Source organism: Staphylococcus sp. HMSC061G12 (assembly GCF_001838465.1).
In the GTDB taxonomy this organism is placed as follows: domain Bacteria; phylum Bacillota; class Bacilli; order Staphylococcales; family Staphylococcaceae; genus Staphylococcus; species Staphylococcus simulans.
In genome coordinates, this window is the sequence record NZ_KV836998.1 from 1 (window position 1) to 57,671 (window position 57,671).

47 protein-coding genes and 2 riboswitches (1 of these 49 running past the window's edge) are annotated in these 57,671 nt (G+C 35.7%); of the genes, 16 read left to right on the forward strand and 31 right to left on the reverse strand.

Going from position 1 to position 57,671, the window contains the following annotated elements; all coding sequences use genetic code 11:
* Positions 1-209: 209 nt before the first annotated feature.
* From lysA to HMPREF2937_RS00050, 9 genes are all read right to left on the reverse strand, one after another.
* Complete coding sequence (lysA, locus tag HMPREF2937_RS00010; RefSeq protein ID WP_002480913.1) at positions 210-1,478, reverse strand: diaminopimelate decarboxylase; 1,269 nt, start codon at positions 1,476-1,478, stop codon at positions 210-212.
* Between the two features lies 1 nt (position 1,479).
* Positions 1,480-2,556: an alanine racemase gene (locus HMPREF2937_RS00015; RefSeq protein ID WP_070863768.1), complete on the reverse strand. Its 1,077-nt coding sequence runs from the start codon at positions 2,554-2,556 to the stop codon at positions 1,480-1,482.
* A complete protein-coding gene (locus HMPREF2937_RS00020; RefSeq protein WP_060804279.1) occupies positions 2,553-3,716 on the reverse strand; it encodes a M20 metallopeptidase family protein in 1,164 nt (387 codons plus the stop codon). Before HMPREF2937_RS00020 ends, HMPREF2937_RS00015 begins: the two co-directional genes overlap by 4 nt.
* 119 nt (positions 3,717-3,835) lie before the next feature.
* On the reverse strand, positions 3,836-4,555 hold the full coding sequence (gene dapD, locus HMPREF2937_RS00025; RefSeq protein WP_002480910.1) for a 2,3,4,5-tetrahydropyridine-2,6-dicarboxylate N-acetyltransferase: 720 nt from the start codon (positions 4,553-4,555) through the stop codon (positions 3,836-3,838).
* A gap of 24 nt (positions 4,556-4,579) precedes the next feature.
* The gene (gene dapB, locus HMPREF2937_RS00030) at positions 4,580-5,305 is read right to left on the reverse strand and encodes a 4-hydroxy-tetrahydrodipicolinate reductase (RefSeq protein ID WP_002480909.1); all 726 of its coding nucleotides are present in this window, start codon (positions 5,303-5,305) and stop codon (positions 4,580-4,582) included.
* Complete coding sequence (gene dapA / locus HMPREF2937_RS00035) at positions 5,305-6,189, reverse strand: 4-hydroxy-tetrahydrodipicolinate synthase (protein ID WP_023015222.1); 885 nt, start codon at positions 6,187-6,189, stop codon at positions 5,305-5,307. The genes dapB and dapA overlap by 1 nt, the downstream gene beginning before the upstream one ends.
* A 1-nt stretch (position 6,190) precedes the next feature.
* Complete coding sequence (locus HMPREF2937_RS00040) at positions 6,191-7,180, reverse strand: aspartate-semialdehyde dehydrogenase (protein WP_023015223.1); 990 nt, start codon at positions 7,178-7,180, stop codon at positions 6,191-6,193.
* 79 nt (positions 7,181-7,259) lie between these two features.
* Positions 7,260-8,462 carry an aspartate kinase gene (locus HMPREF2937_RS00045; RefSeq protein WP_002480906.1) on the reverse strand — a complete coding sequence of 401 codons (1,203 nt, stop codon included), beginning with the start codon at positions 8,460-8,462 and terminating at the stop codon, positions 7,260-7,262.
* Between the two features lie 87 nt (positions 8,463-8,549).
* Positions 8,550-8,726: riboswitch (Lysine riboswitch) on the reverse strand.
* Between the two features lie 252 nt (positions 8,727-8,978).
* Positions 8,979-10,580, reverse strand: a complete 1,602-nt coding sequence (locus HMPREF2937_RS00050) for an ABC-F family ATP-binding cassette domain-containing protein (RefSeq protein WP_070863769.1) — start codon at positions 10,578-10,580, stop codon at positions 8,979-8,981.
* A 185-nt stretch (positions 10,581-10,765) separates the two neighbouring features.
* Here HMPREF2937_RS00050 and cvfB point away from each other — a divergent pair, with 185 nt between their 5' ends.
* The 6 genes from cvfB (at position 10,766) to phoU (ending at position 16,672) form a co-directional block, all read left to right on the forward strand.
* Positions 10,766-11,677 (forward strand): RNA-binding virulence regulatory protein CvfB, encoded by a 912-nt coding sequence (gene cvfB / locus HMPREF2937_RS00055; RefSeq protein ID WP_023015224.1) that lies wholly within the window; start codon positions 10,766-10,768, stop codon positions 11,675-11,677.
* 421 nt (positions 11,678-12,098) lie between these two features.
* Entirely contained in the window at positions 12,099-13,043 is a 945-nt protein-coding gene (locus HMPREF2937_RS00060; protein WP_002480903.1) for a phosphate ABC transporter substrate-binding protein PstS family protein, read from the forward strand.
* Between the two features lie 176 nt (positions 13,044-13,219).
* Positions 13,220-14,146 carry a phosphate ABC transporter permease subunit PstC gene (gene pstC, locus HMPREF2937_RS00065; RefSeq protein WP_002480902.1) on the forward strand — a complete coding sequence of 309 codons (927 nt, stop codon included), beginning with the start codon at positions 13,220-13,222 and terminating at the stop codon, positions 14,144-14,146.
* Between the two features lies 1 nt (position 14,147).
* Entirely contained in the window at positions 14,148-15,080 is a 933-nt protein-coding gene (gene pstA, locus HMPREF2937_RS00070; protein ID WP_002480901.1) for a phosphate ABC transporter permease PstA, read from the forward strand.
* A 51-nt stretch (positions 15,081-15,131) separates the two neighbouring features.
* Entirely contained in the window at positions 15,132-16,025 is an 894-nt protein-coding gene (gene pstB / locus HMPREF2937_RS00075; protein ID WP_002480900.1) for a phosphate ABC transporter ATP-binding protein PstB, read from the forward strand.
* Complete coding sequence (phoU, locus tag HMPREF2937_RS00080; protein ID WP_002480899.1) at positions 16,025-16,672, forward strand: phosphate signaling complex protein PhoU; 648 nt, start codon at positions 16,025-16,027, stop codon at positions 16,670-16,672. Before pstB ends, phoU begins: the two co-directional genes overlap by 1 nt.
* A gap of 92 nt (positions 16,673-16,764) precedes the next feature.
* Here phoU and pepF read toward each other — a convergent pair whose 3' ends face one another.
* The gene (pepF, locus tag HMPREF2937_RS00085; RefSeq protein ID WP_070863770.1) at positions 16,765-18,576 is read right to left on the reverse strand and encodes an oligoendopeptidase F; all 1,812 of its coding nucleotides are present in this window, start codon (positions 18,574-18,576) and stop codon (positions 16,765-16,767) included.
* 169 nt (positions 18,577-18,745) lie between these two features.
* Between pepF and HMPREF2937_RS00090 the strand changes: the two genes are divergently transcribed.
* From HMPREF2937_RS00090 to HMPREF2937_RS00120, 7 genes are all read left to right on the forward strand, one after another.
* Positions 18,746-19,093, forward strand: coding sequence for a hypothetical protein (locus tag HMPREF2937_RS00090; protein ID WP_002480897.1), 348 nt, complete (start codon positions 18,746-18,748; stop codon positions 19,091-19,093).
* Between the two features lie 203 nt (positions 19,094-19,296).
* A complete protein-coding gene (gene nikA, locus HMPREF2937_RS00095; RefSeq protein ID WP_070863771.1) occupies positions 19,297-20,778 on the forward strand; it encodes a nickel ABC transporter substrate-binding protein in 1,482 nt (493 codons plus the stop codon).
* On the forward strand, positions 20,778-21,761 hold the full coding sequence (gene nikB, locus HMPREF2937_RS00100) for a nickel ABC transporter permease (RefSeq protein WP_373879067.1): 984 nt from the start codon (positions 20,778-20,780) through the stop codon (positions 21,759-21,761). The genes nikA and nikB overlap by 1 nt, the downstream gene beginning before the upstream one ends.
* On the forward strand, positions 21,758-22,576 hold the full coding sequence (gene nikC, locus HMPREF2937_RS00105) for a nickel transporter permease (RefSeq protein ID WP_070863773.1): 819 nt from the start codon (positions 21,758-21,760) through the stop codon (positions 22,574-22,576). The genes nikB and nikC overlap by 4 nt, the downstream gene beginning before the upstream one ends.
* The gene (locus HMPREF2937_RS00110) at positions 22,569-23,354 is read left to right on the forward strand and encodes an ATP-binding cassette domain-containing protein (RefSeq protein ID WP_070863774.1); all 786 of its coding nucleotides are present in this window, start codon (positions 22,569-22,571) and stop codon (positions 23,352-23,354) included. Before nikC ends, HMPREF2937_RS00110 begins: the two co-directional genes overlap by 8 nt.
* Positions 23,347-24,042 (forward strand): ABC transporter ATP-binding protein, encoded by a 696-nt coding sequence (locus HMPREF2937_RS00115; protein WP_070863775.1) that lies wholly within the window; start codon positions 23,347-23,349, stop codon positions 24,040-24,042. Before HMPREF2937_RS00110 ends, HMPREF2937_RS00115 begins: the two co-directional genes overlap by 8 nt.
* Before the next feature lie 1,552 nt (positions 24,043-25,594).
* A complete protein-coding gene (locus HMPREF2937_RS00120; protein ID WP_257245290.1) occupies positions 25,595-26,125 on the forward strand; it encodes an HdeD family acid-resistance protein in 531 nt (176 codons plus the stop codon).
* Positions 26,126-26,207: 82 nt separating this feature from the next.
* On the opposite strand, the gene HMPREF2937_RS00125 is transcribed toward HMPREF2937_RS00120, so the two are convergent.
* From HMPREF2937_RS00125 to HMPREF2937_RS00170, 10 genes are all read right to left on the reverse strand, one after another.
* Positions 26,208-27,467 (reverse strand): aminoacyltransferase, encoded by a 1,260-nt coding sequence (locus tag HMPREF2937_RS00125; protein ID WP_002480890.1) that lies wholly within the window; start codon positions 27,465-27,467, stop codon positions 26,208-26,210.
* Positions 27,468-27,493: 26 nt separating this feature from the next.
* Positions 27,494-28,750, reverse strand: a complete 1,257-nt coding sequence (locus tag HMPREF2937_RS00130; protein ID WP_070863777.1) for an aminoacyltransferase — start codon at positions 28,748-28,750, stop codon at positions 27,494-27,496.
* 309 nt (positions 28,751-29,059) lie between these two features.
* Positions 29,060-29,812 (reverse strand): tryptophan synthase subunit alpha, encoded by a 753-nt coding sequence (gene trpA / locus HMPREF2937_RS00135; protein WP_023015234.1) that lies wholly within the window; start codon positions 29,810-29,812, stop codon positions 29,060-29,062.
* Positions 29,805-31,034 carry a tryptophan synthase subunit beta gene (gene trpB / locus HMPREF2937_RS00140; RefSeq protein WP_070863778.1) on the reverse strand — a complete coding sequence of 410 codons (1,230 nt, stop codon included), beginning with the start codon at positions 31,032-31,034 and terminating at the stop codon, positions 29,805-29,807. Before trpB ends, trpA begins: the two co-directional genes overlap by 8 nt.
* Entirely contained in the window at positions 31,000-31,659 is a 660-nt protein-coding gene (locus HMPREF2937_RS00145) for a phosphoribosylanthranilate isomerase (RefSeq protein WP_070863779.1), read from the reverse strand. The genes trpB and HMPREF2937_RS00145 overlap by 35 nt, the downstream gene beginning before the upstream one ends.
* 1 nt (position 31,660) lies before the next feature.
* Positions 31,661-32,440, reverse strand: coding sequence for an indole-3-glycerol phosphate synthase TrpC (gene trpC / locus HMPREF2937_RS00150; RefSeq protein ID WP_002480885.1), 780 nt, complete (start codon positions 32,438-32,440; stop codon positions 31,661-31,663).
* Complete coding sequence (gene trpD, locus HMPREF2937_RS00155) at positions 32,424-33,440, reverse strand: anthranilate phosphoribosyltransferase (protein ID WP_070863780.1); 1,017 nt, start codon at positions 33,438-33,440, stop codon at positions 32,424-32,426. Before trpD ends, trpC begins: the two co-directional genes overlap by 17 nt.
* Positions 33,385-34,008: an anthranilate synthase component II gene (locus HMPREF2937_RS00160; RefSeq protein WP_070863781.1), complete on the reverse strand. Its 624-nt coding sequence runs from the start codon at positions 34,006-34,008 to the stop codon at positions 33,385-33,387. Before HMPREF2937_RS00160 ends, trpD begins: the two co-directional genes overlap by 56 nt.
* Positions 34,005-35,414 carry an anthranilate synthase component I gene (locus tag HMPREF2937_RS00165; protein ID WP_070863782.1) on the reverse strand — a complete coding sequence of 470 codons (1,410 nt, stop codon included), beginning with the start codon at positions 35,412-35,414 and terminating at the stop codon, positions 34,005-34,007. The genes HMPREF2937_RS00160 and HMPREF2937_RS00165 overlap by 4 nt, the downstream gene beginning before the upstream one ends.
* Before the next feature lie 543 nt (positions 35,415-35,957).
* Positions 35,958-36,998: a M42 family metallopeptidase gene (locus HMPREF2937_RS00170; protein ID WP_070863783.1), complete on the reverse strand. Its 1,041-nt coding sequence runs from the start codon at positions 36,996-36,998 to the stop codon at positions 35,958-35,960.
* 138 nt (positions 36,999-37,136) lie between these two features.
* Between HMPREF2937_RS00170 and HMPREF2937_RS00175 the strand changes: the two genes are divergently transcribed.
* On the forward strand, positions 37,137-38,231 hold the full coding sequence (locus HMPREF2937_RS00175; RefSeq protein ID WP_002480879.1) for a prephenate dehydrogenase: 1,095 nt from the start codon (positions 37,137-37,139) through the stop codon (positions 38,229-38,231).
* Positions 38,232-38,283: 52 nt separating this feature from the next.
* Here HMPREF2937_RS00175 and HMPREF2937_RS00180 read toward each other — a convergent pair whose 3' ends face one another.
* On the reverse strand, positions 38,284-39,546 hold the full coding sequence (locus tag HMPREF2937_RS00180) for a Y-family DNA polymerase (protein ID WP_002480878.1): 1,263 nt from the start codon (positions 39,544-39,546) through the stop codon (positions 38,284-38,286).
* A 159-nt stretch (positions 39,547-39,705) separates the two neighbouring features.
* On the opposite strand from HMPREF2937_RS00180, the gene HMPREF2937_RS00185 reads away from it, so the two are divergent.
* Complete coding sequence (locus HMPREF2937_RS00185) at positions 39,706-39,891, forward strand: 2-hydroxymuconate tautomerase (RefSeq protein ID WP_002480877.1); 186 nt, start codon at positions 39,706-39,708, stop codon at positions 39,889-39,891.
* 285 nt (positions 39,892-40,176) lie between these two features.
* On the opposite strand, the gene HMPREF2937_RS00190 is transcribed toward HMPREF2937_RS00185, so the two are convergent.
* The gene (locus tag HMPREF2937_RS00190; RefSeq protein WP_070863784.1) at positions 40,177-41,193 is read right to left on the reverse strand and encodes an LCP family protein; all 1,017 of its coding nucleotides are present in this window, start codon (positions 41,191-41,193) and stop codon (positions 40,177-40,179) included.
* Between the two features lie 140 nt (positions 41,194-41,333).
* Here HMPREF2937_RS00190 and msrA point away from each other — a divergent pair, with 140 nt between their 5' ends.
* On the forward strand, positions 41,334-41,852 hold the full coding sequence (gene msrA / locus HMPREF2937_RS00195) for a peptide-methionine (S)-S-oxide reductase MsrA (RefSeq protein WP_002480875.1): 519 nt from the start codon (positions 41,334-41,336) through the stop codon (positions 41,850-41,852).
* 65 nt (positions 41,853-41,917) lie between these two features.
* On the opposite strand, the gene HMPREF2937_RS00200 is transcribed toward msrA, so the two are convergent.
* The 9 genes from HMPREF2937_RS00200 to parC form a co-directional block, all read right to left on the reverse strand.
* Complete coding sequence (locus tag HMPREF2937_RS00200; RefSeq protein ID WP_070626727.1) at positions 41,918-42,832, reverse strand: homoserine O-acetyltransferase/O-succinyltransferase family protein; 915 nt, start codon at positions 42,830-42,832, stop codon at positions 41,918-41,920.
* Position 42,833: 1 nt separating this feature from the next.
* On the reverse strand, positions 42,834-44,114 hold the full coding sequence (locus tag HMPREF2937_RS00205; protein ID WP_070863785.1) for an O-acetylhomoserine aminocarboxypropyltransferase/cysteine synthase family protein: 1,281 nt from the start codon (positions 44,112-44,114) through the stop codon (positions 42,834-42,836).
* A gap of 59 nt (positions 44,115-44,173) precedes the next feature.
* Positions 44,174-44,271: riboswitch (SAM riboswitch) on the reverse strand.
* Positions 44,272-44,468: 197 nt separating this feature from the next.
* Positions 44,469-46,994 (reverse strand): bifunctional lysylphosphatidylglycerol flippase/synthetase MprF, encoded by a 2,526-nt coding sequence (gene mprF, locus HMPREF2937_RS00210; protein ID WP_070863786.1) that lies wholly within the window; start codon positions 46,992-46,994, stop codon positions 44,469-44,471.
* A gap of 144 nt (positions 46,995-47,138) precedes the next feature.
* On the reverse strand, positions 47,139-48,365 hold the full coding sequence (locus HMPREF2937_RS00215; protein WP_031262556.1) for an AI-2E family transporter: 1,227 nt from the start codon (positions 48,363-48,365) through the stop codon (positions 47,139-47,141).
* Positions 48,366-48,528: 163 nt separating this feature from the next.
* Complete coding sequence (ptsG, locus tag HMPREF2937_RS00220; RefSeq protein WP_057510540.1) at positions 48,529-50,607, reverse strand: glucose-specific PTS transporter subunit IIBC; 2,079 nt, start codon at positions 50,605-50,607, stop codon at positions 48,529-48,531.
* 121 nt (positions 50,608-50,728) lie between these two features.
* Complete coding sequence (ptsG, locus tag HMPREF2937_RS00225) at positions 50,729-52,753, reverse strand: glucose-specific PTS transporter subunit IIBC (RefSeq protein ID WP_070863787.1); 2,025 nt, start codon at positions 52,751-52,753, stop codon at positions 50,729-50,731.
* A gap of 128 nt (positions 52,754-52,881) precedes the next feature.
* On the reverse strand, positions 52,882-53,742 hold the full coding sequence (gene glcT, locus HMPREF2937_RS00230) for a glucose PTS transporter transcription antiterminator GlcT (protein ID WP_037556387.1): 861 nt from the start codon (positions 53,740-53,742) through the stop codon (positions 52,882-52,884).
* 264 nt (positions 53,743-54,006) lie between these two features.
* Positions 54,007-55,470 (reverse strand): glutamine transporter AlsT, encoded by a 1,464-nt coding sequence (locus tag HMPREF2937_RS00235; RefSeq protein ID WP_002480867.1) that lies wholly within the window; start codon positions 55,468-55,470, stop codon positions 54,007-54,009.
* Between the two features lie 286 nt (positions 55,471-55,756).
* On the reverse strand, positions 55,757-57,671 hold the 3' portion of the coding sequence (gene parC / locus HMPREF2937_RS00240; RefSeq protein WP_023015249.1) for a DNA topoisomerase IV subunit A. It continues 509 nt past the right edge of the window; only the last 1,915 of its 2,424 coding nucleotides appear in the window; the start codon falls outside the window, past its right edge; the stop codon is at positions 55,757-55,759.

Here is a 57,671-nt window from a genome sequence, read left to right on the forward strand (position 1 = left end):
AGAAGTCAGAACATTTATGTCCCGACCCCTTTTCTTTGTCTTTTTCCTTTTTTGGCTTTATCCCCAATATAAAACGGAAGGGAAAATTAAGATAATGATACATTGTTGTTTCTTGGAAAAGAGTGATTTTTCTTCTGTTAATTTAGTAAATCTCGTATAATACAAAAAACGAACTGATCTCATCTCAGTTCGTTTTTTACATTTATGATTTATTTTACTTTTGTATCATTAATAATTAATTGACGTAGTGATTGACGTTTGATAACTTCTCTTGCTTTACCATCTTTCACAAATAACACTGCAGGTTTCTGCATTTGGTTATAGTTAGATGACATAGAATAGTGATATGCACCTGTTGATAATATCGCAAGGTAATCGCCACGATGAACAGATGAAGGTAATTTCACATCTCGCGCAATAATATCGCCAGACTCACATAATTTACCAGAGATAGTGACTGTATCGTCCGCTTCTTCATCACGATTAACTAATAAGGCATCATACTTCGCACCATATAATGCTGTACGGATGTGATCACTCATACCACCGTCAATAGATACATATTTGTTAATACCAGGAATTTCTTTAATTGTACCGACTTCATAAAGCGTTACACCAGCTTCTCCCACAATAGAACGTCCTGGTTCAATACCAATTGTTGGTAGTGGATAATCTGCTTCTTTCGCAATATCTTTTAAAGCATCTGTAATTTCTTTGATACCTGACTCGATAGGGAAGCTGACATCACCTTCAACATAACGGATACCGAAGCCGCCACCAATATTTAGTAAATCCACTTCTAAATTCAAATCTTTTAACCATTTAATCACAATTTTAGCTGTTTCAATCATTGCTTCTGTGCCTTCAATTTGAGAACCAATATGGAAATGGATACCTTTTAAGTTTAATTTATCGCTATTTTGAATTTTTTCAATCGCTTGATCTGCTAAACCATAGCGAATAGATAAACCAAATTTACTATCTTCTTGGCCCGTTTGAATAAATTCATGGGTATGTGCTTCTACACCAGGATTTACACGTAGTACAACATCAGCTGTTTCTGATGCATATCTGTTAATTAATTCGATTTCATCTAAAGAATCAATCACGAAATAACCGATTTTACTTTCTAATGCATAACGAATTTCGTGTTTTGTTTTGTTATTACCATGGAAGTGGATGTTTGCTGGGTCGTAACCGGCTTCTAAAGCAGTATAAAGTTCACCTTCAGATACAACATCTAAGCTTAATCCTTCTTCTTGTACAAGCTTAACCATTTGTAGGCAAGTAAATGCTTTTGATGCATATGAAATATTATAATCAAGGCCGCTAGCTTCAAATGCTTCTTTATATCTGCGCATTTGATTACGGATTTGGTCCTCATCATAAACAATCAGTGGGGTACCGAAGCTTTGAGCAATCATTTCTAAACTTGTGCCACCCATTGTTAATTTACCATTTTTATATTCTACAACCATTTTATCGAATCTCCTTTATCAAAGAATCATGGTTTAGCGCACTTAATTGTTCAGAGTTCGCGCCGACACCTTTAAACGTATATTCATCAATACGCATATCTTCATTATATAGTATCACTTCATCTTGTGCAGTAACGGTTTCATCAACCGCAACGAACATATGACTCATCATCAAAGCTTTGATAGGGTAACGTTTACCATTAATAATGGCTTCGTGTTTAGCTCTGGTTCTTAAAATACCGTCACCGTAACCCATATCAACAACCGCAAGTTTTGTATGATCTTGTTCGACTTCATACGCAAAGCTATAGCCGCAATAGTCACCTTTATTTACATCTCTGACTTGAATCACATTACCTTTAACAGTAAGTGATTGACTGATAACGTCTTCTGATAAGCTGCTGTAAGGTCTTGAGCCATATAAAGCAATACCGACACGTGCATGCGTGTGATGCGGTAAAAGTTGTTGTTCTTCTCGATAAAATGAAGCACTGTTTTGTGCATGAATTAAATCAAAATGATATCCCTCAGAAAGTAATGCATCGACAACGTCAAACCACGCTTGTTTTTCAATACCATATTCAGGAACATCAAATTCATCTGCGTAACCAAAATGTGTCCATAAACCACTGATAATCATCTGATCTTCATTTTGGTTATTCGCATGATCTTCAAGTACTTCTTTAATTTCTTGTATGGTTTTAAGCCCAGAACGATGAAGTAAGTTCTCAAATTCTAAGTGAACATGGATACCTTGTAACTCTTCTTTATATTGATAGTAATAAGTTAAAGAGGGCAGGGTCATGTGAATATGATTATCTCTTACCGCATCAAAATCATAAACAGCGTTCATTAAAAAAATCGTCGCATTTGGTGCAATTTTTCTGACACGAATAGCTTCAGCAAGTGAAGTTGTGCTGAATGTATCAATGCCAGCTTCTAAAAAGGCTTCTACAGAAAATTCTAACCCATAGTTATAAGCATTGTTCTTCACAACGGCCATTAAATTTTGGTTATGACGTACTTTTTTCGCATTATCTATAAATTGTTGACGGTTTACCGACCAAATCGCTGTCATGAAGAAACCTCCTTGCCATATTGGAATAATAGATTTTCATAATAATCCGCAATACGGATTAATTGTGCTTCGTCGAAGTTAAGTTTCGGTGTATGCAAACCATGTACCCAGTCATTTGCTTCATTACGAATACCGACAAAAGCAAAGTAACTTGGCGCAATTTGGCTATAGAAACTGAAATCTTCACCGAATAAATAAGGTTTTTCTAATTCTACTACATTAAAGTCCGCATCTTTTAAAGCTTTAACGACACCATCATGTAAAGTAGGGTCATTATAAGTAGGTGGGTAACCTTCTTCAAACTTCACTTCGCAATTAACACCAAATAATAACTGTACACTTTGCGCAATTTTAGACATTTGGTCTTTTACTGCTTGTAGATCGTTTGTGTCATACGTACGAATTGTACCTTCTAAGTAACCTTGACTAGGGACTGTGTTAATCGCTTCACCAGCATTAAAACGACCAATATGAACTATATTTCTTTGTAAACCATTCAAATGATATTGTTGAATTTGACTCACTTGGTTTAATACATGGATTAAACCTTCACCACATGAGCGTCCTTGTTCTTTATTCGCAACGTGGCTAGATTGTCCTTTTAAGAAGAATCGATATTCTGTAGCGCTCGCAGTAATTTCTTCATTCATAATTGTTACAGTGCCTTCATCATTAAACGGCATAACATGGATACCAAAAACCGCTTCGATTGGATGATGATCAAATGCACCAGCTTTGATCAAACGGTTAGCACCTGCGCCTGTTTCTTCAGCAGGTTGGAAAATAAACACTACATTTTGCGGTAATTCGCCTTTGTCAAATAAAGCTTTGCATCGTCTGACAAATAAGAGTAGGGCAGTTGTATGACCATCATGTCCACACGCATGCATCACATTTGCTTTTGAACTTTTAAAGTCGATGTCATTTTCTTCATCAATCGGTAAAGCATCAATATCAGCTCTAAACGCAATTGTATGATTACCGTTACCTTTTAAGTGTGCAACGACACCTGTTTCTAAAGGACGTTCATAAGGTACGCCGATAGATTCTAAAAAAGCAATGATATGATTCGTTGTTTCGTATTCTTCCAAACTTAGTTCTGGGTTTTGATGTAAATGGCGACGATGTTGTGTTACAAATTCTAATTCAGTTTGTGTCATAATATCCTTCCTTTTGTCTTACTTAATAATATGTATAAAAGGCGTATGTGAGGCTCTGCAAAACGCACACGATACGCCTTTTTTGATTTATTTAATAGTTGTTAACGTCTGGTTTTTGATTAGTCATTTAATTTACGTAAAGCAGATACGATTTCGCGTTTAGAATCTTCAACTTCAGAAGTTTGTTTGATTACTTTCGCTGGTGTACCTGCAACTACAGTACCGGCTGGAACGTCTTGTGTCACAATTGCACCTGCAGCAACAATTGCGCCTTTACCGACACGAACGCCTTCTAAGATAACTGCATTGGCACCGATTAATACATCATCTTCAATTACAACAGGGGATGCACTTGGTGGTTCGATAACACCTGCTAATACAGCACCTGCACCGACGTGTACATTTTTACCTGTTGTTGCACGACCACCTAATGTCGCACCCATGTCGATCATTGTACCTTCGCCGACTACCGCACCGATGTTGATTGTTGCGCCCATCATCACAACTGCACCATCTTCGATAATCGCTTGTTCACGAATGAATGAACCTGGTTCAATACGCGCGTTTGTATGACGTAAATCTTTTAGTGGAATCGCAGAGTTGCGACGATCCATTTCAATTTCTACATCTTCAATGTAGTTTTGATATTCGTCATAGAATTTATCCCAGTCATCTGCTTCACAGAAAATCACTTTAGAATCTTCTCCGCCGAATACTTTAAATGATTCAGGAAATTCTACGTTTTTGAACGCTCCGTTAATATAAACTTTTAGTGGTGTTGATTTTTTCGCATCACTAATATATTGAATAATCTCCTCAGCTGTTAAATCTTTTGCCATGGTAAAAACCTCTCCTTTGTTTAATTAATTATTTAAATTATCAAATGTATAATACCCATTTGGTTTAGAAACCAATCGCTCAGCGGCTGTAATTGCACCGTTCGCAAAGATATCTTTTGATTGTGCCCGATGTGTTAATTCAATCGTTTCATCGACACCAGCAAACAATACTTCATGTTCACCAACAATTGTACCGCCACGAACAGCACTAATTCCGATATCTTCAGGTTTTCTACGTTCAGTTGTTTGTGAGCGATCATAGACAGGATTTACTTCTTTAATATCTTTGATAACATCTAACAACTTAATCAATGTACCACTTGGTGCATCTACTTTTTTATTATGGTGTGCTTCGATTAATTCGATATCGTAACCTTGTAAAAGTGGTACAGCAACTTCTAATAATTTTGTCATGACATGGATACCATAACTCATATTTGCACTAAAGAAGACTGGCATGTCTTTACTTAATGCTTGTAGTTTTTCTTGAATTTTTTCTTTTTCACCCGTTGTAGCTACAACAACTGGTAATTTGAAATCTTGGTCTAATAACGGTAATAATAATTCCGGATTAGAGAAATCAATCGCTACTTCAGCATCTTTTGCTTCACTGATTTGTGAATAAGTAGGGTAGGGATAGTCATTTTCAGGATCTGGAACGATAACACCTACAATTTCATGTCCTTGCTCTTCAGCCAAACGTGCCACACGTTTGTTCATTGCACCATATCCGATTAGCAAAATTTTCATTAAAGTTCACCTGCTTTATATTTGGCATATGCTTCTTCAAGTTGTTTACGGTCTGATTCTTCTAAAGTCACTAACGGTAAACGTACTTCGTAGTTACCGAATCCTTCAACAGCAGTAAGTGCTTTGATTGGGATAGGGTTAACATCTACTGATAACGCATTTAACAAACGGTTAATTGGTTCGAAATCTTTATCAATAGATTCGCCACGTTTTGCTTTTTCATAAAGTGCTTGGAAATCACCAGGAATCGCGTTTGCGACAACTGAAATTACACCATGGCCGCCTTCAGCGTAATAACGTACAACATTATCATCGTTACCGCTATATAATGAGAACTCAGATAAGTCTAAGCGTTCTTTTAACGCACGGTGATGTTCAAAATCATTAGTCGCATCTTTCAATGCTACAATATAAGGATTTTTCGCTAACTCAACCATTGTTTCTACATCAATTCTCATATTTGTTCTTGATGGTACATCATATAAAACAACAGGTAGTTCTACTGCATCTGCCACTGTAGTGAAGTGGGCGATTAAACCACGTTGGCTTGTTTTATTGTAGTAAGGTGTAATCAGCATAATTGCATCTGCACCTAATTCTTTAGCACGTAATGAAGCGTCTAAAGATTTTTTAGTTGAGTTTGTACCTGTACCAGCAATAACAGTTGCTCTGCCATTCACTTGTTTAATAACTGCTTCTAATACTTTTTCTTTTTCATCTTCAGTTAAAGTAGGGTTCTCTGCTGTTGTACCATTTACAATAATCGCTTGGATATTATTGTCTAATAAATAATTAACATGTTTCTCTAATGCTTGATAATCGACTTCATTATTTGTGAATGGGGTCGTAAGAGCTACCCCAACTCCTTCAAATAAACGACTCATATTAAGAAACTCCTTTCATTGATAAAACTTGTTCTAAAATTTGGACTGTATTCAATGCTGCGCCTTTAAGTAAGTTATCTGATGTTACCCAAATATGGAATGTATTATCTAATGAATCGTCTTTACGGATACGACCGACAAAGACTTCATCTTTACCAGTAGAATAAACAGCCAATGGATATTCATTATTTTCTGGATTGTCTACTAAGACAACACGATCATCATTTTCAAATAGTTCTTGAATTTCTTTTACTGTCGCTGGTTTATCTAAAGTAACGTCCATTTCAACACTGTGGCTGTCTTGTACAGGTACACGCACACAAGTTGCTGTTACTTTTAAGTCTGGTAAGTTTAAGATTTTACGTGTCTCATCAATCATTTTTTGTTCTTCTTTTGTATAACCATTTTCTAAGAAGACATCAATGTGAGGTAACACGTTGTTATAAATAGGATGAGGATAAGTTTTTGGTTCTTCTCCTTTTTCTCCATTTAATAAATCTTCACGGCCAGCGTAACCTGAACCTGATACTGCTTGATATGTTGTATAAGCAACACGTTTTAAACCATATTTATCTTGTAATGGTTTTAAAGGTACCACTGATTGGATTGTTGAACAGTTAGGGTTTGCGATGATACCTCTTGTAAATTTAGGTTCATTGACTTCTGGTACGACTAAATCGATATCATCGTGCATTCTCCATTGACTTGAGTTGTCGATAACAATGGCTCCCGCTTCTTCAAAAATAGGTGAGAAGTGTTCACTTGTAGCGCCCCCAGCACTCATCAATACATAATCAAAATGTTCGCTTGCAGCGTCTTCTGTTAGTTCTTGAACTGTATATGTTTTACCTTGAAACTCGATTTCTTTTCCTGCTGATCTTGCTGAAGAAAATAATACAAGCTCATCAAATGGAATATTTTTACGATCGATTGTCTCTAACATTTTGCTTCCTACTAAACCTGTTGCACCTGCGATTGCTAATTTTGTCATATTCAATTCACTCCATATTATTATTTAAGAAAGTCGTTAATTCTTTCTTGAGTTTCTGATTCTTGCTGCTTTCCAACTTTTAAATATCAAATGTTTCATAAAGTTGTTTGACTGCACGTTCTCCGTTATCAGCATCGATAACATAAGAGATACTGATTTCAGATGTCGTTGTTTGATAGAACGGAATACCTGCATTAATTAAACTGATGAAAGCTTTCGATGCGACACCTGACATATCTCTCATACCTGATCCAATCAAGGAAATCTTTGCGTAGGCATCATTTAAATTATAATCTAAAGCTTGGTAACTTTCTGACAATTTGTTAAAAATACCTTTGATTTGTGTCAAATCAGTATCTTTAATTGTAAATGAGAGCTGTAACCCTTCAAGGTTGACGATTTGAGAAATCATATCAACATTGACTTGTCCTTCTTCAAGTAAAGTAAATAAATCTGTTAAGAGTTTATTATCAGATAGGGGATAGCTGATAGTGACATGCATCATTTTGCTATCTAAAGCTACGCCCGTTACTGCTTTTTTCTCTAGTATTTCTGTTTGTGACATAATCCACGTTCCTTCCACATTTGATAACGTTCTTCCTAAATACAATGGAATGTTATAGTTATTTGCGAGTTCGACACTGCGTGTTTCTAAAACCCCAGCACCCAGTGCGCTCATTTCCATCATTTCTTCGTAAGAAACTACACTTAAACGTTTGGCATCTTTATAAATACGAGGGTCAGTCGCATAGACACCGTCAACGTCTGTATAAATTTCACATGGTGTTTGATTGGCTGCTGCTAATGCAACTGCTGTCGTATCCGAACCACCTCGGCCAAGCGTAGTCAATTCAAGTTCATCATTGATACCTTGGAACCCGGCTACAACAAGTACATCATGCGTTTCAAATGCTTTATCAAAAGTATCAGGGTTGATTTCTGCAATCCTGCTTTTGAGATGATGTCCAACTGTTTTAATTCCGGCTTGATATCCTGTCATGGCTCTTGCTTGAACGCCTATATCGTTTAGCACCATAGACAAGTAGGAAACAGTTTGCTGTTCACCAGTTGTTAATAAGAGGGCAAGCTCTTGTTGTTTTGGTTCGCTGGTCAGCGCAGCTACATTTTCCATTAATTGGTCAGTTGTTTTTCCCATTGCACTGACCACGACAATAAGTTGTTCGTCATTTTCAATTCTATTTTTCAGCATTTCAGCAATATTCCTAATTTTCGTAAAATCGCTGACAGACGAACCGCCGAATTTTAAAACACTTCTCTTCATTGCTTTACATATCCTCCTCGATAGTAGGGGAGAATCACATATATAAAAAGAGCAAGTCCGGAATGCGAACTTGCTCGTAAATTTATATACAAGTGATGCACTCCATTATTTGATAATAATGACAGACCCTTAGCTCTTAACCTGAAAGTCCAACAATCATAACTCTGCATTTATGATTATTTCGGCATCTCACCCTTTCCTTACCAACTGCAACAGACAGTAGGCGTGGCAAGTACTTATGATTGATGCGCCTCATCAAAAAACTATTCAATTAATTAGTATGTATCACATTATACATAGTTACCATTGAGATGTAAACCAGAAATATATGATTTTTGGAAATTTACTGAAAAAAGCCTAAATTCCGAAAGTATTTACTAATTAAGTGTAATTTATACTTTGTTTTTTTCATCGTCTATTATCAATTTTTTAGCTATATACTCTATATAGACTGAACTGTAGGGATTAAACATAGAAAAAGAGGTTTGGATTTTTCACCTAACCTCTGCATAATTTCTAGCTTAATACACCAGTTTCTTTTAGGTACTCTTCGTAACTGATTTCTTTAGAAAGGGCACCTTGTGGGTTTAAGTCGATCACACGGTTTGCGATTGTGTTAATAAACTCAAAGTCATGTGATGTGAAGATGATTGAACCTTTGAATGATTTCAACCCATCGTTGACTGCAGTAATACTTTCTAAGTCTAAGTGGTTTGTTGGTTCATCCATTAAGAGAACATTCGCACTTGAAAGCATCATTTTACTTAACATGCAACGTACTTTCTCTCCACCTGAAAGGACACTTGCTTTCTTCTTCACTTCTTCACCGCTGAATAACATACGACCTAGGAAACCACGTAAGAATGTCTCAGTTTGTTCATCTTCAGGTGCATATTGTCTTAACCAGTCGACTAATGTCATATTCACACCATCGAAGAATTCTGAGTTGTCTTTAGGGAAGTACGTACGTGAAGTTGTCACACCCCATTTAACTGTACCTTCATCTGGTTCCATTTCTCCAGCTAAAATTTTAAGTAATGTTGTTTTCGCAATTTCACTATCTCCAACAAGTACAGCTTTATCGTTAGGGAACATTGTAAATGAAATGTTATCTAAAACTTTTTCACCGTCAATTGTTTTTGATACGTTTTCTACAAATAATAAGTCATTACCGATTTCACGTTCTGGTGAAAACTTCACGAAAGGATAACGACGAGATGATGGTTGAATATCATCTAACTCGATTTTTTCCAATTGTTTCTTACGGCTTGTTGCTTGTTTAGATTTAGAAGCATTCGCAGAGAAACGTGCAATGAAGTCTTGTAATTCTTTAATTTTTTCTTCTTTTTTCTTGTTTTGTTCTTGCGCCATTTTTTGAGCAAGTTGACTTGATTGATACCAGAAGTCATAGTTTCCGACATACACTTTGATTTTACCGAAGTCTAAATCAGCAATATGTGTACATACGTTATTTAAGAAGTGACGGTCATGGGAAACTACAATAACTGTATTTTCAAAGTTGATTAAGAAATCTTCTAACCAGCTGATTGCAGGGATATCTAAACCGTTGGTAGGCTCATCAAGTAAAAGAACATCAGGTTCACCGAATAAACTTTGAGCTAATAATACTTTTACTTTTTGGTTGTTTTCTAATTCAGACATCTTTTTATCATGTAAATCAGCAGGGATGCCTAGACCTGATAATAATGTTGCTGCATCTGCTTCAGCATTCCAACCATTCATTTCTGCGAATTCGCCTTCTAATTCTGCAGCACGAATACCATCTTCATCACTGAAGTCTGGTTTCATGTAGATTTCGTCTTTTTCTTTCATCACTTCATATAAACGCTCGTGACCTTGAATCACAACATCTAATACGCGCTCATCTTCATAAGCAAAGTGATCCTGTTTTAAAATCGCAAGTCTTTCGTTTTTACCCATTGAAACATGACCTGTTTGTGAATCTAATTTACCAGAAAGTATTTTTAAGAAAGTAGATTTACCTGCACCGTTTGCGCCAATCAAACCATAGCAATTACCTTCTGTAAATTTGATATTTACATCTTCAAACAATTTACGATCGCCAAATCGCAAACTTACATCAGTAACTTGTAACATGAATTTCCTCCATTAATTGATATTTCTAACGCATGAATTATACCACACAAATACGTTTCTTTCGATATATGGCGGTTAAACAAACATAATTCACCTATATTATAGAAAGAATCCATAGAAGTTCTGTCTATAAAAATGTTAACCGTGTTATAATATGCCTAATACAGAAAGTGGAAGGAGTTATTATGGCTTTAAAAGATAACGATATTATCGGTACAATTGAATTTCTCAAAGTAGTCGGTTTGAATGGTTCAACATACCAATTAGCAGGCCCAAATGGCGAAGAAGTGAAACTCAATCAATCAGAAGTAAATGAAGAGGATGACCTGGAAATAGGTGAAGAATATAGTTTCTTTATTTACCCAAACCGCTCTGGCGAATTATTTGCGACTCAAAATATGCCAGACATCACAACAACCAAATATGACTATGTTAAAGTACTAAAAACAGATCGCGATGGTGCAAAAGTAGATGCAGGACTTCCTCGTGAAGTTTTAATCCCATGGGAAGATTTACCAAAAGTTAAATCATTATGGCCGCAAAACGGCGATGAAGTGCTTGCGACATTAAGAATCGATAGTGAGAGACAAATGTTTGCGCGTCTCGCTTCAGAAACGATCGTCAGTCAAATGTACACACCTGTACATGATGATTCACTTCAAAACAATATTATCGAAGCGCGTGCCTATCGTGTATTAAAGATTGGAAGTTTCTTACTATCTAAAGATGGTTATAAAATCTTTGTACATGAAAGTGAAAGAAAATCAGAACCTAGATTAGGGGAAGCAGTCAATGTAAGAATTATTGGTCATAATGAAAAAGGCGAGTTGAATGGTTCATTCTTACCATTGGCTCATGAACGTCTTGATGATGATGGCCAAGTGATTTTTGATTTACTTGTAGAATATGATGGAGAACTGCCGTTTTGGGATAAATCAAGTCCAGAAGCAATCAAAGAAGTGTTCAATATGAGTAAAGGGTCATTCAAACGTGCAATCGGTCATTTATATAAGAAGAAAATCATTAACATTGAAACAGGCAAAATCAGCTTAACCAAAAAAGGGGAAGCGATTGCTGAATCAGAAAACCAATCTTAATAATATGAAAAACATTGAAACTAGGGTGCACTGCATCCTAGTTTTTTCTATTTTTTTGTAATCTCACTGTAAAATAAGCACCTAAAAGAGCGATTTTTACATTCAAAATCAAAGCCACGCAATTTATTTCTCCTTTTTTCAAATTTTTTTACAGAAATTTTCAATCTAATTTCCATTGAGCAATTATGAAGGTCATATTAACACAATATTAAAACGTTGATATGACGCGGTTTATTGTGCGTTTGTAAACTTTGTAAAGATTGTAAATTTAATCTGATTTCTCATTCACTGTATATTTACAATTCCTCTATTTGTAATTAACAATCCGTCTGTAATATAGGTGTTGAAAGTAATTACATACAGCTTGAGCAAACAAAAAAATCATAACGCTCAAATGTTTATTTTAGGAGGATTTCTTATCATGAAAAAATGGCAAGTTTTAGGAACTACAGTAATTGGTGCTTCATTATTATTAGGCGCATGTGGAAACAGCGGCGGCGGTAGCAGCGACAGCGGAGATAGCAAGGATAAAGAAGTCAAAGGCGAAGTTAAAGGTGACGGTTCTTCAACTGTAGGACCAATTATTGAAATTTTAAATGAGAAATTTGCTCAAAAATATCCGAACGTTACGGTTTCATCAGGTACTTCTGGTACAGGTGGCGGTTTTGAAAAATTCATCAATAACGAAACTGATTTCTCAAACGCTTCACGTCCAATCAAAGATGAAGAGAAAAAGAAATTAGAAGAAAAAGGCATCAAATACTCTGAATGGAAGATCGCTAAAGACGGTGTAACAATCGCAGTCAACAAAGACAACGATTTCGTTAAAGAGTTAACAGTTGATGAGTTGAAAAAAATCTACTCTGGTCAAGCTAAAACTTGGAAAGATGTTAACCCTAAATTCCCAGCTAAAGAAATCAAAGCATTCTCACCAGACCAATCACATGGTACTTACGATTTCTTCAGTGAAGAAGTTATGAACAAAGAAGATATCAAAGCTGAGAAAAACGCAGATACAAACGTTATCGTACAATCAGTTAAAAATAACAAAAACGGTGTAGGTTACTTTGGTTACAACTTCTACGAGCAAAACAAAGATTCATTAAAAGAAGTTAAAATCAAAGGTAAAGACGGTAAAGCAATCGAACCAACTAAGAAATCTATCCAAGATGGTTCTTACGCATTAAGCCGTGACTTATATGTATACACTAACGACAAAAAACTTAAAGACAATAAAGGTCTTAACACATTCATCAAATTTATCTTAGAAGATAAAGGTAAATCAGCAGAAAAAGCTGGCTATGTAGCATTACCTGAAAAAGACTACAAAGATCAACTTAAAAAACTAGAAGATTCAACTAAATAATCACAGCAGTACTCAAGTTAAACTTCCATTAGCAGTGAAACTTTCAACTTAAGTTTCGCATCTCATAAGCACTTGTCCACCCGAGCTGTGTCTCGGGTGCGCTTGTTTTAAGACTTATTCACACAATCAAATTGTTTAACACTTATTATTTTTCCAAGGGAAGGAAGAAGGGAATTATGAAATCTCAACACAACGTTAGAGAAATGATTGCTCATAACCAAAGAAACAAAAAAGGTGTCAGTGACAAACTTGTTCCTATTGTTTTAGCGGTTATCGCAGTGATATCGATTCTTACAACAATTGGTATCTTATTTACTCTATTAACAGAAACTATTACATTCTTCACACGTGTATCTATCGTAGAATTCTTGTTTACAAGAGAGTGGAACCCATTCTCTAGCGACCCGAAATACGGTATTTGGGCATTAATATTTGGTACGTTGAAAGTTACTGTCATTGCGACACTCTTTGCGGTACCTATCGGATTAGGCGCAGCGATTTATTTGAGCGAATATGCATCAGACAGAATGCGTAAAATTATTAAACCTGTACTTGAAATTTTAGCAGGGATCCCAACAATTGTGTTTGGTTTCTTCGCATTAACATTCGTAACACCAATGTTACGTAGTATCTTCCCTGAATTAGGAAGCTTCAACTCAATTTCACCAGGTTTAGTCGTAGGGGTTATGATCATCCCATTAATCACAAGTTTAAGTGAAGATGCGATGGCATCAGTACCGAACAAAATTCGTGAAGGTGCATTAGGATTAGGCGCAACAAAATTTGAAGTTGCGACAAAAGTTGTTTTACCAGCAGCCATTTCAGGGATTGTCGCTTCAATTGTTTTAGCAATCTCAAGAGCCATCGGTGAAACAATGATTGTATCTTTAGCAGCAGGTAGTACACCAGATGCAACATTTAATTTAACTGGTTCAATTCAGACTATGACAGGTTATATCGTACAAGTTGCAACAGGTGATGCAACATTCGGATCTGATACGTATTACAGTATTTACGCTGTAGGATTTACGCTTTTCCTTTTCACACTTGTAATGAATTTAATCTCTCAATGGATTGCAAAACGTTTCAGAGAGGAGTATTAAGATGGCGACTACAACAACTACAAACCAAAGTGGCAGCAGCAGAGCGCTGGTTAACCAACAACAAGTTGAAAAGAAATTATCATCTCGTTTAACTAAAAACAAAGTGTTGAAGTGGGTATTCTTCGCTTGTACTTTAATCGGACTTATTGTGCTAGCAGCATTATTAATCGATACATTAATCAAAGGGGTTCCTTATTTAAAACCATCATTCTTTACGAACTTCTCATCTTCAATGCCTTCAATGGCAGGGATTAAAGGTGCATTAGTTGGTACATTATGGTTAATGATTACAATCATTCCTATCTCAATTATTTTAGGTGTAGGTACAGCGATTTATCTTGAAGAATATGCGAAAGATAATGCATTCACAAGTTTCGTTAAAATCAGTATTTCAAACTTAGCTGGTGTACCTTCAGTTGTATTCGGTTTATTAGGACTTACGATTTTCGTTCGTGGTATGGGAATTGAATCTTTATCACTAGGTAAATCAGTCATTGCAGCCGCTTTAACAATGTCATTACTGATTTTGCCAGTAATCATTGTATCAAGCCAAGAAGCAATTCGTGCTGTACCTAAATCAGTACGAGAAGCAAGTTATGGATTAGGCGGCAACAAATGGCAAACAATTTACAAAATTGTTTTACCAGCTGCATTACCTGGTATCTTAACAGGATTCATCTTATCGTTATCACGTGCATTAGGTGAAACAGCACCATTAATCTTAATCGGTATCCCAACAATCTTATTACGCTTACCAACTGGTATCTTCGATATGTTCCAAGCAATGCCGATTCAAATTTACAACTGGGCAAAAATGCCGCAAGAAGCATTCCAACATGTCGCATCAGCCGGCATCATCGTTTTACTTGTATTGTTACTAGCGATGAATGGTTTAGCGATATTCTTAAGAAATAAATTCAGTAAAAAATACTAATTGATAAATTGAAGCTCACGAATAATAATTGATCAAAGGAGTTTTGACAGAATGGAAAAAGTTCAAGACAGAAAACAAGGACAAGACAAGGCAAAGCTAAATGAAGAGTTACAAAGCCACGCGTCAGAACGTACAATTAAAGTAGAATCATACTCTAATGAATCGTCTAAAATTGAAACAGATACAAATAAAGAAATTGTTTACTCAACTCAAAATTTAGACTTATGGTACGGTGAAAACCACGCATTAAAAAATATTAACTTAGATATTTTAGAAAACAATGTCACAGCGATTATCGGACCTTCAGGTTGCGGTAAATCAACGTATATCAAAACATTAAACAGAATGGTAGAACTTGTACCAAGTGTTAAAACAGCAGGTAAAATTCTTTACCGCGGCAACGATATTTTCAGCAATAAACAATCTGTTGAAAAATTACGTACAAACGTAGGTATGGTGTTCCAACAACCGAACCCATTCCCAAAATCAATTTATGATAACATCACATATGGTCCAAAAATCCACGGCATCAAAGACAAGAAAGTCTTAGATGAAATCGTTGAAAAATCATTACGCGGCGCAGCAATCTGGGATGAATTAAAAGACAGATTAAACCAAAACGCATATGGTTTATCAGGTGGACAGCAACAGCGTGTATGTATCGCTAGATGTTTAGCAATCGAACCTGATGTAATCTTAATGGATGAACCTACATCAGCACTTGACCCGATTTCAACATTAAAAGTTGAAGAATTGGTTCAAGAATTAAAACAAAAATATTCTATCATCATGGTAACGCATAACATGCAACAGGCAGCACGTATTTCAGACAAAACAGCATTCTTCTTAAATGGTTACGTAAACGAGTACGATGATACTGATAAGCTCTTCTCTAATCCTTCTGACAAACAAACAGAAGACTACATTTCAGGACGTTTCGGTTAATGACTGTTATCCGTCAGCATTATGAAGAGCAACTAAAAGACTTAATCAAAGATTTACGTGCTTTGGGTATTAAAGTCTACTTCAGTATCGAAAAAGCGGTTCAATCTTTAAATAAAGAAGATCGAAATTTCGCTCGCCAAATCATTAAAGGTGATTTGGATATTAACCAATTAGAAGATGAAATCAATGAAAAAGTTGTGATGTTAATCACAAAACAACAACCGATTGCGACAGATTTACGTATGATGATTGCTGCATTAAAAATCGCATCAGAATTTGAACGAATCGGTGATAATGCCGCAAGCATTGCGAAAATCCGTAAACGTGTAAAAATCACTGATCATTACATTTTAACGCGTTTAAAAACAATGGGTGATTTAGGGTTGCTTATGCTGAAAGATTTAGATACAGCATTTAAAAATAAAGACGTAACTTTAATTCTTGAAATAATAGAACGAGATAAAGATATTGACGATTTATATAAAGACATCGTAAATACAACTTATTTAATCGATAATGATCCATTTGTGGCAGGGCAAGCCCATTTAGCAGCAAGACATTTAGAACGTATGGGAGACCATATCGCAAATATCGCTGAAAATATTTACTACTATATTACTGGCGAAGCTTACGAATCAATGGTCTAAAAATATAAAAACAGGGAGAACACTCAATGCGAGCGTTCTCCCTGTTTTATTTGTGTATCTCAACAATATATAAAGCTTGATATGAACTTTTCTTATGATTGTTGGTTAATTTCTTCTGTTAATACTTCAAGTTCATCTACAAGACTGCTGATATAACTGATTGTCTCACGAAGTGGGGCATCTGTTGTAATATCAATACCTGCTGTTTTTGCTAAGTCTACAGGTGATAAACTGCCGCCAGCTTTCAAGGTATTCAACCAATCTTCTACTGCAGGTTGTCCTTCGTTTTTAATACGTTGTGACATCACTGTACCTATTGTTAAACCAGCAGAATACGTATAAGAATAGAGTCCCATATAGTAGTGTGGTTGACGCATCCAAGTCAACTCTGCTCCTTCAGAAATTTCAACTGCATCACCAAAGAAGTCTTGATAAACTTTGCGTGTAATATCATTAAGTGTAGAGGCTGTTAATGTTTCACCTGCATCTACTAAGCGATAAACTTCTCTTTGATACGTTGCTTCTAATAAGTGCGTCACCATATTGTGATAGTATGTTCTTGAAATAATAGAACCGATTACCCAACGTTTAAATTTAGGGTCATTACTGCTTTCAAAGAGATAGTTCGACATTAACATTTCATTGGTAGTAGATGGTGCTTCTACAAAGTACATAGACGCTTCTGATTCTAAGAAGTTTTGATGACTTTGTGCAAGATTGAAATGACCTGCATGTCCTAATTCATGTGCTAATACAAAAGCTTCATTCATTTTACCAGTCCATGAAATAAAGACATAGCTATGAGAAGCATATGGACTTGCACAATAAGCACCTGTTTCTTTACCTTTATTTTGCGCAAAATCTATCCAACGATCATCATAAGCAGCTTGTACCATGTTCAAGTAGTCATCGCCTAAAATACCTAATGCATTATAGATATAGTTTTTAGAATCTTCAATTGAGATTTCTGGATCGTATGATGGATCAATAGAGACTTTCAAGTCTTCAAATTTCATATGGTCAAAACCATGTACTTTTTGAAGTAATTTCGCATATCGTTGCATGACAGGTGCTAATTCACTCATAATGACATCAATTTGACGGTCATACATTTCTCTTGTCACTTCTTGTTCTTCCAACAAGTAGTCAATGACTGAATCATAGCCTCTTAAATCCGCTTCAATTTTCTCTTGTTGTACATGCGTATTATAAATCGCAGCTGTCGTATGTTGATATTTACGTAAAGCTTCACTGAAATGTTTAAAGCTTTTACGTCTGAATGTTGTATCAGGATTATCTTCATACTCATTTTCGAAAGTAGGGTAGTCTAATGGATATGTTTTACCTTCTACTTCAAATGGCTCAAAATGAATATCCAACATTTTAGTGATACCGTACATATCATAAGCTGCACTGAATGTCGGTGATAAAGCTGCTAATGTTTTTTCCACCTCGAATGACAATTGGTGTGGTTTACGACGTTTCAATTGTTTTAAATAATGTGGATAAGGTGTTTCTGCAATCAATTCGTCGATTTGCGCATCAGATAATGCGAGAATTTCTGACTCAACAAAAGCAAGTTGACTCGCAATTTTTCCGTATGATGTACTAAGTTTAGCACTCAATTTTTGACGATTTGGGTCAGTAGTATCTACGCTGTGATACATTTCCGCGTAATTACCTAAACGATCAATTTGAACTAATAAATCTACAAATCGAGGTAATGCTGCTTTCACTTGTTCTACTGAATCTAAATGATTTTCAAACGTCTTATTGAACGCAAGTGTATCACTTAATACTTCTTCTAATGTTTGATAAAATGCTTCATCACTTTCAAATAAATCCGATAAGTCCCATTTCTCTTGCTTAGGAATATCTTTTCTTAATGGTAATCCTTGGCTCATATAGAATTCCTCCTGCAATCTTAATAATTGTTATGAGTAAATTATACATCAAGCGATTCATGAAAGCATCTAGCACAAGCTTTGATTTATTTCATGTTTTAATCACTTTACTGTACAATATGTATAAAGCAAACGATTAAATTCTCATAGAAATGAGAGGAGTAAGTATATGACGATTTTTGATATGCCGAATTATTTATGGATAACGATTGTAGCAGTATTAATCGTAACTGTCTTTTTCGGACTCGCTTTAAGTAAATGGGTAGCACCTGCAGTATTAACATTTGTAGTACTAGGCGTGCTTGCATTCTTCTTGCCAAACTTTTTTGATATCACGTATCAGCCATTATTAGGGTATGCTGCGTTTATGGCAATTATCAGTTTAATTGAAAGTTTCTTAGTCTGGTATTTCACACGCGACTTCAGACGTCGTCGTTTAGAAAAACGTCTTCAAAAAGAGCTGCATGAACATGAAGGCAGACGTTCACGCATACATGGTTTCCGCAGAAATAAATAAATATATTTATAACAAACAAGGCTATTTTCTAAGCAGTCTTGTTTTATTTTGTTTATACTATAGCGCCAACGCACTCTTCTTTTAAAATGAATATTTACGTATTATAATTAAACAATAATGCCTATAGATAGAAAGGAAGTGAACAGCATCTCAAAAGATGATGTTTAAACTTACATAACATAACTTTAACTGAGATGTCTTTCATGAAACGATTACTTACATCACTTGCTGCAGGTGCAGTCATACTTGCTGGATGCAGTAATAGCGGAGGTTCCTCATCAGCTGATGATCAATTAAAAGTCGAACTCCCTCTAAAAACGACAACACTTGCACCGTATGATACAGATGTTCCTGTTACAATTGGAGCGGCTGAAACATTATTTAAAACAACAACGAAAGGTGCAATTAAACCACACCTCGTTAAATCATACGACCAACCATCTGATGATACATTAACTTTCACCTTAAAAGATGGCATTAAATTCCAAAATGGACATGCCTTAACAGGACAAGCTGTCAAAGATAGCTTAGAGCAAGGTTTGAAAAAAAGCGACCTGCTGAAAGCAACATTACCTATTGAATCTATTAAAGCTGAAGGCCAAAAAGTAACGATTAAGACTAAAGGTGCGTATCCAGAATTGATTTCTGAACTTGCGAGTCCTTTTACCGCTATTTATGATACAAAATCCAAAACAGATATCAAACAAACACCTGTCGGCACAGGCCCATATGCCATTAAAGATTTCAAACGAACACAACAAATCAATTTAAGTCAAAATAAAGATTATTGGCATGGTAAACCAGAATTAAAATCTATGAAAGTTACCTTTAATGAAGATGGCAGTTCAAGAACAGAACATGTACTCTCTGGCCGTACGGATGTCACTACTAATGTACCTGTAGATAAAATCAACAGCGTCAAAAAATCAGATAAAGCAAAACTAGAAAATACTTCAGGTTTCAGAACATCACTATTACTTTACAACCACACAAGTCCTAAAATGACTAAAAACGTGCGAGAAGCATTAGATGCTGTGATTAATCGCCAACAAATCAGTGATAAAGTCGCTGATCATTATGCAGCACCAGCCAATCGTCCGTTCAATACAAAACTAGATTTTATTAAAGATAAAGCCATTCCGAAACAAGATATCTCTAAAGCCAAAGCACTAATGGAAAAAGCAGGCTATTCAGAGAAACATCCATTAAAATTGAATGTTTCATCTTATTCAGGCAGACCTGAACTGACTAAAATCTTACAAGTCATTCAATCTGATGCGAAAAAAGCACATATTCAAATTAAAATTCAAAACGTAGATGATATTGAAGGCTTCTTGAAAAACAAAAAAGATTGGGATGCCTCTATGTATAGTTTCGGTACGATTCCTAGAGGAGATACAGGTTACTTCTTTAATATGGCATATAAAAAAGATGGTGCAGTGAATAAGGGCGCTTATCATAATCACAAAGTAGATCAATTGATTGAACAATTGAATCATACTGTAGATAAAAATGAGCGTCATCACTTAACAAATGAAATATTAGAAGTATCAAAGCAAGATATTCCAAATAGTTATATCCTTTATAATGACCAAATCAATGCGATGAACCAAAAAGTCGAAAATGTTCAAACGACACCAGAAGGTATTTACCTGATTGATGAAAAGGTAGATAAACGAAAATGATAATTAAACACATACTCTCTAGAATAGGACAAATGATCTTAGTATTATTTGTCCTTTCTACTATTACATTTATATTGATGAAACTTTCGCCTGGTGATCCAGTCAATAAAATGCTGCATTTAGATGTTGCGAATGTATCTCATGACAAAATTGAACAAGCCAGAGCACAATTAGGATTAAATCAACCGATAATTGTGCAGTGGTGGGAGTGGTTTACACATATCTTACGTTTGGACTTCGGCACGAGTATTCAAACACAGGAGCCAGTACTGAATGAACTATTATTCTTCACACCAACCACACTCACTATCGCATTTGGTACATTATTGATTACGTTGTTATTATCTTTAACACTTGGAACGTTAGCTGCTGTTTATTATCACACTTGGATTGATCGTACCATTCGTGTGTTAACTTCAGCTTTTGTTTCAATTCCTTCATTCTTTTTAGGAATGTTATTGATTTATTTCTTAGCACAAAAATTAGAGCTATTACCAGCAGCTGGTATTGATACGCCTGCTGGTTATATTTTGCCTATTATCGCGTTAAGTATCGGTTTAAGTGCGTATCACATTCGCTTAATGCGTTCGACTTTAATCGATTTATATCGAAGTAGGGAAGTGAAAGCGTCACGTGCACGTGGCATGTCAGAAAGTTATATTCTATTTAAAGACATCTTCAAACCTGCTTTGATACCCGTGATTTCTATTATCGGTATGTCTATTGGCGGTTTAATCGGAAGTACTGTTGTAATCGAGAATTTATTCGATATACCGGGTATCGGTTATTTCTTAGTTGAAAGCATTCGTTCGAGAGATTATCCTGTCGTTCAAGGCGCTGTATTAATGATAGGCGCCTTTGTGGTGATTGGAAATGCGATTGCGGATATCATTATCTTATTCTTAGACCCGACACAACGCTATAAACATTTGAAACCTAAATCTTTATGGTCACGCAGAAGAGAAGGGCGAGTGAAACAATGATGAAACTGACGAAACATAATATCATTTTTTATATTTTCGCTATCTATTTGCTTTTACTCATTCTTCTTCAATTTACAGTAACAAGTAACCAAGCATTAACGGTACATTTAAACGATGCATTACAAACTCCAAGTCCTCAACACTGGCTTGGGACTGATGATTATGGCAGAGATTTATTTGCGCGACTCGTGATAGGCGCACGTTATACACTTGCGATTACACTGCTAACAATTGTTTTAATCGTAATAATAGGTGTACCGCTAGGTTTGATTGCGGGTTATCGCAAGGGTATCTTAGACACCATTATTATGAGAATCATTGATATTGGTTTAGGTATCCCTGACTTTGTCTTAATGATTGCTTTTGCGAGTTTCTTTAAACCAAGTATTTGGAATTTAGTCATTGCCATTACAATCATTAACTGGATGACTTATACGAGAGTAACGCGTACGATTGTGAATACAGAGATGGACAAAAATTATATTAAACTAGCCCGTTATTTCCATGTGCCAGGCTATGTAATTATCTTTAAACACTTATTACCGCAAGTGCTTCCTTCATTAATCGTCTTGATGATTGTAGATATTGGTAAAATCATCCTATATATTTCATCACTTTCATTCTTAGGATTGGGCGCACAACCACCTTCACCAGAATGGGGTGCTATGTTAGCGGCTGGTAGAGATTTCTTTACTGAACATCCGATTATGTTATTAGCACCTGCAACATTGATTTCCATTACTATTTTGCTCTTTAATTTGGCAGGGGATGCATTGCGAGACCGTATCTCAGAAAGAAGGGATATTCATGACTAAAACCTTGATGCAATTGAATAATTTGAATATCACCGATCAACAGAAACGTCCCTTAATACAGCATTTAAACTTGTCTATTATAGAAGGTAAAGTGAATGTATTAATCGGTGAAAGTGGTTCAGGCAAAAGCTTAACCGCAAGTGCATTAATCGGTCAAACGCCTAGAGAATTAAAAGTATCTTATGATCAATTCTATTTTGAGAACCAACCCATTCAATCTATTAAACCATTATTAGGTAAACAAATTGGGTATATCTCACAAGATTATGCGCATAGTTTTAATAATCACACCCGTCTTGGCAAACAATTAAGTGCCATATATCGTACGCATTATGCTGTTTCTAAACAAGAAGCATTAGAACATATTGAACACGCCTTGAATTGGGTGAATTTAGACAGCAATAATATTTTATCTAAATATCGTTTCATGTTATCAGGTGGACAGTTAGAACGATTGTATATCGCGAGCGTTTTAATGTTAGAACCTGATTTAATTATTGCGGATGAACCTGTCGCATCGTTAGATGTATTAAATGGCCAACGTATTATGAAGCTGATTAAGCACTTAGCTGAAGCTCACAATACAACTTTACTGTTAATCACACATAACTTAACACATGTGATTCAATATGCGGATGAAATTAATGTTATTAAAGATGGAACCATCATTGAAAGTGGACCTATATCGCAATTTAAAGAAGGTAATATTGCTGGATATACAAAGCACTTGCTAAATGCGAGAAGTCGCTTAATACGAAAGGAAGATACGCATGATTAAAATTAAACATCTCAGTTTTGCGTATGACAAAACAGATATTCTTCATAACATTAATCTCAATATTCAAAAGGGCGAATTAGTAGGGATTATCGGTGAATCAGGCTCTGGTAAAACGACATTAATGAACTTGATTCTAGGTGAATTAACGCCTGTTCAAGGCACAATAGATATTAATTCGCCTCGTATCTTGCCAATTTTTCAACAAGCGACACAGAGTTTTAATCCAAAGTTAACGATTAAAGCATCATTAATAGAACCTTTAAAATACTATGCGAATGCTGAACACTCATTTGACCAAGTTGTATTACCTTTAATGTCACAATTAGACTTAGATAGCCAACTCTTAACGCGTTATCCAGATCAAGTCAGTGGGGGGCAATTACAACGATTTAATGTATTAAGAACGGTTATGTTGCAGCCTGATGTTTTAATTTGCGATGAAATCACATCAAGTTTAGATGTTGTTGCTGAACAAAAATTAGTCGAAAAGCTTAAAGCCATCCATAATCAACAACAAACAACAATGATCATTATTTCTCATGATATAGCAATGTTAAATCAAATTGTTGAACGAATGATTGTCATTCAAAACGGTCAAATTGTAGATGACTTCAAAACAAAACAATTATTTGATGAATCACGGCATTCATATACTAAAGAACTCATAGCTGCTTATAACGAAGATTAAATTACTCATATAGTATCCAGGTACAAAAAGTATCTGGATACTATTTATGTAATATCTTAGATTATGTAAACTAGAGACAGATCAGCTGATTCAACTAATGACCAATCCTTAATCAAAGCTTTTTACATACTTAAATCCATAACTTGCTATATGTACGAATTTACCTAAATTAAAATACATAAAAACAGCTTTTTTGGTTTAGAATTTGAGAAAGTTCAAACTAAAGAAAACAAAGACTCAAACACAAGTTACAAATCATGACCAAGCAACATAAACATAACAACAAAAGTATCAATACATACACAATAGAGTATAGGTAAAACCACTTCTTCTGCTCAATACATAACTTCCTATAATATATATTATGTAAACTAAAAAACAAAAAGAATAGTTACATACAGCTACCTCGCTTTTATGGTCATATTTACCATATATTCAGTTTTGTTAACTTATATTATTTTCTGCATGCAGTCATTAACTAAACAATTCTCTAATTCATTTTAACTTGAACTGACTTATCTTAATTACCGTGGATCTTCATCTTAATTTATTCAAACTACAAATCTAAGTTCAAATCACATATCTCATTATTATAAATCAGCTTAGTCATTTCTAATTGCTATTATGAAACGCCATTGGTATTTATCCATCATATCTAATTCTCATTGCAGCTCAGAGCGTCTCTCAGCATCTTATTTTATAATAAATACCTTATTTACGTTCACATTATCCATCTTTGACATTACTTAAATCAATCCAGATTAAACATCGTTAATCATACCATTTTAATTATAACTACTTAGCGTCATCTGTATAATTATCCGTAATGTTAATTCTCGATGCAATACAGAGGCTCTCTCAGCATTCAAATTTTCCAATAACTGCATTTATAATGCTTAAACACCAATATCTAAACATACTCAATCAATCCTTATATGCAATGATTTTAAATATGATAACACTAATTAGTTTACATAACATAAATATATTTAATTCTATCTTTTACAGTCATTTAGCTTTCCAAACAACTAAACCTCTTAATTTTTAGCTATTTATCGCTAAATAACTGTATACATTAATCACTTGATGCTAAAATCGATGAATGTTTTAACACGCTGAATCAAAAAGTTGATAATAAATTTAATGCATTAGATGGTAGAATTGTTAAACTTGATACAAAGTTTGACGATTTCCAAAAAAGCTCAAATACTCAGTTCAAATGGTTAATGACAACTATGCTCAGCATGATTCTAATAGTTCTTGGTGTATTTGTTTATATAACGTTTTTTATATTTTGAGGCTTATTTTAAGTCACTTAATCCCCTCTGGTATTACTTATTTATAACTCCTCTCCTTATGCATTTATATATATTTGCATACCTTCTTACCAATTTAAGTAAGGAGTATTCTATTTAACTTCACTTTAAATACCATTTAATTATACAATTTACTTCTTTTGTTGATTATCATCTTATTTTAACTATTTATGAATTTTTTAACATGTAATTTTTCGTTAAAGGGTATATACTAATGTATATAATTCATGAAAGAGGTGTTAAAATTGTCTACTAATCACTTTAGATGGTCAAGTTTAATCATCGGTTTATTATTCGCATTGATTGGAATTTTAAGCGTGAGCTTCCCTGTCGAAAACTTAACAGTCATCACTTGGTTATTCGGGATTTTCTTCATATTTAATGGTATTGCTGAATTATTCTTCAGACGTTTAACAAAAGCTTTTGTAGGTATTGCTAGCGGCTGGTTAATGATACTTGGTATTCTTAATATTATTTTCGGTATTTTATTTATTGTTTTTACTAATGTAGGTCAAGTCGCAATTATTTATATGCTGGCATTTTGGTTTATCTTTTCATCTGCATTAGGTGTCTTTACTGTGACACCAGTAGAGCGTACAAATAAGGTATATCACTTTTTCTCATTACTCGTTAATATCATTGGTATTATCGCAGGTATCATTTTATTGTTCAATCCATTAATAGGTGCATTTTTAATCGCTTTCTTTGTTGGTTTCACTTTCCTATTAATCGGTTTAAACTATGTATTTGACGCATTTGCGCACTAATTAAATCAAAAAAACGTGCTTTCTTCAAAATTTGATGAGGAAAGCACGTTTTTTATTATGTTAGGTTGCTTCTTAAAAGCATTTATTTTTTTACTTTTTGACGGATGTTATTCAACGTATTGAAAATCCAATATTTCACTTTTTGAATTGGTTTATAGAAATCTCCGATTAATTCTTCAATTTGTACATTGAAGCCGCGTTTGAAGCGGTACACACCATAGTCTTCACTATCTTCAGTGAAATCACCTGATAAACCATAGAAATTATAACGATCATAACCATGTTCGAAGCAATAGTTAATCATGAACCAATGCATCATATAAGGTCCCATATATTGATTATATTTCTCTGAAGAACCACCAGAGAAGTAGTTCACTTCATAGGCATTTGCGAAATAAACACCTGCAGCTAAATCTAGAATTGAACCATCTGTTTGTCGCAATTCGCTCGCTTTCAGCAATTCTTTTTGGTCATGTTCAATTTGTTTATCCAACTCTGAGATTTTCTTCAATTGTTTATCAGATTTATTTTCTTTCGCCATCATTTGATCACGACGGCCTTCTTTATCATTTAATGACTCTTGTAACGATGTGATGTACTCATCTAAATCAATATAAGCTAATGGGATTAATACTTTATCACCATAGTGCTCAATGAAGTTTTTGAAGTACTCATCTGTTTTTGAAACGAAACCAGCACGTTCTTCAGTTTCACGGTATAACTTGAAGAATTTATCTAGTTCGTCTTCACCTAAGAAACGAACTTTTACCCCATAATTAATTGACTTATTGATATTACGTTTACGTTGGCTATCAAATTGTTTTTTAAGAGAGGCTGGTGTTTCGTCTTTAAGATCTAAGACACCCATCCAACGCACTTGGCTTGAAGTGTCGTATTTTGTTGTGAAGCCATGGTGATGATAACCGTGTGATTTAAATAAGTTCACAAGTGCATCATTTTGTTCACGACTTGGGAATGGGTTTACGTCTTTATCATAAATTTGGTAAATCCAATATGGATCTAATTTCACATATAAGCAATTATGCTGACGCAAGTATTTCTCTAACTCACGTAAATAAAACTCTACAAGACCTAAATCGCTATAGTCCATGACCGGGCCACGGTTTGAATAATAAACATAACTTCCCATTGTAGGAATTTTAGAGAATAAACTTGCTGCAATCACACGGTTGTCGATGTCTTTAATCCCTAATAATACAACTTCAAAACCGTCTGCTTCTCTTGTGCCGATATTTTCTTTCGTTTGAAAATAATGGCTTTCTAGCGATGGATTCTGCACAAAATTGTCATATTCTTTAACTGTCAACTCTGTAAATTTCATTTCTTTATTTCCCTTCTACCTTATGTTTATCTATCTTTGATTTTCTTAAGCGTTGTATAAAGTTTATACATCGGCTTATTAATCGGTGCAATAAAGTCTCCAACATATTCAATTACATCTGCGTTAAATCCTTTTTTGAACTTCACAACGCCTGCATCCTCAGCGTCTTCAGTAAAGTGGCCGCTGATACCATAGAAGTTATAACGATCGATACCATGGTTGATCGCATAGTTGATCATTTCCCATTGCACTGCATAACTTCCCGCAAAGTGACGGTATTCATTCGCAGTACCACCTGCATAATAAACCACTTCAAATGGATTAATAATAAAGAATCCAGCTGAAATCGGTAGTTCATTACCATGTTTTTGTTGTAAGTCGCGCGCTTCAGCAACTTTTTGATGATGTGCTTCTAATTGTTGTTCAAGGTTTTCTTTTTTGCGTGCAGCTTTTTGGTTCTCAGGATTTTTGTTCAAGTCTTTCTCAGCTTTATTGATTTCTTTTTCTAAATTCTTTTGTTCAGCGTTCAATTCATTAATATACTCTTCAAAATCAATGTAAGCCATCGGTACTAAGACACGATTTTTATAGTGTTTTAGTCTGTGATAATAGAAGTCGTCTTCACGATCATCAAAGTCTTTCGCTTCTGCAGTATCTTCCATAAATTTACGGAAAATATGCATTTCATCTTCACCTAAGAAGCGGACTTTTACACCATTACGTTTTACTTTTTTCGTATTACGTTTACGTAGACTATCCATACCTTTTAAAACATCTTGTGGTGTTTTATCTTTTAAATCTAATACAGAATGGAAACGAATTTGAATAATCGGATCAAAGCCAGTTGTAAAGCCTTGATGGATATAACCCAGTTGTTCCATTTTATCAAATATCCAATCATGACCGGCATTTCCTGTAATCTCACCATCATGGTTACGGTATTGATATGGTAAATATGGATCTACTCTTAAATATAATGCATTGTATTGTTTAACATATGCCTTTAATTCTCTAAAGAAGTAATGGACTAATTCTTTATTATCATAATCAATGACCGGCCCACGGTTTGAATAGAAATATTTAAAGAATTTCATTACTGGCACAGCTGTAAGTAAACATGCTGCAATGACATTGTCATCTTTGTCTTTCACCCCGACAAGATGTGTTTCTGTACCTTCTGCAACTTTCAACTCATAGTTGCCTACCATTTGTGTAAAATGGCTATACGGCATTTTATCTGTAAAATCTCCAAATTCAGCTGTAGTTAAATTGGTAAACTTCATAATTTCAATAACTCCTAATTCGTATTCTCTATCTTTTAATTTCTTATTGGTATCAATTTTCAATCTTCATTATTATACAATACCCAAAAGGAAAACTAAAATTGAAACCTTTCATTTCTGTTGTTTTATTATGTATGTTAAGCAAGAATTCAACTTCTTACAACTATTCTGGTTCGCCTTTAAGTAAGTACCTTGTGTAATAACCTTGCTCATCTATCATAACACGCACACGTGTCAAACCGTTATCAAAACCACTATATATAAAGCGAAAATCAGAGTCTGAGACAGACCCTGATTTAAAAAAACATTTTATGATTGTGCAGTTGTTTTATTTTCATCTAATGCTTTACGAATACTTTGTAAGTAACCTCTTGTTGTTGCTTCTTCGTCATTTGCGAAACGTTTGACGATTTCACTGCCAATGACTGCACCATCAGCGAAACGTGTCACTTCTGCGACTTGTTCTGGTGTTCTGATACCGAATCCTGCTACAACAGGTACATTTGCTTTTTCTTGAATGAATGCAATTTTTTGTTGTAATTCTGGGTGGAACGCTCCATTATCTCCAGTTGTCGCATTCATTGTTACAGTATAGATGAATCCTTCAGCATGTGCTGCGATGTGTTCAATACGTTCGTTTGAAGCGGTCATAGCAATTAATGAGATGATATTGACTTTGCGATCAGGGAAACGTGCTTTGAGTTGTTCTGCAAGTTCAAATGGTAAATCCGGAATAATTAAACCGTATACACCTGCTGCCTCACAGTCTTCTAGAAATGCTGCTTCTCCATAATGTAATATCACATTATAGTAAGTCATTAAGACATATTTAGACCCTTGTAATTCATCTTTATGTGCTTTAAGCTCATCTAAAATCACGCGTGCACTCATACCTTCTTTAATTGCCTTACTGCCTGCATCCATAATTGTTGGACCATCTGCGACAGGATCTGAAAATGGTAGGCCGATTTCAACAATATCTGCCCCTTCTTCTTGTAAGACTTTTAAATTATCAATGAATTTTTTGTTACCCATAATATAAGGAATAAATAGTTTACTCATGACCTTCACCTCGTTCTTGTGTATATTTACGAATTGTATCCATGTCTTTATCTCCTCGACCTGAAACAGTAACAACAATAATTTCATCTTTGCCCATTGTCGGTGCTAATTTTTCTACGTAACTTAAGGCATGTGCACTTTCAATTGCTGGAATAATGCCTTCTGCTTTCGTAAATCTGATTAAAGCTTCCATCGCTTCTTCATCTGATGCACTTGGGTATTCCGCACGACCAATATCATGGTAGTAACTATGCTCAGGTCCAATACCTGGATAATCTAGACCCGCTGAAATAGAGTGTGCTAAACCGATTTGACCGTTGTCATCTTGTAATAGATACATTTTCGTACCATGTAAGACACCAACAGAGCCTTTACCGATTGCTAAAGCATGTTTTTCTGTGTCTTCACCTTCACCTGCAGCTTCTACACCATACAATTTTACGTCTTTATCTTGTACAAAAGGATAGAACGTACCAATTGAGTTAGAACCGCCGCCTACACATGCAACTACTGCGTCAGGTAAACGACCTTCTTTTTCTAAAATTTGTGATTTAATTTCATTGCCGATGACACTTTGGAAATCACGAACCATTGTTGGGAACGGATCTGGTCCTAATGCTGAACCTAATAAATAGTGTGTATCGTCAACGTGGCTGACCCAATATTGTAACGCCTTGTTCACCGCATCCGATAATGTACCTTGACCATCTGTCACAGACACTACTTTGGCACCTAATAATTCAATTCTGAATACGTTCAATGCTTGACGTTGGATATCTTCTTCACCCATGAAAACCACAAGTTCCATATCAAAGAGTGCTGCTACGGTTGCACTGGCTACACCATGTTGGCCTGCACCTGTTTCAGCAACCAATTTACGTTTGCCCATACGTTTAGCTAGTAAGGCTTGACCTAAAGCATTATTAATTTTATGTGCGCCTGTATGGTTTAAGTCTTCGCGTTTTAAATAAATTTTTGCGCCACCTAACTCTTCTGTATAGGATTTCGCATAAGTTAAAGGTGTTTCACGTCCTACATAATCTTTTAAATAGTAATCTAATTCTTGTTGGAATTCGGGATCATTTTTAGCTTCATCATAAGCCTGTCTTAATTCTTGAATCGCTGGCATTAATGTTTCTGGGACATAGCGTCCGCCATAATTACCAAAGAATCCAAGTTCATCTACTTCAGTTTGAATGGGTTGTGTTGTTTCGTTCGTCATTTTTATCTCTCTCCTTAATATAATTTGAAATTTGTTTCATTGCTTGTGGATCTTTTCGACCTTCTACTTCAATGCCACTTGCGATGTCGAATCCTGTTGTTTGAATATCGAGTTGTTCGAATTGTTGAATCTTCTCTAAATCCATACCGCCTGCCACTAAATACGGAACATCTGAGAGTTGTTTCAGTAATTGCCAATCAAATGATTGACCAGTGCCGCCATAATGGATGGAAGGTGTATCGATAATAAATAAATCTACTTCGTTTCGATAAGTTTCAATGGCTTCAACTAGTTCAGAACTTGCTGGAAGTGCTTTGTATATTTGAATGCCAGGATATTGTGAGTTGCACCATCGTAATAGTGCAACATCTTCATGTCCGTGAAATTGAATCGTATCAATATTTGTTTCTTCTATAAGTTTTGCAACAATTTCCTTTGTTGGATTAACGACCACTACTACTTTATGAATCTTTTCAGGTACAAGTTTTGTTAATTGTGCAATGTCTTCTATACTTTGATGACGTTTACTTTTGGGATAGTGGATAAAGCCTATCGCATCTATATCATTCTCTATGGCTCGTGTAACATCGTCTTCTGATTGAAACCCGCAATATTTTAAGAACATCTTACTGCTCCTTTTTTAACTGTAAGCTTGGTAAGAATTGAGATAAATCATCACACTTCATAAGTGATTCACCAACTAAGATGCCATCTATACCTGACCCTACAATTTTTTCGACGTCTTCTTGTGTATGAATGCCGCTTTCTGAAATATAGTAATAACCATCTTTTTTATTCTCTAGTATTTCATTAGTGTGTTCGACATTCGTCACAAAACGTGTTAAATCACGGTTGTTTACACCAATAATATCTGGCGCAAGTTGATAAGCTCTCGCTAATTCTTGCTTACTGTGTACTTCTACTAACACATCTAAATCTAAAGACTTCGCATATTGATAAAGTTCATGCATTTGTTGATCATCTAAAATATTGACGATGAGTAAAATGATGGATGCACCTGCACGATATGCCACATCAATTTGAATCGGTTCTATCATAAAGTCTTTACATAATACAGGTAATGTCGTTTCTTTTGTAAGTTTATTTAAGCGTTCATAACTGCCGCCGAAATAATATTCATCAGTCAGGATAGAAATTGCTTGTGCACCGTAGGCTTCATAATCTTTAACTTGTTGTGTCAAATCTCGATCAGGTAATTTCTTAACTGAAGGACTTTTAGATTTAATTTCTGCGATGACTGATAAATGACTGCGTTCTTTTAAACGTTCACTTAATTTCTTTTTATATTTAACATTGGTTACTGGAAGTGTACGTAGTAAACGATCATAGTACCCTTCTTCTAATAACGATTTCTTATATTCAACAATGTCATCCAATATAGTCATACACTTGCCCTCCTGTTTTTTTATATTGAGCAAAAGCTTTACCTTCATCGATTAATTGTTGTGCTAATGTCACACCTTCTTGAATCGAATCTGCTTTTTCCGCGACATATAATGCGATACCAGCATTTAATACCACGACATCACGTTTACTTGAATGATCTTTGCCAGTTAAAATATTTAAGGCAATTTCTAAGTTTTCTGCAGGTGTGCCGCCTTTTAATGTTTCATTACTTGCTGGTGTTAAGCCCACATCTTCAGCATTTAAATGATAAGACGTAATACCTGTTTCTTGGTTCACTTCATAAATAATGTTTTCTCCAGACAATGTCGCTTCGTCCATTCCGTTTGCGCCGTGTAACACGATGGCACGTTTTCGACCTAAATCATAGAGTGTTTCAGCCATTGGTTTCACAAACTCTGGATTGTAAACCCCTACGACTTGATACTCTAATTTGAATGGATGAATCATAGGTCCTAAGATGTTAAAGATGGTTGGACCTTCTAACATTTTGCGAATCGGTTGGATATATTTCATGACCGGATACGTGTCTGTCGCATTTAAAAAGGCTAAACCTGTTTCTTGCATTCTTGTTTCAACATCAGCGACTTGCGAACTAGCGATTCCCATTTTATTGAGTAAGTCACTGCTGCCTGAAGCGGATGTGATACTGCGATTGCCGTGTTTTAGTACGTTGACACCTGCTGCAGCGACGATGAAAGAAGCGGTTGTTGAAATATTGAAGCTATTTGATTTATCGCCACCTGTACCACATACACACATAGCACCAGGGTAAACCGGTTGTACAGGATACATCGTTTGAATCATTGCTGCTACTAAATAAGTGACTTCTGTTTGATTTAATGGGCGAGCAGTATAATCACGTAACAATTCTGCTTTTGTTTCATTATCAATATCCGGGTTTATTAACGTTTGGATAAATGTATTAATGTCTTGTTGCGTTAAGTTCGGTTGTGTTTGGATTTTTTGAATAAGTGTCATGGCTGCTAGCCCCTTTCTCAACGAGTTTAATAAAGTTATGAATAATCTCAGTTCCATGTTCAGTCGCAAAAGATTCTGGATGATACTGGATACCATAATGTGGTTTATCTTGATGTTCGAAAGATTGAATACAATCCGTTGTTTCTCCTGTAATAACTAATGATTCTGGGAATGTTTCTGGATCGCTGATGAGCGAATGGTAACGCATGATTTTAAATGCTTCAGGCAACCCTTCGTATAAGACTGTCGGTTTTAATTGGTGCATCGTATCAATCTTGCCATGTAAGACACTGGCACCTTGGATAACATGTCCTTTGTAGTAACATGTCAAGGCCTGTGCACCTAAGCAGATACCTAAAATCGGCAAGTCTTCAAAATGTTTAATAATACGATTTAAGTCGTCTGTATCTTCAGGATGACCAGGTCCCGGTGAAATAATCACCGCATCTGGCTTTAAATCAAAGACTGTCGGATCATCAGGGTATTTCACCACGACATCTGTGTAACCTGCTACGATATTCACTAAGTTATAAGTAAATGAGTCATAATTATCTACGATTAATATCATGGTGTAACCTCCAATAAGCTTTTCGCTTTAAGTTTCGTTTCTTCTAATTCTTTTTCAGGTATTGAATCATATACAACACCACATCCTGCCTCTACATCTACATACGTCTCATCAATTAACATCGTACGAATCGCTAAAGCGAAATCTAAATCGTGATTGCAGTTGATATAACCGACACCACCGCTGTAAACGCCACGTTTATACGGATGTGCTTCATAGATACGTTCAATTGCTCTGAGTTTTGGTGCACCCGATACCGTGCCTGTTGGTAATAAGCTTGCGATAATGTCCATAGGTGACATTTTTTCATTTAGCTGCCCAGTTACGACACTGACGATATGCATCACGTGTTCATATTTTTCAATTTCCATTAAACGTTCAATTTTAGATGTTCCTGTCTTACTGACACGATGAATATCATTTCTTCCTAAATCTACTAACATACGATGTTCACTTAACTCTTTTTCATCACTTAACAATTGCTGTGCATTAGCTTCGTCTTCTTCAGGTGTTTGTCCTCTTTTGATTGTTCCGGCAATTGGATTAGTAACAACTTCATTACCTTTAACTTTGACGAAACTTTCAGGTGAACTTCCGACGATAATCGGTTCATCGATATTTAAGTAATACATATATGGACTTGGATTTTGACGTTTCAACTTACGATACAGTTGATAAGATAAGTCATGTAATTTATCGCCGAACTCATGTTTATAACGATAAATTCTTGAAGGGACAACTTGGAACATATCTCCCTCAGTAATTAACTGTTTAAATTTCGAAATATTTTGAATAAATTGATTATCCTGAATATTCGGAATAATATCTTTTTGACTTGGCACAAAAGAAGTATCCGGCTGATACAATTTAACATTTTGTAAAGCATCTATTTGTTGGCTTACTCTTTTTTCAATCGCTTCAGGTGGCTCATTCGAGAATAAGTTTGTAGATATCACATACAAGTATTCTTTATAATGATCAAATACATATACATTTTCAATCATGTATAAATGAACATCAGTTTGATTTGGTTTGTCAGCTACTTGTCTTTTCTTTAGTACTGGAAATTCATGTCTGACTAAATCAAAACTACATGAGCCGATAAATCCTGAAATAAATGGTAGATCTTTTAATAAGTCCTCTTCAATCTCTGCGTAATAGCTTTGAACATAATCTTTAAGTCTTTGATAAGGTTGTTTCGTTTCTGAGATTGTTTGTTCTGGTGTTTTTATTGTAAGTTCATCTTCAGTCAATATCACCTCACCGTATATATCAAAGGCAACGACTGAATAACGACCTTTAGTTTTATTTTGACTTGCACTTTCTAAAATAATTTTTCGCTCTGCTAATTGTGCTAATGCTTCAGGGGTAATATCAGCATTTAATCTCTTGTATACTACATCCATTATGTTAATTCTCCTCCCATAATAAAAAGCGTCCTTGTTTGTTGTAACAAGGACGCTTTTGGCGCGGTACCACCTTTATTAGCCATCAGTTTGATGACCCACTCATACTTGATTGAATTGTCAGCTTCCAACAAAACCCAATTCATTAGGCAGCGAGGTTAGTTTGCATCAACCACTAACTTTCTGAATTTACTCTAACTGCTTAACTACTTCATTTTATCTCTTCACTGTATTTCTCTTTTTCTTTTTAACTCAATATAAAAACACCACAATAACGCTCTTCCGATAAGGACGCGTTACCGTGGTGCCACCTTAGTTCAACATTTTCATGTTCTTATTCATTATTTAAATTGTTGATCTTGCACATTAAAAGCCCAATTCACATTATATGTCGTACTGATTTACATCAACCATCAGTTTTCTGTGTGCTACAAATCATATAAGCTACGTTTACTTCTAACGTCGTTTGCAATGTACTTTGAATAATACACGCTCTTTTTTGGGTTGTCAACACATAAATTCAAAAATTCTAACTATTTCGAATTAATCTTCAACCATTTCTGAATAAAGATAGACTTCAAGTAAACGCTGTGTCGCTTTGATTGAATCAAGATGCGTACGCTCTAACGCATGTGAAGATTCGATACCCGCACCAAATAAACCGTGTTTTATATCTGCTCCTGCGCGTAACGCAGCTGAAGCGTCTGAGCCATAGTAAGGATAAATATCAACTTTGTATGGAATATTATTTTCTTTCGCCAATTGTGTAAGATGTTGGCGTAATTTTTTATGATATGGTCCTGATGCATCTTTAGCACAAATCGACACTGTATATTCGTCTGACATTTGACCATCACCTAACGCACCCATATCAAATGCAATGTATTCATTCACTTTACCTGGAATTGACGCATTCGCACCATAACCGATTTCTTCATTATTTGAAATAAAGAAGTGTGTCGTATAAGGCAATGTTTTATCATTGTTGCTATAGTCTTCTAAGAAATCCATAATCATCGCAACACTTGCCTTGTCATCTAAATGACGAGATTTAATAAAGTCATTCTCTGTAATGATTGTTCTAGTATCTAAACTTACAAAGTCCCCTACTTCAATACCTAATTGGCGTGTATCTTCTTCATTATGTGTTACCGCATCAATTCTGATTTCCATATGTTCTTTATCTCGTGGAATATTATGGTTGTCTTTATAAACATGAACTGAAGTTTCATGTAAACAAATAGTGCCTGTATAGTTTTTACCTGAATCTGTATGAATCGTACAGTATTCACCTTCAATTGCGTTGAACGCATAACCGCCAATCAACTCAATACCTAAGCGACCATCTTCTTTAATTTCTTTGACCATTGCGCCTAAAGTATCTACATGTGCAGTAATACAACGATGATCTACATCATTTTCACCTTTAACTGTAATCATCAATGCACCTTTATTTGTCACATAAGTCGGATACCCTAAATCCTCCGCAAAAGATTGCACATACTCTATAGCTTGATAAGCATCACCTGATGGGCTTGGAATTTCGGTTAATGTTTTAATAGTTTCAAAAATATTTTTTGACATAAAAGACCCCTCCTTACTCTTATTGTACCGATTAATTTTCCAAATAGAAATTAAAATAGATAAGTGAAAGACCTTGCACCATTTGAAAATATACACTATAATATCGCTATTCTGAAAATTTAGACAGAGGTGAGTCTTTTGACTAAAAATATTTTATTTGTTGGTTTAGGTTTAATCGGAGGCAGTTTAGCTACCAATTTCAAGTACTTTCATGATGATGTCAATATCATCGCCTATGATTCTAATCCAAGTCAACTTGATAAAGCCCTATCTATTGGGATTATTGATGAAAAAGTATTAGATTATGAAGCAGCAGTAGCAAAAGCAGACATTATCATTTATGCAACACCTGTCCAACAAACCGTTCAATATCTAAAGACTCTTACAAATTTGTCTACAAAACCTGGGTTGATCATTACAGATACTGGAAGCACTAAAGGGACAATTCAAGCCTTTGAAAAACAATTACTAGCAGAGAACATTCACTTGATCGGAGGACATCCAATGGCCGGCAGCCACAAATCAGGCATCTTAAACGCTAAAAAGAATTTATTCGAAAATGCTTACTACATGCTGGTGCATTCAGAAAAAGACAACGATGCAGCTTCAGAAGAAATTAAACAGTTACTCCAAGCCACACGCGCAAAAGTCATTGCTACATCACCTGAAGAACATGATTTTGTGACGAGTATTGTCAGTCATATTCCTCATATCGCTGCAGCATCTTTAGTCAATTTAAGTTTAAATCATGATCAAGATTCCCCGTTAATTAAACAGTTAGCAGCTGGTGGTTTCCGAGATATCACACGTATTGCCAGCAGCAGTCCTGAAATGTGGAGCGATATTATGCATGAGAATAAAGCATATATCTTATCTGGTATCGAAGAATGGCAAACACAACTCGCCCTACTCGCTTCACAAATCAAAAATGACGATAACGAAGGTATTTATCAATTTTTCGAGCAAGCACGTGAGTACCGTAATCAGTTACCAGCGAAAAAACCAGGTGCTGTGTCTAGTTCTTACGAATTATACGTCGACATCCCTGACGAACCTGGTATGATCAGCAAAGTAACATCTATACTAAGTTTACATAATATTTCTATAAGTAACATTAATATTGTGGAAGTCAGAGAAGATATCTATGGTGCATTACGCATCAGTTTCAAAACACCTGAAGATCGTGAACTTGGCATTAAAGCCTTAAATGAATTCGATACTTACAGTCTATAAATCATTAAAAGCTCCCTTCAAAGCATACATCAAGCTTTATAGGGAGCTTTCTTTACATTTTATGGCCTGCCATAAGACCTAAGCGTCCGTATTTCGTACCAGCATCTGTATAAGATATGGCTTTTGAAACAATACCTTTACCATATTTTTCTTGTAGTTGATCAATTGCTTTCGCTAAAGCTTCACTTCGTTTTCTTTCATACTCATCTACAAATAGATTTAATTGTTGAATACCTTCAGGCACAAATTGTGTTAATGAAACACTGAGCGTGCGATAAAGCAGCTCTTTTTCGCATAATTGATTTGCCCACTTTTCTACGCCTTTCCAAATCTCTTTTTCCAAATTTGTCGGTTCGTCTAATGTGAACTGTTTATGCACGCCTCCACCATCTTTATAACCAAAAGAAAAATGAATAGTACGTGCACGCATTTTACGTAATCTAACGCGCATTGCTACATCTTCAATTAACTCTTGCATGACGACTTTCGCATCTTCATACGTATAGTCGTGCATTAATATCTGACTCTTACAAATCGATGGATTGGTAATTTTATGTTTCTCCCGTATTTTACTTTGATCAATCCCATGTGCATGCAGATGTAAATCAATCCCTTTAATTCCGAAATCTCGTTTTAAGTATTGATAAGGATAATGTGCTAAATCACCAATCGTAAATATCCCACGCTTATTCAATTTCTTTTCGGTACGTGTATTGATTCCCCAAAACTTATGCAACGGTTGGATATTCCATAACTTCTCTGGCACATTTTGATAGCGCCATTCCGCAATGCGATTATCATTATGTTTTGCTTCAATATCCATCGCAAGTTTACTCAGCAACATATTTGAACCGATACCGATTGTACAGTATATCTGTGTCTGTTCATAAATTTCTTTCATCAATTTGATACAAAATGAATGGACGGTACTACTGAAGCGATGATAACTGTCTGTCACATCCATAAAAAATTCATCAATACTATACTGATGCAAATCTTCAGGTGGTACATACTGCAAAGCAATTTTAGAAATCATAATCGAAACGTCCAGATATTTACGCATACTGGGATTAATAATATAAATATCATTGCGGTGCGGAATTTCAAACAATCTTGAACCTGTGGTTATACCGATGGCTTTTAATGGCGGTGTTGCTGCTAATACAACAGAACCTTGTCGTTTTGTATCAGCGACCACCGCAAGCTTTGTCTTTAAAGGATCTAAACCTTTTGAGATACACGATACACTCGCAAAGAAGCTTTTTTGGTCAATACATAAAATATCTCTATCCTCTAATAAATGGTAATCATACATTGTAACACCCCCGCTTCTGATACTTTTAGTATATACGAACATTTGTTCTTATTCAATACTAAAGAGAACAAATGTTCTGTTTTAAAAATTATTATATTCCTAATCTCTTCGATACATTAGTGGTATAATAAACTTACATCAAACAAGGGAGGCGTTCTCATGCCATTAGTAAACATTAAATTAATCGAAGGTCGTACAGACGAACAATTAAAAGCATTAGTGAAAGAAGTAACAGATGCTGTAGAAAAAACTACAAATGCTGATCGCAACGCTATCAGTGTAGTATTAGAAGAAATGAAACCAACACATTACGGTGTCGGCGGCGTTAGAAAATCAGACCAATAATAAAAAAGGTGAGCAGCAGTTAATCATTAACACTAACCGCTTCTCACCTTTCTTATTTTACCTCTCTATCTCCTCTTTCACCTTTACCTCTCATCTATTTCTATCCTCTTTACTACTTACCTCTCCTTCACCTTAACTTCCTTCGTTTCACATCTCTATCCACTCTACACACACATACAGACCACCCACACCGCTTTAAACGTAAAAAAACAGCCGACACCTATATGCCGACTGCTTTCTACTCAATCCATATATTCCATCAATATGAACCAAAGTACTGCACTGTTAATTTTGTCCTTCTTTTTTCTTGTTGCTGTTATCATTGCTGTTGTCATTTAAAAATTCTTCAATTGCCTTTTTATTCGCAGGCTTATCTACTTCTAACGCACTGCCGCTTTCAGGTGTTTGAATATCTTGATAAGTCCCTTTCATCGGAACCGTTAATGTCTTCACGTCTTTATCACCGCGGATACCGAAGTTCATACCCGTTTGAATTAACGCAGAGTCTGGAATATCTGTATTCAGATAACCACGTAAAATACCTGCGACTTTAGGTAATTTGAAAATCGCACCTGGTTTTGTCATTTCTTGTTTTAACGCTTGAATCACTTGTTGTTGTCGTCTGACACGACCAAAGTCACCTTCAGGGTCATGACGAAAACGTGCATAACCTAATAACTCTTTACCATTTAAATTATGATGCCCTTTTTTCAGTGAGACACCAATTAATTCTGACATATCTTTCTCTACATCAATCGGAACACCATCAGGCGCTAACTCATCGACCATTTTCTCGAAACCTTCGAAATCCACGACCGCATAGTATTCAGGGTTAATACCATAGTTTTCAACCAAAGCTTTTCTTAAAAGCTCAGCACCGCCTAATGAATAGGCTGCATTAATTTTATAGTCTCTATATCCTGGAATTTTTGCGTATGTATCACGCATCACAGAGACCACTTTCATTTTTTTATGAATATAGTCATATTGTGCTACCATGATAGAGTCTGTTCTAGATTTACCGCCATCTGATTTGTCTGCCCCTAAGAGTAAAATAGAAATCTTACCGTCGTTTTTAACAGGACCGTTAAACTTCTCTACTTTCATATTTGAATTATGTTTTTTCGCATAATTAATACCGCTTCTATACCCAGACACCGCATATACAACCATAATAATAAATACAATTAAGATACCTAAAATCACAAACGGAAGTTTGCGCATGCGTTTCTTGGTGCGTTTCGGAAGCGATTGTTCGCCACTGCTTCGTTTATAATTGTCATTATTCGTTTCATTTGTCATTTTAACCAACCTTATACTTCAAAATTAACAGCCTATGTAATATAATTAATACATACTAAAGTTATATAATTTTCTTTTAAAAATCAAGTATTTTCTAAGCAAATGGTACTAAGGTCCCATAAAAAGAAAGGATAGATTGAATGAATATCAATACAGCTTATTTTGCCGGGGGATGCTTTTGGTGCATGACTAAACCTTTCGATACCTTTGATGGTGTTGAAAAAGTTACATCCGGCTACATGGGAGGCACTGTTGATCATCCCACGTATGAACAAGTTAAAACAGGTCAAACCGGTCATTTAGAAACCGTTAAAATAGAGTACGACGTTGCCTTAATTTCATACAATAAATTACTTGAGATTTTCTTTTCAGTCATCGATCCTACCGACGCTGAAGGTCAATATCAAGATCGAGGCTCACAGTACCGTACAGCTATATTCTATACTAATGAAGACCAACAAGAAACCGCTGAACAATATATCGAGTCATTAAAATCAACTATCAACAAAGATAAAGCTGTTGCGACGAAGGTTTTACCTGTTGCGACATTCTATGAAGCAGAAACATATCATCAAGACTTCTATAAAAAGAATCCAGAACGTTATCAAGAAGAACAAGCACAACGTGAAGCCATCAAACAACAACGTAAAGACTCATAAGCTGATTATCATATAAAAATGCGCAAGCTCATCATAATGACTGATGACAGACTTGCGCATTTTTTCTATGCTTTATTTTGTTTTAGAATTGATTCTGCTGTTTGGTCTGCATTTGACCAACGCGATGCATACATCATATCCGTCCAGTTTTGGAATAATTGTTGCGCATAAGAAATCCAATGGGCTGGCAACAAGTCTAGAGAATCTCCTCTGAAGTAGTTTTTAGGTTTAACTGCGGTTTCTTTTGACTTATCACTATCACGTTTAAATTCATTTAACAACGTATCATTCTCATATTCAAAATGACCGCCGATAAATAAATCTGTTTGATTGCGATTAGAGATAAAGTCTATACCCGTATACGGACTATACGTAATCACATTTAAGTCTTCTTCTTCCATGACTTCTCCTGGATCCATATAAGAACCTCTAGATTGCGGAATAATGTATTCTGGTATTTCAGATAACGCAGGATGTGCTTGTAAAATATGATAGCGATAAATTCCAGTGAGTTTCTTTTTAAACATTCGCTTATGAATACCGTAGCGATAATTCAAAGCAAATTGCGCACCCCAGCAAATAAACAAACGTTGTTTCACATGTGTATTCGACCAATCAAAAATCTTTCTTAATTCCTCGATGTAATAGACTTCAGAGAAATCAAGATGTTCTACAGGAGCCCCTGTCATAATCATGCCATCGTAATGGCGATGTTTGACAGCTTCAAACGTTTTATAATACTGTTCTGCATGATTATAAGAAGCAGACTGCGATTTGTGAGTAACCGGATAGATGAAGTCAACATTAATTGCGTGGCTCGTCAAACCAAGCAGTCTCAGCAACTGTCTTTCAGCATCTTGTTTCACCGGCATCAAATTAACAATCAATAAATTCAAACCTTCAGGTATACGCTTCTCTTTAAATTCGATTTGCTCTGTTTTTAGTACAGGCAGAATCGGAACGCTATCAATAAACAACATCTTAAATCGCGTCTAATCCTTTTTCTAAGTCAGCGATAATATCATCAATATGTTCAAGACCGATAGACACACGGATTGTTTCAGGTGTAATACCTGCTTTCAATTGATCTTCTTCATTTAATTGTGCGTGTGTTGTAGAAGCCGGATGAATCACTAATGATTTCGCATCGCCGACGTTCGCAAGTAAAGAGAAGAGTTCTAAAGATTCGATAAATTTAATGCCTGCGTCATAACCGCCTTTGACACCGAAAGTGAAAATAGAGCTTGCACCTTTAGGTAAATATTTTTCTTTTAAATCATAGTATTCGCTTGATGGTAAGCCTGCATATTTAACCCATTCAACTTTGTCATGGTTTTCTAAGAATTTCGCAACTTTTTCTGCGTTTTCAACATGACGTTCAACACGTAATGATAATGTTTCTAAACCTTGTAGTAATAAGAAAGCATTAAATGGAGAAAGTGCTGCACCTGTATCACGTAATAATGTTGTTCTGACTTTGAATGCTAAAGCAGCTGGTCCGAACGCTTCAGTGAACACTAAATTGTGATAAGATGGATCAGGTTCTGTTAAGCTTGGGAATTTATCGTTTTGTGTCCAATCGAAGTTACCGCCATCAACGACAACACCACCCATTGAAATACCATGACCACCAATAAATTTAGTCGCTGAATGTACCACAATGTTCGCACCGTATTTGATTGGTTGGATTAAGTATGGAGAAGCAAATGTATTATCAACAATTAACGGAATACCCGCTTCATGTGCAATTTCTGCTAACTTTTCGATATCTTCAACATTACCTTCAGGGTTACCGATTGTTTCGATATAAAGTGCTTTTGTATTCTCTTTAATCGCATTTTTAACTTCATCAAAGTTTTTGCTGTCTACGATTGAAACATCAATACCGAATTTAGGTAACGTATGTGCAAATAATGTATGTGTACCACCGTATAACGTAGAGCTTGCGACAATGTGATCACCTGCATCTGCAACAGTTTGAATCGCATATGTGATTGCAGCCATACCTGAAGCTACCGCAACCCCAGCGACACCGCCTTCAAGTTCTGCTACACGTGTTTCAAACACTGCTACTGTCGGGTTTGTTAAACGTGAGTAAATATTACCTAATTCTTTTAAGCCGAATAAGTTCGCCGCATGTTGTGTATCATCAAATGTGAAAGATGTTGTTTGATAAATCGGTACTGCTCTCGAATGCGATGCTTCATCTACCTCTTGTCCTGCGTGTAATTGTAACGTTTCGAATTTAAAATCATTTGTCATGTTCATTTCCTCCTTAAATGTAAAAAACGAGCCTACCTGAAAAAGATAGACTCGCTACGGGCTTATCTTTCAGGTCTTCACCTGCTGGAATTAGCACCTAACTTAAATAGGTTGCCTGGTATCGTAGGGCCAGTCCCTCCACCATTCTTGATAAGTTTTTTTATTAATTTATTCAGAGTATAGACTGAAATTCAGACAATGTCAATAGACTTTTCTTAGTTTTCTGAATTTTGGATTAAAATAAAATATTTGGATAACAAAGTTTACATACGTTTAATCGTAAACCATTAAAAAAAGACCGAGACTTTTTTGGCCTCGATCTTTATATGCACCTTGCAGTATGAAACGGTTCAACTAGTGTTTAGAGCGAATCACTAACAATACTTTAATCATACTTTGCCATAAAGAACTATGTCTTGAGTAAACTAAATATCGTGGTTCCCACTCTGGTTTGAATTTATCTTTATAACGTCTTAAACCGCTGAAGCGATATAACGTATTAAAGTTATCAAAGATTTTACCTGCGACACGTTCATTCCAATATGAGTATTCATTTTGACCGACATTAGATAAGGTCGCCATACCCATGTTAAATGCTTTGTAGCCTTTTTCTTGGCTCCATAACAACATATGCAGATAGAGCGCATCCATCAACGGTAAATCTACATCTGGCAACCAACGAATTAAATCTACTGAAATGGAATCATTGTAATACGTCGGCATTAAACTGCAGAATGCGATGACACGGCCATTTTCTTCTTTTAGAATTCCAATCGGTGCTTTAGATAAATAATCATGTGTGAAACGGCCGACTGAGAAATGCATTTCATTTTTACCGTCTAACCATTGATCACTAATATCTTCTAACTCTTTAAGGAATTCATCTGTATATGGCGGTTCTATAATCTCAAAATGGACATTTTGATCTTCTAGTTTATTTAACGTTGCTCTGAATCCTCTGCGTTTTTTACCAGAAGTTGTAAATGTTGTTAAATCAATGACCGCTTCTTCACCCAATTTAAAGAACTGGTTACCAAAATCATGATATAGCGGCATATGACGATTTGTCGCTTGATAGAAAATCACTTCATAACCCAAATCTCTAGCATAATGGTACAACGATTCAAACAAATCATTAAATCGTTTAGGATTACCAATCGGATCACCTAATACCACAATACAGTTAAGTTTAAAGCGATACATCACAAACGCTTCTTTCGATTCATCCATATACACAGTTTTATCTCCACTATGAAGCAAATGGCTTAAATAGTTGCCGCCGAATTTTTCGATAATCGCTTCACACTGTTCGATATCATTGGCTGGATAATCTTTACGATACGCATTTTCAAATAACCAGACAATAAACGTCACGATAATAATAACCACCAGAATGGTCAACCATAAGTAATAACGTAACATTGAGTTATCTACTTCAATACGATAAGCATCTACCGCATCTAATACAAAGACAATCATATAGTGATTCAGTGTCAACATAACAATACTAATAATCAGCATTGAAACTATATGGCGTAAACGAATCGGACGTTTTAAGACTTGTGCTTTCATAAAGGCATAAATCAATAAACCAAATACCACAAGCAACCACGTAATTAATAAAAATGAGGTATTCGTATACACTGTAATCACAAAGATCAACACGATAGAAACCATCGCAAATAATATGGCTCTGCGGCTTTGTTTAAAGATACCGCGAACGTTCAACATCAGAATTAAACAAGCACTCGTATGAATCGTCACCACAATATAATAAAACATATGGTTCGGATCATATAAGCCTTCATAAATAATACTGACGTTATTTAAGATAAAGACTAAACTCGTAAACATGACCAGTACCGCTAAAGAAAGCGATGGAATTTTAGAAGTGATAGATTTTTGATATGAAAATAAAAATGAAGTCACTTCTTTTGCTGGTGTATAGTACTTCGATTGTTCAATATAACGTTTAGCTGAAGTACCGAACTCAAACATTGATAAGATTAACGCAATAATCATTGGAATGATATAATACGCAAAACGATATAACATCAACGCTAAGACAATTTTTTCTTCTGGTAAATTCAAGTGCTTCAAGCCGACTAAAATCACGACATCAAATGCCCCGAAACCACCAGGAATAAAACTGATTAACCCGGCAATCGCCGCAATAATAAAGATACCGACAAATGATGTGAATGACACATCTAAGTTGACAATTCGTAATGCAAAATAGAGTACAAAACTTGCGGCTAACCATTCCACACCTGACACTAGTGTTAAATAGACACCTGTAAAACGGCGAGACAGTTCTACTGGTTTTTTAATTGTGATAAAGATAAATACAGGCAAGAAACATGCGACCACATAGAGTAAAACATGTACTACTGGATAATCATTCAGTAAATGTTTCGCATTAAAGACATGGGTCACGACTAGAATCGACAGCATGCTTAAACCAGTCAACATCGATAATAAAACCAATGAAATATAATGCAATAACGTTTTCGTATCTTTCACGTAAGGTTTATAGACTGATAGACGTGCACCCGCACCTATAAAGCCTCCAAATCCGATAATAGAATTCAACGCATTGATAATATAGCTGACACGTAATACTTTAAATAAAGACATTTTCAATTTTAAAGTCCGTACCATCGTCACATCATACAGGCTTAATAATAATATAGATAAGCCACCAGCAACTAACAGACTCGTTAATTCAACACGATTCAATTTTTCAAACAGTACAAATAATTTTTTAAAGTTCATGGTTGAGAGTTCTTTGTATAAAGTCGTCACAACTAAGATAAAAAGAACAGTCGCAAACACAATTTTCGCACCGGTGATTAATCGACCTTTTAATTGTTTTGACATTGTTTCCCTCAATTCCTCACACCATTTCAAGCAATTCATGAAATGATTTATAATATACCAAAATGTTACCACATAACTATATGTCAAAGCACCAAAAAAATAAGACATGACACCTAACAAAAGTGTCATGCCTTATACGTTACTTTACTTCAATTGATTATTCGGATTATCTGCCCACTCATCATCAGCAACTTCATAAGGTCCTGAATCTTGACCATAATAACGGTTATAACGACGTTTATACATACCGAATAAGTGTGTGACTAACACTTTAATGACCGCATAACCAGGAATTGCGAGAATGACACCCACAATACCAAGTAAATTACCTGCACATAATAATACAAAGATAATTGTCAAAGGATGAATCTTTAATGTTTTACCCATAACGTTAGGTGAAATAAAGTGACCTTCAATAAATTGAACTGCTGTCCACACAACAATTAATTTTACTAACATAATCGGTGATGTAATCAACGCCATAATAATAGCTGGAGAAATTGCGATGGTTGGTCCTAAATAAGGAACCACACTAGTGACTGCCGCAATACTCGCTAAAACTAAGCTGTAATCTAAACCGATAATCGAATAACCGATAAAGAGTAAGATACCGATACAAAATGATACAATGATTTGACCTTGGATATATGAACCTACTTGTAAGCTCATGCTTTCAATTACTTCATGCACATCTTGACGATATTTCGGTGGCATCACTTTTGTTAAACCTGCTTTGAAGCGATGACCATCTTTTAAGAAGAAGAAGAGTACGAATGGTGTTGTGACGATAACCACACCAATATTCACAACCGCTTCAGCGATTGACATAATCTTCGTTCCGAAACCATCAAAGAAATCTGAAACCATTGTCGGTACTTTCTTCGCTATTTTATCAAGCTGATCTTGAATTTGCGTATAGAAATCAGACATACCCGCAAAATGCGACCAGCTGGTTACTTGATCAACCATTTCATTAAATTTATCTACATAACGTGGGAAGTTATGCGCGAACGTTTTGATTTGGTCGCTAATGACTGGAATTAGTAAATTAACTACTAACGCAATCACCGCTGCAGCAAAACAAAACAGAATAATAATCCCCCATAGTCTTGGGATATTATAACGTTCCATAAATTGAATAACTGGATTTAACAAGTAGAATAAGATCAAACCTAAAATAACCGGCGCTGCAATCGTATTGAATATAATCACAAACGGGTGGAATATGTACGATACTTTATCAAATATAAATATTGTTAATCCAATCATAATCAACATCAGAAGACCGAACATCAAGTTCTTGCCTCCGATAAATCTCATAAACCGTGTTTCACTCAGCGAAAAACGCTTCGGTTTATCATTATTTTCCATGTACTTCACCATTCCTTGCTATTGATTAATCATATTTTATCGCTATTTTGTAAAAAAAGAAACTTTTTATTTATCATTCCCTTCAACGCTACTCTTTACCCCTAACCCTAAAAATAAAAACTGATGCCTAAAAGAATTTAGACACCAGTTTGTGTTTGATTTACTATGGTTTGACTATAGCGATTTTATCCCCATGTGTCACTTCACCTTCATGAACCAACTCTATTTCTGGTTGTTCTTGATTTGTGACGATAATCGGTGTGATAGTACTATCCGCATGTTTCTCAATATAATCTAAATCTACTTTCATCAACGGTTGGCCCAGTACAATTTTATCCCCTGCTTCAACTAAAATATCAAAGCCTTGGCCTTCCAATTTAACGGTTTCTAAGCCGAAATGAATTAATAATTCTACGCCGTCTTTAGATTCTAAACCCAGTGCATGTTTGGTTGGGAAGATCATCTTCACTGTACCATCAAATGGTGCGTAGACTTCACCTTTAGATGGTTGAATCGCAAAACCGTCTCCCATCATTTTGCCAGAGAAGACTTGGTCAGGCACCTCTGAAAGTGAAACGACTTTACCTGTAATCGGCGCATAAATTACTGCACCGCCCTCAGCTACAACTTCTGCTGTTTCTGTATCTCCATCTTCTGTTACTGTCGTTTCTAACGGAGACGTAATCTTGCCATCCATAATCTGTTGCATATCATGTTTGATTTGATCTGACTTCGGTCCGAAAATCGCCTGCATATTATTGCCGACTTCAAGGACACCTGATGCTCCTAAATCTTTTAATTCTTGAACATCCACTTGAGACTTATCATTCACTTCTACACGTAAGCGTGTAATACATGCATCTAAATGTTTAATGTTGTTTTTACCACCCATCGCATCTAATACTTTAAATGGTAATTCACTCACTGACACGTTCGTTTGTGTCACTTCTTGATCTTCACGACCTGGTGTTTTCAAGTTCATTTTCTTAATTAAGAATGTGAATAAGAAGTAGTACACAACTGCATAACAAATACCGACTGGAATCACTAATAACGCATTGGAACGATCCCATGATAATAAGCCATATAAAATATAATCAATAAAACCGCCTGAGAAGGTCATACCGATTTTAACGCCTAATAAATGCATAATTAAGAATGAAGAACCTGCTAAAATGACATGTGCAACATAAAGAATCGGCGCTACAAATAAGAATGAGAATTCTAATGGTTCTGTAATCCCTGTTAAAAAGGCTGTAAGCCCTGCTGATAACATTAAACCTGCGACTACTTTTTTACGTTCTGGTTTCGCTTGACGATAAATCGCGAACGCTGCTGCTGGCAAACCGAACATCATAAATGGATATTTACCTGTGGTAAAAGCCCCTGCCGTAAATGGCACACCATCTTGATATTGTGCCATCCAAATACGTTGGTCACCACGAATTAAGTTACCCGCTTCATTTGTATAATGTCCGAACTCAAACCAAAATGGTGCATAGAAGATATGATGTAAACCAAATGGAATAAGTGAACGTTCAATAATCCCGAAAATAAATGTCGTTAAAGCTAAGTTTTTACCTAATAAGAAATTAGATAAGTTATTTAAGCCATCTTGAACAGGTGGCCATACAAAACTTAAAACAATCCCTGTCACGATTGCGACTAATGATGTAATAATCGGTACAAATCGCTTCCCAGCAAAGAATCCTAAAAATTGAGGAAGTTGAATGTTGTAGAAGCGGTTGTAACATATCGCTGCTAAAGCCCCGATAATAATCCCGCCGAATACACCTGTTTGTAAGGTCGGTATGCCTAATATCAAAGCATGTGCCGGGTCTTTTGCTGATTGTCCTAACGTTTTAGCCCCTTCAGCATAAGAATAAATATCATCAATTGTAATACCTACGACTTTACCCATGGTCGCATTCATAATTAAATAACCGACTAGTGCCGCAATACCAGCAACACCATCACCACCTGCTAAACCAAGTGCTGTTCCCATCGCAAAGAGTAATGGCAGGTTATCAAAGATGACCTGACCAGATACTTCCATAATCTGACTGACCATCTGAATATAATGATTTTCCATCCAAGGTGCGTAGTGTAAGATTTGTTCGTTGTGCATCGCATTACCGAACGCCAGTAAGATCCCAGCTGCAGGTAAAATCGCCACTGGCAGCATTAAGGCTTTACCAATACGTTGTAATTGTCCAAAAAAGAATTTGAATAACTGTTTCATAGATAACCTCCTTGTATAAAAAAAGCACGAGCTAGAAACCTCCTAGAGTTTCATAGCTCGTGCTCAATGTGCATGACGCATCGATTAAAGTGTCTAAGGTGTTGTTTCTGTGTAGCTGTTTCTATTTAATTAAGACTGCTTTATCACCATGGTTAACATGGCCATGTTGTAACACTTCTAATGTGCGATCATTTAAATTTGTAACGACGATTGGTGTAATCGTACTTTCAGCATGTTCTTTAATGTAATCTAAGTCGACTTTCATTAAAGGTTGGCCTAAAACGAAGTTATCGTTTTCTTTAACTAAGATGTCGAAACCTTGACCTTCAAGTTTAACGGTTTCTAAACCGAAGTGAATCAATAATTCCACGCCATCTTCTGATTCAATACCAATCGCATGTTTTGTTGTGAAGACCATTTTCACAGTACCGTCGAATGGTGCATAAACATCGCCATTATCTGGTTTGATTGCGATACCGTCGCCCATCATTTTTTCAGAGAATACTTTATCTGGTACTTCTGTAATATCTACTAATTCACCTGTAATCGGTGCATAAATCACTGCGTCACCTGTTTGCGCTACTTTCGTTGTTGCATCGCCTTCATCAATCACTGTAGTTTCTTCAGGAGATGTGATTTTACCATCCATAATCTGTTGCATATTATGTTTGATTTGATCTGATTTCGGACCAAAGATCGCTTGCATGTTATTACCGACTTCAAGCACACCTGAAGCACCTAAATCTTTCAAACCTTGTACATCTACTTTTGCTTTATCATTTACTTCTACACGTAAACGTGTAATACATGCATCTAAGTGTTTGATGTTAGATTCGCCACCCATCGCGTCTAACACTTTGAATGGTAATTCATTTGTTGAAACTGTAGATGTCTGCATCTCTTTGTCTTCACGACCTGGTGTTTTGTAGTTCATTTTTTGGATGACGAAGCGGAAGATAACATAGTAAATAACCGCATAAATTAATCCAACTGGAATAACTAACCACCATTGTGTCTTATTCGGCAAGATACCGAGTAAGAAGAAGTCAATAAATCCACCAGAGAATGTGTAACCTAAGTGCACATCTAATAAGTAAAGAATTAAGAATGATAAACCATCTAATACTGCATGAATGAAGAATAATAATGGTGCTACGAATAAGAATGAGAATTCTAAAGGTTCAGTGATACCTGTTAAGAATGATGTCAAAGCACCAGATAACATTAAACCAGCAACCACTTTTTTATTTTCTTTTTTCGCTGTTTGATAAATCGCAAGTGCTGCTGCTGGTAAACCGAACATCATAACTGGGAATTCACCTTGCATGAATTTACCTGCAGTTAAAGGTACGTTATCACGAATTTGTTCGATAAAGATACGTTGGTCACCATGAATGATTTGACCCGCCAAGTTTTTATATGAACCGAATTCAAACCAGAACGGTGCATGGAAAATATGGTGTAAACCAAACGGAATCAATAAACGTTTAATGAAACCGAATAAGAATACAGCTAATCCTGTATTTGATGCTAATAAACCTTCACTGAATGCGTTTAAGCCGCCTTGGATAAATGGCCAAACAATCGCCATTGGAAACGCTAAAATAAATGATAACGTCGCCATCATAATTGGTACGAAACGTTTCCCTGCGAAGAATCCTAAATAACTTGGCAGCGAGATGTTATAGAACTTGTTATAACACCAGGCCGCTAAAGCCCCGATAATGATACCGCCAAACACACCCGTTTGGAGTGTCGGAATTCCTAATACTGTCGCAAAACCTTTTGCAGCATCTGCTGCTTTTTCAGGTGTTACATTTAAGAACATTCCCATTGTTTTGTTTAATACAATAAAACCGACGAATGCTGCGATAGCTGCAACACCATCTCCGCCGGCCAACCCGATTGCGACACCTAATGCGAAGATAATGGCCAAGTTATCAAAGATAATCCCACCGGCACCTTCCATCATTTTCGCAACGTTTTGAACACCTTCTACTTTAATAAAAGGCAGTAAACTTTGAAGCGCATCGCCTTGAAAGGCGTTCCCTAATGCTAAAAGTAAACCCGCTGCCGGTAAGATCGCAACAGGAAGCATTAACGCTTTACCAATACGTTGCAATTGACCGAAAAACTTTTTCCACATAAAAGTTTCCTCCTAAATTTATAAAGTTGTAAACATCACCTAGCGACATAGCAGCAAAGAAAAAAAGGCATGAGTAATAAAAGCTGGAAGTACGACCAACTTTCATGACTCATGCCTAATCGAATTAGTTACACGTTATGATTTTGATTTTTATTCGCAAAATGATAAATATGCAACGTCAGATACGAGAGTTCCGCTTCATAGACAGGAACTTCAAGATGCTGCTGCATCATTTTAATGATTTTAACAGCTATATTATAGCACACGGGATAATGCGCTTTCAACATGTTTCCGAAATCTTCATTGACTTGAATTGTTTCACCTTTTTGCAAGCGTCTGATTAAGAATTGGATATGGCGGATAAAGCGTTGATAGATAATCGAACTTGTATCAATTGTATAACCTAAATCATGTTCCATAATTTGAACACTTTTATTGATAATCTCATTCGTCAATCTTACTTCGCTTAAAGTTAAATCATCTTTACTGCTTGCGATATGTAACGCGATAAAGCCGATTTCATCATCTGGAAAATCAATATCTAACAAGCCGTTTAAATGCTCTATCACTTGAACCGCAATTTGATATGATTCAGGGTATAGCTGTTTCGTTTCAATTAAGAATGGATTTTTAATAAATTGCTGCTGTTTGATACGTTTATACGCAAACAAGATATGATCCGTTAACGCGACGACTAAATCATTATCATCAACTGAGCGATCCGCTTTCGTGATGATATCAATCGCTTCAATAATTGATTGTAAAACATCATCATCAGCCATCTCTACTAATGCTTTATAATGTTCTTGTTCAGATTTATGTTCTAATTTATAAACTTTATCAATCATTGCTTTGTCAGATAAGCGCATCCCTTTTTTCTTATTAAAACCGATACCTTTTCCGATAAGAACGACTTCGTGCTGTTGTGTTTCATCTTTACAGATGATGACGTTATTATTTAATGCTTTCTCTATCACGTAGCTGCTCATGAAGATCACCTTTTCTCCTCAATACTCTATCCTATTCATTATAGCCCATTTCACTATTGATAGCGCTGAATTAGAAATTATTTTACCATATCCTTGTACATACTTGGACTATTTTTTATTATTTCATGTTTTTCTTCTCTAGAAATACAATAATTTGTCATTTTTTATACTTCTAAAAAAATAAAATCCCTTATCAACAACACATAATGTGTGTGATAAGGGAAGCAAATGGTTGAATCTCTTATTCAACTCATACTCTATTTATTATTTTTTACGTGATAATTGTTTAGCTGGATCGCCCCAACATTCAATACCAAATAAATTGATTTCCAAGTTCTCTGGCTTGAAGATCGGTTTCTTACCAGCTTTACGTTGGTCATGGTAATCTTTCATCACAGCCAGTGCAATGTTAGACAAGGCAATGATAGAAATAATATTGACGATTGCCATTAAGCCCATGAAGACATCCGCAGTACTCCATACTGTTTCTGTTTTCACAACTGCACCAAAGAAGACTAATAATACAACTAAACATCTGAAAATAAATAACACCGTTTTATTGTAAGATAAGAATTCAATGTTAGATTGACCATAATAGTAGTTACCGATAACAGATGAGAATGCGAACAATGTAATTGCGACAGATAAGAAAATACCGCCTGCACTGCCTAAATGTTCGTTCAATGCTGATTGTGTTACCGCAACCCCTTGTGGTGCACCTTCACCAAATTGTAAACCGCCGTATAATAAAATAACGATTGCTGTTGCAGTACATACTAAGATTGTATCGAAGAATACACCTAATGACTGAAGTAAACCTTGTTTTACTGGGTGTGGTACAGCTGCTGTTGCTGCCGCGTTCGGCGCAGAACCCATACCGGCTTCGTTTGAGAATAAACCACGTTTAATCCCTTGTAATACTGCCGCACCGACTGCACCGCCAGTCGCTTGTTCAATCCCAAATGCACTCTTGAAAATTGTTAAAATCATTGGAATGATTTGGTCATAGTTCATGATTAAGATGACTAATACCACACCAATATAAATAATTGCCATAATCGGAACGATATATGAAGACAATGTTGCAATACTTCTTACACCACCGAAAATGATAATTCCTGTTAATACTGCAAGGACAATACCTGTTACGACTGGGCTGATATGATATTGTGTTTTCAATGATTCTGCAATGGTATTGGCTTGTACTGTATTAAACACAAAAGCGAATGTAATCGTAATTAATACCGCAAATAAGACACCTAACCATTTTTGATTCAATCCTTTTGTCATATAGTACGCTGGTCCCCCACGGAAACCGCCTGCTTTATCAGGTACTTTATAAACTTGTGCTAAAACGGATTCTACAAACGCACTGGCAGCACCGATAGACGCGATGACCCACATCCAAAAGACTGCACCAGGACCACCTAAGACAATTGCAGTCGCAACACCGGCAATATTACCCGTACCTACACGAGACCCTGCACTGATTGCGAAAGCTTGGAAAGGTGAAATCCCTTTTTCACCGCTATCTAATGTTTCAGGTTTTTCCACTAACGCTCTAAACATTTCTCCAAATGACGTAAACTGTATAAACCTGGAGCTGATTGTAAAGAAAAGTCCTGCAGTCAGCAGTAAACCGATTAAGTATTGTGACCAAATCAGGTCATTCCCTACTTCAACAAATGCTTTAAACCAACCAGGTACTAAACTATCAAAATCTTTCACATTTATTACCTCATATTCTGTTAAATATTTATGTATATCTGATACATAACAATGGAATATATCGACTGCTTTCTTCAATATACACCACTTAAATAAAAAAATACCAAGAGGCAGGATTCTAAAAGAATGTGCTACCACTTGTTATTTCATTTGATTTACTCTATATTTTATCATCTTAGCAATTATCTGACTATAATTTTTTGAAAAACCTTATCCTTCACAAAGAAAAGCTGTTCAAATTAAAAGGAATATACGTCCCTTTTTGAACAGCTTTACTTCATTAAATTTATGCTTCAGGTTCACTCATATCTGATACAGATAATGCTTCAACATCTCCGAAGCTATCTACATCAACCACAAATGAGCCATTTGTATATTGTTCTGTTAAATGTACATCTCCGACAGTACCTGTGAAAGTATCCTTGTTTGAATACAATGTATACGTCGCAGCTGGATTTTCAATCACATCAGCACCTACGATACGATGCGGTTTGCTTTTTAGTTCTTTCAACAGTTTAATACCGCGTTGTGCACGTTTAGCTTCTGTTAACACTTGATAGCCGATACGTTTAACTGCACCTCTTTGTGTTGCCATTAAAATCGTATTATCAGGATGTACGACTTGTGTCATCACTACGTAGTCATCATCTTTAAGGTTAATCGATTTTACCCCTGCAGCACGTAAACCAGTACTTGATAATTCATCCGAACTATAAGTTAATGACATACCTGTATGTGTAATGACTGAGAGTAATTGCGGTGATTCAATACGCATCACATTAATCACTACATCATCATCTTTTAATTTCATCGCAATCAGCGGTTTATTGAAACGTGTTGTCTTAAACAGACCTAACTCACTTTTCTTGATCATACCGTTTTTCGTAGCCATTAAATAATCCGCTTCTTGTTTGAAATCTGGTTCAGTAAAGACATCAATGACACGTTCATCATTTTCTATCGGCACAAGTTGTGAAATATGCTGACCAAGGTCTTTCCACTTGATATCAGATAGTTTGTGCACCGGTAAGTAGAGATAACGGCCTTTATCTGTAAAGACTAAAGCGATATGTTGCGTATTCGTTTCTACGTAACGTAATAAGCTGTCGCCCTCTTTTAATCCGACTTCTTCTACTTTATTCGCATTGAAGCTTCGGATTGAAGTACGTTTGATGTAACCATCTTTAGATAAACTTAAAATTGTTTCCTCACTCGGCACAATCACTTCTTTAGAGATTTTAATTTCAGAAATCTCTGCTTCAATACGAGATAAACGTTCTGATTTAAAACGTTTACGAATCTCTTTCAATTCATCTTTAATCACGTTTAATAAAGCATCGTGGTTATCTAAGATATGACGTAAGCCTTTGATTTGCTCTTCTAATTCTTTATGTTCCGCTTCAAGCGCCACAATATCAGTGTTTGTTAAACGATATAATTGCAATGTCACAATAGCTTCTGCTTGTTCTTCAGTGAAGTCAAACTCTGCGACTAAATTATCTTTCGCATCACGTTTGTTTTTAGATCCGCGGATAATCGCAATGACTTCATCTAACACAGATAAAGCTTTCATTAAGCCTTCAACAATATGCATACGCTTTTCAGCGTGGAACAAGTCATAGCGTGTACGTTTCGTCACAACTTCAATTTGGTGATTCAAGTAACTATCGATAATTTGGCGGATGCCCATTTGTTTAGGGCGTCCTTCACTGATTGCGACCATATTGAAGTTATAAGAGATTTGTAAATCTGTATTTTTGTATAAGAAGTTTAAAATCGCTTCACTATTAACATCTTTTTTCAATTCAATCGCAATACGTAATCCCGTACGGTCTGTTTCATCACGTACTTCGACAATACCATCCACTTTTTTATCTGCACGCAATTCATCAATCTTTTTGACTAACGCACTTTTATTCACTTCATATGGAATTTCAGACACTACTAATTCTTGTCTGCCGTTACGTAACGTTTCAGTTTCCACCATAGAGCGAACGACAATACGTCCTTTACCTGTTTCATATGCTTTTTTAATACCGTCGACACCTTGAATAATGCCGCCAGTCGGGAAATCCGGCCCTTTTATGTGTTTCATTAACTGATTCACTGTAATATCTGGATTATCAATGAACTTCAAAGTTCCATTAATGACTTCACCTAAGTTGTGCGGCGGAATATCTGTCGCATAACCTGCAGAAATC

Excerpts from the sequence above, each read along its gene's own strand:
- phoU (WP_002480899.1), top strand. The coding sequence starts at position 16,025 with ATGACTGTTATCCGTCAGCATTATGAAGAGCAACTAAAAGACTTAATC.
- HMPREF2937_RS00015 (WP_070863768.1), bottom strand. The coding sequence starts at position 2,556 with ATGACAGCGATTTGGTCGGTAAACCGTCAACAATTTATAGATAATGCG.
- trpB (WP_070863778.1), bottom strand. The coding sequence starts at position 31,034 with ATGACGAACGAAACAACACAACCCATTCAAACTGAAGTAGATGAACTT.
- HMPREF2937_RS00165 (WP_070863782.1), bottom strand. The coding sequence starts at position 35,414 with ATGGATGTAGTATACAAGAGATTAAATGCTGATATTACCCCTGAAGCA.
- HMPREF2937_RS00020 (WP_060804279.1), bottom strand. The coding sequence starts at position 3,716 with ATGACACAAACTGAATTAGAATTTGTAACACAACATCGTCGCCATTTA.
- lysA (WP_002480913.1), bottom strand. The coding sequence starts at position 1,478 with ATGGTTGTAGAATATAAAAATGGTAAATTAACAATGGGTGGCACAAGT.
- pstB (WP_002480900.1), top strand. The coding sequence starts at position 15,132 with ATGGAAAAAGTTCAAGACAGAAAACAAGGACAAGACAAGGCAAAGCTA.
- nikC (WP_070863773.1), top strand. The coding sequence starts at position 21,758 with ATGATGAAACTGACGAAACATAATATCATTTTTTATATTTTCGCTATC.
- ptsG (WP_070863787.1), bottom strand. The coding sequence starts at position 52,753 with ATGTGGAAAAAGTTTTTCGGTCAATTGCAACGTATTGGTAAAGCGTTA.
- dapA (WP_023015222.1), bottom strand. The coding sequence starts at position 6,189 with ATGAGTCGTTTATTTGAAGGAGTTGGGGTAGCTCTTACGACCCCATTC.
- dapD (WP_002480910.1), bottom strand. The coding sequence starts at position 4,555 with ATGGCAAAAGATTTAACAGCTGAGGAGATTATTCAATATATTAGTGAT.
- pstC (WP_002480902.1), top strand. The coding sequence starts at position 13,220 with ATGAAATCTCAACACAACGTTAGAGAAATGATTGCTCATAACCAAAGA.
- HMPREF2937_RS00040 (WP_023015223.1), bottom strand. The coding sequence starts at position 7,180 with ATGACAAAATTAGCAATCGCAGGTGCAACAGGTTTAGTAGGAAGCAAA.
- HMPREF2937_RS00205 (WP_070863785.1), bottom strand. The coding sequence starts at position 44,114 with ATGACAAATGATTTTAAATTCGAAACGTTACAATTACACGCAGGACAA.
- HMPREF2937_RS00145 (WP_070863779.1), bottom strand. The coding sequence starts at position 31,659 with ATGTTCTTAAAATATTGCGGGTTTCAATCAGAAGACGATGTTACACGA.
- HMPREF2937_RS00060 (WP_002480903.1), top strand. The coding sequence starts at position 12,099 with ATGAAAAAATGGCAAGTTTTAGGAACTACAGTAATTGGTGCTTCATTA.
- HMPREF2937_RS00160 (WP_070863781.1), bottom strand. The coding sequence starts at position 34,008 with ATGATATTAATCGTAGATAATTATGACTCATTTACTTATAACTTAGTG.
- pstA (WP_002480901.1), top strand. The coding sequence starts at position 14,148 with ATGGCGACTACAACAACTACAAACCAAAGTGGCAGCAGCAGAGCGCTG.
- mprF (WP_070863786.1), bottom strand. The coding sequence starts at position 46,994 with ATGTCAAAACAATTAAAAGGTCGATTAATCACCGGTGCGAAAATTGTG.
- HMPREF2937_RS00215 (WP_031262556.1), bottom strand. The coding sequence starts at position 48,365 with ATGGAAAATAATGATAAACCGAAGCGTTTTTCGCTGAGTGAAACACGG.
- msrA (WP_002480875.1), top strand. The coding sequence starts at position 41,334 with ATGAATATCAATACAGCTTATTTTGCCGGGGGATGCTTTTGGTGCATG.
- HMPREF2937_RS00125 (WP_002480890.1), bottom strand. The coding sequence starts at position 27,467 with ATGAAATTTACAGAGTTGACAGTTAAAGAATATGACAATTTTGTGCAG.
- trpA (WP_023015234.1), bottom strand. The coding sequence starts at position 29,812 with ATGAGTAAACTATTTATTCCTTATATTATGGGTAACAAAAAATTCATT.
- HMPREF2937_RS00180 (WP_002480878.1), bottom strand. The coding sequence starts at position 39,546 with ATGTATGATTACCATTTATTAGAGGATAGAGATATTTTATGTATTGAC.
- HMPREF2937_RS00185 (WP_002480877.1), top strand. The coding sequence starts at position 39,706 with ATGCCATTAGTAAACATTAAATTAATCGAAGGTCGTACAGACGAACAA.
- HMPREF2937_RS00115 (WP_070863775.1), top strand. The coding sequence starts at position 23,347 with ATGATTAAAATTAAACATCTCAGTTTTGCGTATGACAAAACAGATATT.
- nikA (WP_070863771.1), top strand. The coding sequence starts at position 19,297 with ATGAAACGATTACTTACATCACTTGCTGCAGGTGCAGTCATACTTGCT.
- HMPREF2937_RS00050 (WP_070863769.1), bottom strand. The coding sequence starts at position 10,580 with ATGTTACAAGTTACTGATGTAAGTTTGCGATTTGGCGATCGTAAATTG.
- trpD (WP_070863780.1), bottom strand. The coding sequence starts at position 33,440 with ATGACACTTATTCAAAAAATCCAAACACAACCGAACTTAACGCAACAA.
- trpC (WP_002480885.1), bottom strand. The coding sequence starts at position 32,440 with ATGACTATATTGGATGACATTGTTGAATATAAGAAATCGTTATTAGAA.
- ptsG (WP_057510540.1), bottom strand. The coding sequence starts at position 50,607 with ATGAAACAGTTATTCAAATTCTTTTTTGGACAATTACAACGTATTGGT.
- glcT (WP_037556387.1), bottom strand. The coding sequence starts at position 53,742 with ATGAGCAGCTACGTGATAGAGAAAGCATTAAATAATAACGTCATCATC.
- HMPREF2937_RS00110 (WP_070863774.1), top strand. The coding sequence starts at position 22,569 with ATGACTAAAACCTTGATGCAATTGAATAATTTGAATATCACCGATCAA.
- cvfB (WP_023015224.1), top strand. The coding sequence starts at position 10,766 with ATGGCTTTAAAAGATAACGATATTATCGGTACAATTGAATTTCTCAAA.
- HMPREF2937_RS00170 (WP_070863783.1), bottom strand. The coding sequence starts at position 36,998 with ATGTCAAAAAATATTTTTGAAACTATTAAAACATTAACCGAAATTCCA.
- HMPREF2937_RS00130 (WP_070863777.1), bottom strand. The coding sequence starts at position 28,750 with ATGAAGTTTACCAATTTAACTACAGCTGAATTTGGAGATTTTACAGAT.
- HMPREF2937_RS00090 (WP_002480897.1), top strand. The coding sequence starts at position 18,746 with ATGACGATTTTTGATATGCCGAATTATTTATGGATAACGATTGTAGCA.
- HMPREF2937_RS00200 (WP_070626727.1), bottom strand. The coding sequence starts at position 42,832 with ATGTTGTTTATTGATAGCGTTCCGATTCTGCCTGTACTAAAAACAGAG.
- HMPREF2937_RS00045 (WP_002480906.1), bottom strand. The coding sequence starts at position 8,462 with ATGAAGAGAAGTGTTTTAAAATTCGGCGGTTCGTCTGTCAGCGATTTT.
- pepF (WP_070863770.1), bottom strand. The coding sequence starts at position 18,576 with ATGAGCCAAGGATTACCATTAAGAAAAGATATTCCTAAGCAAGAGAAA.
- HMPREF2937_RS00190 (WP_070863784.1), bottom strand. The coding sequence starts at position 41,193 with ATGACAAATGAAACGAATAATGACAATTATAAACGAAGCAGTGGCGAA.
- dapB (WP_002480909.1), bottom strand. The coding sequence starts at position 5,305 with ATGAAAATTTTGCTAATCGGATATGGTGCAATGAACAAACGTGTGGCA.